This window comes from Paenibacillus senegalensis JC66 (assembly GCF_000285515.1).
In the GTDB taxonomy this organism is placed as follows: domain Bacteria; phylum Bacillota; class Bacilli; order Paenibacillales; family NBRC-103111; genus Paenibacillus_L; species Paenibacillus_L senegalensis.
Genome location: NZ_HE610961.1, coordinates 326,099 through 383,769, shown reverse-complemented (window position 1 = coordinate 383,769; position 57,671 = coordinate 326,099). Strand labels below are relative to the sequence as shown.

At 44.9% G+C, this 57,671-nt stretch carries 47 protein-coding genes, 5 pseudogenes and 1 riboswitch (1 of these 53 cut by a window edge); of the genes and pseudogenes, 38 read left to right on the top strand and 14 right to left on the bottom strand.

The window, feature by feature from the left end:
- Positions 1-446, top strand: partial view of an NAD(P)H:quinone oxidoreductase gene (wrbA, locus tag PSHG_RS20310; protein WP_010276976.1) — the 3' portion only. Its footprint begins 163 nt before the window's first position; only the last 446 of its 609 coding nucleotides appear in the window; its start codon lies beyond the left edge, outside the window; its stop codon occupies positions 444-446.
- Positions 447-702: 256 nt separating this feature from the next.
- On the opposite strand, the gene PSHG_RS20300 is transcribed toward wrbA, so the two are convergent.
- The 5 genes and pseudogenes from PSHG_RS20300 to ku all read right to left on the bottom strand — a co-directional run bounded on the left by PSHG_RS20300 (position 703) and on the right by ku (position 4,694).
- The gene (locus PSHG_RS20300; protein ID WP_010276974.1) at positions 703-1,194 is read right to left on the bottom strand and encodes a CYTH domain-containing protein; all 492 of its coding nucleotides are present in this window, start codon (positions 1,192-1,194) and stop codon (positions 703-705) included.
- A pseudogene (locus PSHG_RS20295) lies at positions 1,191-1,475 on the bottom strand (LysR substrate-binding domain-containing protein); the annotation flags it as partial. The pseudogene PSHG_RS20295 and the gene PSHG_RS20300, both read right to left, overlap by 4 nt.
- 99 nt (positions 1,476-1,574) lie before the next feature.
- Complete coding sequence (gene ligD / locus PSHG_RS20290) at positions 1,575-2,471, bottom strand: non-homologous end-joining DNA ligase (protein ID WP_010276971.1); 897 nt, start codon at positions 2,469-2,471, stop codon at positions 1,575-1,577.
- A gap of 253 nt (positions 2,472-2,724) precedes the next feature.
- Positions 2,725-3,669: an ATP-dependent DNA ligase gene (locus PSHG_RS20285; RefSeq protein WP_010276970.1), complete on the bottom strand. Its 945-nt coding sequence runs from the start codon at positions 3,667-3,669 to the stop codon at positions 2,725-2,727.
- 185 nt (positions 3,670-3,854) lie between these two features.
- Positions 3,855-4,694, bottom strand: coding sequence for a non-homologous end joining protein Ku (gene ku / locus PSHG_RS20280; RefSeq protein ID WP_010276968.1), 840 nt, complete (start codon positions 4,692-4,694; stop codon positions 3,855-3,857).
- 567 nt (positions 4,695-5,261) lie between these two features.
- Here ku and PSHG_RS20270 point away from each other — a divergent pair.
- From PSHG_RS20270 to PSHG_RS20240, 7 genes are all read left to right on the top strand, one after another.
- Positions 5,262-5,477, top strand: a complete 216-nt coding sequence (locus PSHG_RS20270; RefSeq protein WP_010276966.1) for a hypothetical protein — start codon at positions 5,262-5,264, stop codon at positions 5,475-5,477.
- A 289-nt stretch (positions 5,478-5,766) separates the two neighbouring features.
- Positions 5,767-6,819, top strand: a complete 1,053-nt coding sequence (thiL, locus tag PSHG_RS20265; RefSeq protein WP_010276963.1) for a thiamine-phosphate kinase — start codon at positions 5,767-5,769, stop codon at positions 6,817-6,819.
- The gene (gene tsaE / locus PSHG_RS20260) at positions 6,812-7,291 is read left to right on the top strand and encodes a tRNA (adenosine(37)-N6)-threonylcarbamoyltransferase complex ATPase subunit type 1 TsaE (protein WP_010276962.1); all 480 of its coding nucleotides are present in this window, start codon (positions 6,812-6,814) and stop codon (positions 7,289-7,291) included. Before thiL ends, tsaE begins: the two co-directional genes overlap by 8 nt.
- The gene (gene tsaB, locus PSHG_RS20255) at positions 7,288-8,214 is read left to right on the top strand and encodes a tRNA (adenosine(37)-N6)-threonylcarbamoyltransferase complex dimerization subunit type 1 TsaB (RefSeq protein ID WP_010276961.1); all 927 of its coding nucleotides are present in this window, start codon (positions 7,288-7,290) and stop codon (positions 8,212-8,214) included. The genes tsaE and tsaB overlap by 4 nt, the downstream gene beginning before the upstream one ends.
- Positions 8,192-8,764: a ribosomal protein S18-alanine N-acetyltransferase gene (gene rimI / locus PSHG_RS20250; RefSeq protein WP_010276959.1), complete on the top strand. Its 573-nt coding sequence runs from the start codon at positions 8,192-8,194 to the stop codon at positions 8,762-8,764. The genes tsaB and rimI overlap by 23 nt, the downstream gene beginning before the upstream one ends.
- Complete coding sequence (gene tsaD / locus PSHG_RS20245; protein WP_010276957.1) at positions 8,761-9,822, top strand: tRNA (adenosine(37)-N6)-threonylcarbamoyltransferase complex transferase subunit TsaD; 1,062 nt, start codon at positions 8,761-8,763, stop codon at positions 9,820-9,822. Before rimI ends, tsaD begins: the two co-directional genes overlap by 4 nt.
- A 489-nt stretch (positions 9,823-10,311) precedes the next feature.
- Entirely contained in the window at positions 10,312-10,530 is a 219-nt protein-coding gene (locus tag PSHG_RS20240; protein WP_010276954.1) for a hypothetical protein, read from the top strand.
- Positions 10,531-10,699: 169 nt separating this feature from the next.
- On the opposite strand, the pseudogene PSHG_RS28470 reads toward PSHG_RS20240, so the two are convergent.
- Positions 10,700-12,638, bottom strand: a pseudogene (locus tag PSHG_RS28470) (ABC transporter ATP-binding protein).
- A 350-nt stretch (positions 12,639-12,988) separates the two neighbouring features.
- Between PSHG_RS28470 and PSHG_RS28465 the strand changes: the two are divergent.
- From PSHG_RS28465 to groL, 7 genes are all read left to right on the top strand, one after another.
- Positions 12,989-13,582, top strand: a complete 594-nt coding sequence (locus tag PSHG_RS28465; protein WP_010276952.1) for a 5-formyltetrahydrofolate cyclo-ligase — start codon at positions 12,989-12,991, stop codon at positions 13,580-13,582.
- A gap of 94 nt (positions 13,583-13,676) precedes the next feature.
- The gene (locus tag PSHG_RS20225) at positions 13,677-14,162 is read left to right on the top strand and encodes a MogA/MoaB family molybdenum cofactor biosynthesis protein (protein WP_010276949.1); all 486 of its coding nucleotides are present in this window, start codon (positions 13,677-13,679) and stop codon (positions 14,160-14,162) included.
- Positions 14,163-14,392: 230 nt separating this feature from the next.
- Positions 14,393-14,647, top strand: coding sequence for a twin-arginine translocase TatA/TatE family subunit (tatA, locus tag PSHG_RS20220; protein WP_010276946.1), 255 nt, complete (start codon positions 14,393-14,395; stop codon positions 14,645-14,647).
- A gap of 70 nt (positions 14,648-14,717) precedes the next feature.
- The gene (gene tatC, locus PSHG_RS20215) at positions 14,718-15,458 is read left to right on the top strand and encodes a twin-arginine translocase subunit TatC (RefSeq protein ID WP_316244852.1); all 741 of its coding nucleotides are present in this window, start codon (positions 14,718-14,720) and stop codon (positions 15,456-15,458) included.
- A 1,980-nt stretch (positions 15,459-17,438) separates the two neighbouring features.
- Entirely contained in the window at positions 17,439-17,810 is a 372-nt protein-coding gene (locus PSHG_RS20210; protein WP_010276939.1) for a hypothetical protein, read from the top strand.
- Between the two features lie 260 nt (positions 17,811-18,070).
- Positions 18,071-18,352 carry a co-chaperone GroES gene (gene groES / locus PSHG_RS20205; RefSeq protein ID WP_010276937.1) on the top strand — a complete coding sequence of 94 codons (282 nt, stop codon included), beginning with the start codon at positions 18,071-18,073 and terminating at the stop codon, positions 18,350-18,352.
- Between the two features lie 119 nt (positions 18,353-18,471).
- Positions 18,472-20,100, top strand: coding sequence for a chaperonin GroEL (groL, locus tag PSHG_RS20200; RefSeq protein WP_010276934.1), 1,629 nt, complete (start codon positions 18,472-18,474; stop codon positions 20,098-20,100).
- A gap of 1,344 nt (positions 20,101-21,444) precedes the next feature.
- Here groL and PSHG_RS20195 read toward each other — a convergent pair.
- Positions 21,445-21,849, bottom strand: coding sequence for a type II toxin-antitoxin system VapC family toxin (locus PSHG_RS20195; protein WP_010276932.1), 405 nt, complete (start codon positions 21,847-21,849; stop codon positions 21,445-21,447).
- A complete protein-coding gene (locus tag PSHG_RS20190; RefSeq protein ID WP_010276930.1) occupies positions 21,846-22,079 on the bottom strand; it encodes a hypothetical protein in 234 nt (77 codons plus the stop codon). The genes PSHG_RS20195 and PSHG_RS20190 overlap by 4 nt, the downstream gene beginning before the upstream one ends.
- A 686-nt stretch (positions 22,080-22,765) precedes the next feature.
- Here PSHG_RS20190 and PSHG_RS20185 point away from each other — a divergent pair.
- Positions 22,766-23,347: a DUF4256 domain-containing protein gene (locus tag PSHG_RS20185; protein WP_026021503.1), complete on the top strand. Its 582-nt coding sequence runs from the start codon at positions 22,766-22,768 to the stop codon at positions 23,345-23,347.
- A gap of 292 nt (positions 23,348-23,639) precedes the next feature.
- On the opposite strand, the gene PSHG_RS30745 is transcribed toward PSHG_RS20185, so the two are convergent.
- Positions 23,640-23,729 carry a putative holin-like toxin gene (locus PSHG_RS30745; RefSeq protein ID WP_157213478.1) on the bottom strand — a complete coding sequence of 30 codons (90 nt, stop codon included), beginning with the start codon at positions 23,727-23,729 and terminating at the stop codon, positions 23,640-23,642.
- A 421-nt stretch (positions 23,730-24,150) separates the two neighbouring features.
- On the opposite strand from PSHG_RS30745, the gene PSHG_RS20175 reads away from it, so the two are divergent.
- Positions 24,151-25,269 (top strand): MFS transporter, encoded by a 1,119-nt coding sequence (locus tag PSHG_RS20175; protein WP_010276927.1) that lies wholly within the window; start codon positions 24,151-24,153, stop codon positions 25,267-25,269.
- 152 nt (positions 25,270-25,421) lie between these two features.
- Here the strand turns inward: PSHG_RS20175 and PSHG_RS32020 are convergent.
- Positions 25,422-25,478 (bottom strand): annotated as a pseudogene (locus PSHG_RS32020) (hypothetical protein); the annotation flags it as partial.
- 106 nt (positions 25,479-25,584) lie between these two features.
- On the opposite strand from PSHG_RS32020, the gene PSHG_RS20170 reads away from it, so the two are divergent.
- On the top strand, positions 25,585-26,703 hold the full coding sequence (locus tag PSHG_RS20170; protein ID WP_010276925.1) for a response regulator: 1,119 nt from the start codon (positions 25,585-25,587) through the stop codon (positions 26,701-26,703).
- Between the two features lie 120 nt (positions 26,704-26,823).
- Here the strand turns inward: PSHG_RS20170 and PSHG_RS20165 are convergent, their stop codons facing one another.
- Together PSHG_RS20165 and PSHG_RS20160 are read right to left on the bottom strand one after the other, a co-directional pair.
- A complete protein-coding gene (locus PSHG_RS20165) occupies positions 26,824-27,660 on the bottom strand; it encodes a transglutaminase-like domain-containing protein (protein WP_010276923.1) in 837 nt (278 codons plus the stop codon).
- A 13-nt stretch (positions 27,661-27,673) separates the two neighbouring features.
- Positions 27,674-27,764, bottom strand: a riboswitch (cyclic di-GMP riboswitch).
- Between the two features lie 758 nt (positions 27,765-28,522).
- Entirely contained in the window at positions 28,523-29,872 is a 1,350-nt protein-coding gene (locus PSHG_RS20160; protein ID WP_010276921.1) for a choice-of-anchor A family protein, read from the bottom strand.
- Between the two features lie 229 nt (positions 29,873-30,101).
- On the opposite strand from PSHG_RS20160, the gene PSHG_RS20155 reads away from it, so the two are divergent.
- The 6 genes from PSHG_RS20155 (at position 30,102) to PSHG_RS29585 (ending at position 37,147) form a co-directional block, all read left to right on the top strand.
- Entirely contained in the window at positions 30,102-31,082 is a 981-nt protein-coding gene (locus tag PSHG_RS20155) for an Ldh family oxidoreductase (RefSeq protein ID WP_010276919.1), read from the top strand.
- A 532-nt stretch (positions 31,083-31,614) separates the two neighbouring features.
- Positions 31,615-32,385: a tyrosine-protein phosphatase gene (locus tag PSHG_RS20150; RefSeq protein WP_010276916.1), complete on the top strand. Its 771-nt coding sequence runs from the start codon at positions 31,615-31,617 to the stop codon at positions 32,383-32,385.
- Between the two features lie 22 nt (positions 32,386-32,407).
- Positions 32,408-34,846 (top strand): S-layer homology domain-containing protein, encoded by a 2,439-nt coding sequence (locus tag PSHG_RS29590; protein WP_010276914.1) that lies wholly within the window; start codon positions 32,408-32,410, stop codon positions 34,844-34,846.
- An 81-nt stretch (positions 34,847-34,927) separates the two neighbouring features.
- Positions 34,928-35,695: a YveK family protein gene (locus tag PSHG_RS20140; protein ID WP_010276911.1), complete on the top strand. Its 768-nt coding sequence runs from the start codon at positions 34,928-34,930 to the stop codon at positions 35,693-35,695.
- Entirely contained in the window at positions 35,676-36,362 is a 687-nt protein-coding gene (locus PSHG_RS20135; RefSeq protein ID WP_026021502.1) for a CpsD/CapB family tyrosine-protein kinase, read from the top strand. Before PSHG_RS20140 ends, PSHG_RS20135 begins: the two co-directional genes overlap by 20 nt.
- A gap of 116 nt (positions 36,363-36,478) precedes the next feature.
- The gene (locus PSHG_RS29585; RefSeq protein WP_010276905.1) at positions 36,479-37,147 is read left to right on the top strand and encodes a hypothetical protein; all 669 of its coding nucleotides are present in this window, start codon (positions 36,479-36,481) and stop codon (positions 37,145-37,147) included.
- A gap of 116 nt (positions 37,148-37,263) precedes the next feature.
- Here the strand turns inward: PSHG_RS29585 and PSHG_RS20125 are convergent, their stop codons facing one another.
- Positions 37,264-38,871, bottom strand: a complete 1,608-nt coding sequence (locus tag PSHG_RS20125; protein WP_052310083.1) for an S-layer homology domain-containing protein — start codon at positions 38,869-38,871, stop codon at positions 37,264-37,266.
- Between the two features lie 135 nt (positions 38,872-39,006).
- Positions 39,007-40,737 (bottom strand): O-antigen ligase family protein, encoded by a 1,731-nt coding sequence (locus PSHG_RS20120; protein ID WP_328285600.1) that lies wholly within the window; start codon positions 40,735-40,737, stop codon positions 39,007-39,009.
- Between the two features lie 1,027 nt (positions 40,738-41,764).
- On the opposite strand from PSHG_RS20120, the gene PSHG_RS20115 reads away from it, so the two are divergent.
- From PSHG_RS20115 to istB, 14 genes and pseudogenes are all read left to right on the top strand, one after another.
- Positions 41,765-42,541, top strand: a complete 777-nt coding sequence (locus PSHG_RS20115) for an ABC transporter permease (RefSeq protein ID WP_010276897.1) — start codon at positions 41,765-41,767, stop codon at positions 42,539-42,541.
- A gap of 31 nt (positions 42,542-42,572) precedes the next feature.
- Positions 42,573-44,087, top strand: coding sequence for an ABC transporter ATP-binding protein (locus PSHG_RS20110; RefSeq protein ID WP_010276894.1), 1,515 nt, complete (start codon positions 42,573-42,575; stop codon positions 44,085-44,087).
- A 46-nt stretch (positions 44,088-44,133) separates the two neighbouring features.
- Positions 44,134-46,668 carry a glycosyltransferase gene (locus tag PSHG_RS20105; RefSeq protein ID WP_010276893.1) on the top strand — a complete coding sequence of 845 codons (2,535 nt, stop codon included), beginning with the start codon at positions 44,134-44,136 and terminating at the stop codon, positions 46,666-46,668.
- 13 nt (positions 46,669-46,681) lie between these two features.
- A complete protein-coding gene (locus PSHG_RS20100; RefSeq protein ID WP_010276891.1) occupies positions 46,682-47,110 on the top strand; it encodes a hypothetical protein in 429 nt (142 codons plus the stop codon).
- Positions 47,103-49,241 carry a glycosyltransferase family 2 protein gene (locus tag PSHG_RS28450; protein ID WP_010276889.1) on the top strand — a complete coding sequence of 713 codons (2,139 nt, stop codon included), beginning with the start codon at positions 47,103-47,105 and terminating at the stop codon, positions 49,239-49,241. Before PSHG_RS20100 ends, PSHG_RS28450 begins: the two co-directional genes overlap by 8 nt.
- 103 nt (positions 49,242-49,344) lie before the next feature.
- The gene (locus PSHG_RS28445) at positions 49,345-50,571 is read left to right on the top strand and encodes a nucleotide sugar dehydrogenase (protein WP_010276886.1); all 1,227 of its coding nucleotides are present in this window, start codon (positions 49,345-49,347) and stop codon (positions 50,569-50,571) included.
- A 4-nt stretch (positions 50,572-50,575) separates the two neighbouring features.
- On the top strand, positions 50,576-51,559 hold the full coding sequence (locus PSHG_RS28440; protein ID WP_010276883.1) for a glycosyltransferase family 2 protein: 984 nt from the start codon (positions 50,576-50,578) through the stop codon (positions 51,557-51,559).
- A 201-nt stretch (positions 51,560-51,760) separates the two neighbouring features.
- Positions 51,761-52,591 carry a glycosyltransferase gene (locus PSHG_RS20080; RefSeq protein ID WP_010276881.1) on the top strand — a complete coding sequence of 277 codons (831 nt, stop codon included), beginning with the start codon at positions 51,761-51,763 and terminating at the stop codon, positions 52,589-52,591.
- A gap of 78 nt (positions 52,592-52,669) precedes the next feature.
- Positions 52,670-53,885 (top strand): annotated as a pseudogene (locus tag PSHG_RS28435) (IS256 family transposase).
- Between the two features lie 132 nt (positions 53,886-54,017).
- Positions 54,018-54,728 (top strand): annotated as a pseudogene (locus PSHG_RS28430) (MBOAT family O-acyltransferase); the annotation flags it as partial.
- 379 nt (positions 54,729-55,107) lie between these two features.
- Complete coding sequence (locus PSHG_RS31605; RefSeq protein ID WP_235782091.1) at positions 55,108-55,677, top strand: hypothetical protein; 570 nt, start codon at positions 55,108-55,110, stop codon at positions 55,675-55,677.
- Positions 55,643-56,044, top strand: coding sequence for a hypothetical protein (locus tag PSHG_RS31600; RefSeq protein ID WP_235782090.1), 402 nt, complete (start codon positions 55,643-55,645; stop codon positions 56,042-56,044). The genes PSHG_RS31605 and PSHG_RS31600 overlap by 35 nt, the downstream gene beginning before the upstream one ends.
- Positions 56,045-56,076: 32 nt before the next feature.
- Positions 56,077-56,673 carry a Mu transposase domain-containing protein gene (locus PSHG_RS31595; RefSeq protein WP_235782089.1) on the top strand — a complete coding sequence of 199 codons (597 nt, stop codon included), beginning with the start codon at positions 56,077-56,079 and terminating at the stop codon, positions 56,671-56,673.
- 2 nt (positions 56,674-56,675) lie between these two features.
- The gene (gene istB / locus PSHG_RS20055) at positions 56,676-57,428 is read left to right on the top strand and encodes an IS21-like element helper ATPase IstB (protein ID WP_010276871.1); all 753 of its coding nucleotides are present in this window, start codon (positions 56,676-56,678) and stop codon (positions 57,426-57,428) included.
- Positions 57,429-57,671: the final 243 nt, after the last annotated feature.

Genomic DNA, 57,671 nt, shown 5'->3' with positions numbered 1-57,671 from the left:
GGAAAGCCCATGTTGAAGCGACCCAGGATGTGCCTACAGCTACTTCGGATGATCTGGAGTGGGCAGATGCGATCATTTTCAGTGTCCCTACCCGCTTCGGTAACGTGCCTTCCCAAATGAAGCAATTTCTGGATACGCAAGGCGGATTGTGGGCTCAGGGCAAGCTGGCCAACAAAGTTGTTAGCGCCATGTCCTCGGCTTCCAATGCGCATGGCGGTCAAGAAGCGACAATCTTGTCCCTGTACACGACTATGTATCATTGGGGGGCCATCGTAGCCGCTCCGGGCTATACAGACCCGGTAATCTTCGGAGCGGGCGGTAATCCTTATGGAACCAGTGTTACCCAAGGCCAAGATGGAAAAATGGTAGAAGATGTACGTGCTGCTGTTGAGCATCAAGCTAAGCGTACAGTTCAAGTGGCAAGCTGGGTAAAAGCAGGACAATAATACCCGAGCTATTAATCCAACAAAATGCCTGGCATTTAAAACATTCAGTACTAAAGGCCCGTGGAACATCACGGGTCTTTTTCCATGGCCCCGCGGTTCGTTATACTGGGGAAAATACTTCCGTGGTCCCGCGGTTTGTTATACTGGGAAAATACTTCCATGGCCGCAGTTTGTTGTGCTGAGAAAAATGCTTCCGTGGACCCGTGGTTTGTTATGCCGGGAAGATGTTTCATGAGCCAAACAGGAAATTTTGCGTTTACTCCTGTGTTTTTTTCCATAAGACCTTATTGCTATATTCAAAAGTCTGATCCAGCTCCTCGCCAAACCAGTAGGGGGGATGGAAGGCTAAGGCTTCATCCTCACTTTCGAATTCCACCTCTACAACGGACAAGGCAAACTGATCATAGGTATCGATCTCCAGTCTGTATCCATCCCAAGAGGCAACGAAACGGTGCTTGATCAAAAGACGCAGCTTATCCCGCTCTAGGAGTTGAGCGTACAGATCTGCCGAAATCGGATATTCGATTTCTTGTTTTTTCAACCCGCTTCCGCTTTTATATGTATGGGTATAGGTAACTTCACCTTTTGGGAGCTGCGTAATCCTTCTTACACGAATTTCTTCATTTAAACCCAATGCAAGATAAGTTTGCTCGATCTTCATAACGCTGGTGATGGCAACCTGCCATTCCTGAAGGTGTGTTTTCCAGTCATCCGGCATGCGAAACTTTCTTTCGATTTCAGTTGTCATTGTGGTGATTGATCCTCCTTTTGGGACATAGCGCGAACTTCCTGGATAAAAGCCTTTACTACCGGAGTGAGCACCTTGTTTTTGCGGTAGACAAGATAAATATAGCGCTTGGCAGGAAAATTGGGAAGCGTTTTGCCTGCCAGCAGCCCGCTCTGTACTTCCCGCTGGCAGCTTCTATGCGACATGATGGCTTGACCGATTCCGTTCCGCACCGCTTCCTTCATCGTTTCGGTGGCCGAAACCTCCATCACCTGATCGAAATGAACACCATTTTCGAGCGTCCACTCATCAAATTAACTTTATTCATCTAGGGTTGTTCATCAAGGGTTGTTCATCTAGAGTTATTCATCAAATGTTATTCATCAAGGGTATTGATTTGTTCAGGGGATGAAATGGAGAACATGATCCAGATTTTGTGGCGGAACACGCGTAATTAAGTCCCCGTATTTGGCCAGCCTTTCTTCAATAGTAAGTAAATTATAAGCTTTAATGTCACAGTTTCGAGCAACCTCTTCCCACAGCAGAGGGGTAGATACAGTCGCGTGTTCGCGGGCTCGCGGCGTGTAAGGGGCGGATAGTGTTTTTCCGGGCCAGTGCTGAAGATAGTCGATGTAAATAAGAGTGCCGCGGTTTTTTTTCAGGCGTTCTATAGTAAATAGCCGGGGGTGCTTCTGCACCAAATAACGGGCGATGAATTCACCTATTTTACGTAATTGGGAAAAGCTGTAACGAGGCTGTATAGGGATAAAAATTTGCACGCCGGAAGCCCCGGACGTTTTGGGGACGGAGGCGATGTTAAGTGAATCCAGCACCTCTCCAATCAGCTTGACCGCCTCCATTAACCGGGGCTCTTCATCTACCGACGGATCGATATCAAGTATCCACTCGGCAGGACTCTCGTCCCCTATATAATGAAATGAAGGGTGAAATTCCAGGCAGGCCAGATTGCCAAGCCATAGCAAGGTGGGCACGGAATCGAGCACTACGTAATTAATTCCATTCAACTCAGCGGTCTTAACGAAATCGGGGGTGGGCTGAGGAGCGTTTTTTTGATAAAAGGATTTGTCAGAGATTCCATGAGGAAACCGAATTGTCGTTAAATAGCGGTTTCGGCAATAGGTGAGCAGATAAGGGGATAGGGCGAGCAGCTTTTGCAAATAAATCAGCTTAGTCACACCCGCAGCGGGCCATAACGGCTTCTCGGGATTCGTCACCTGAATTTCGTAACCGCCGACATGTACTGTTCCTTTGACTTGACTTTTTGTGCTTGTCTTCAACTCTGTCCCTCCCTTGATTGGTCCCCGCTAAGGCTGGCTGTCCCCGGTGCTCCCTGCACAATGTCATTCACAGCTATTCGACAGCCTAACTGTGGGCGAAACAAATTATGAACGATTACTGCAGTGAAAATAAGATCCGTGGGCGATGCTGCTCTACTGGGGATGGTGGTTTATGTGTTCGCAGGCTCCGTTCCGCGTGCCCCATGGGCTTTGCAAGCCTCACAGGCACCTAAAAAAAGCGGCAGGCGGAGCTTTACAGCTGACTGAAAGAGCATGCCTCCGGGTCAACTTGAACAAAGCCTTGGATACTAGGCTGGCGGAGCACCCCGTCTTTTGTCCATTCCATATAGCGGATGCTTACGGTAAGAACAGGCTTCAGCCAAACGGTATTGTTCAGACGCTCAGGTGTATTGGCGAAAGGTTTTTGTTCGAGGATGAAAGGCTCAAGCCGATCGGTCATAAGCCGCCAGTCTGCCGCTTTCAGCTTTCCGGTTCCGGCATGGCCTATATACAATAACTGCCCCTGATGATAAAGACCGAGCAGCAAAGCGTTAACAATTCCGCCCCGCTTGGTGACGCCTCCTACAATGGCGAAGAGGTCATGGTAATGCTTATGCTTTTGCCAGCGGGCATCCTTGCCGTCAATGCTGTAAGAGCTGTCGAGATCCTTGTATACGACCCCCTCCAGTCCATGCTGTCCGGTAATGGCAAATAATTGCTCGTATTCCGTTACGGATGGAACAAGCTGTACGGATGCATTTGGCCGGATAATTTGTTCAAGATGCTGCTGCCTCTGCCAAAGAGGAAGCTGGGTTATCCATTCCCCATTCAGATAGAGAATGTCAAAAATCATGTACACGACAGGGATTCGTTTCATAGCTTCGGGAATTCCCTGTGTCCGTCTCATGCGGTCCCGACTCATGACCCTGTGAAAGGAAGGCTTGCCATCATCAAGCGCAATCACTTCCCCATCGAGAATGACCGAAGAAGCCTCACAGTAGCTTCGAACGTCCAGCAGCTCCGGATACTGCGCAGTTTTATCATTAAGCCTCCGGTTTACCAGCCGGACCTCGCTATCTTCGTCCAAATAGGCCAGCATGCGGACTCCGTCCCATTTGATCTGGGCAATCCAGCGATCCCCTTCAGGGGCATGATCAGTCTTTACAGGTTCGAACGGAATGACCGGCTGCAGCTTCACGGCAAAAAGCCTCCTTTAACCCGCACTTTATCCGCTGTTTTTTTAATTTAAAACTAATCCTTATCCTTTGCGACCTCTTGCGTTAGCTGCTGCCAGCCGGCTTCCTGCTATCCATAGACGGGTTTGCCAGTAACATGTACTGTCAACAACTTGCGCACTCCACAGTTAGCTGCTACTTGCACAGGTTAAGAAACAGTTTCTTTCTTGGTGCCCTTTTTTGCTGACTTTTTCTTAGCTTTCGGCTTAGTACCAGGATCGGTCTGAACTGCATCCAGACTCGCTTGCAGTGCTGACATTAAGTCAATGACATTCGTTTCTTGACGTTCAGGCGCAGCTTTAACTTCTTTGCCGGCAATTTTCTGCTGAATTGCATCCAACAGGCCTTCGCGATACGGATCGGTGTATTTTTCTGGCTCGAAAGGTCCGGAAAGCTGCTCAATTAACAGCTTGGCCATGTCCAGCTCCTTGTCATTGACCGTGGCATTTTCCGGCAAATTAGGAACCTGCTGCACAGGACGAATTTCATCGGGATAAAAAATCGTTTCCAGCGCCAAACATTGATCCACGATGCGGATAGCGGCCAAACTGCTTTTTGATCGTATAGAAATTGTAGCTATCCCTATTTTCCCGGTTTGCTTCAATGATTCCAGAAGTAAGTTATAGGCGTTTGATCCGGTGTCCCCGGGAGAAAGATAATAAGTTTTTTGAAAATAAATCGGGTCGATATCGGTCAAGTTGACGAAATCCATAATTTTGATCTCTTTATTGGCACCCGTGGACAGGTTCTCCAGCTCTTCCTTTTCAAACAATACAAAATGGCCAGGCTCATACTCGTAACCTTTGGAGATTTCTTCCCACTCCACCTCGCGGTCACACGTTTTACACTTGCGGACATAGGACAAGGGAGTAGCACATTCCTTATGAATGTATCGCATACTGATATCTTTATCCTCTGTGGCCGCAAACATTTTCACCGGTACATGAACAAGACCAAAGCTGATGGCCCCTTTCCAAAGTGTATGCATAGTCTGCCGACTCCTTTGCTTGGAATAGTAATAGTGTTTCCATTTTCAGGTAGCTCCAACCCTTGGGCGATTAATTTAAAAAAGTGCTTAGGCGGTTTGTAAGTTAGTATGTGTTGCATGAAGAAGATTATGTTTAGGGGACTGTAAAAAAGGCTGAGGCTGATACAAGCCTCGACGCGGGACGCTGACCAATGCACGACGCGGATGCCTACAGGCAGGAGATACACATGCGGATTCTACAGGACAGAAGAGATACATGCGGATTCTACAGGACAGAAGAGACATACACGCGGATCCAACAAGGCAGAAGAGATACGCGGGCTCACAGGGCACGCCAGATGCCGCGGATACATTGATTGCGGAGGGCTGCCTAGGAACAGAGGAAATAAGCGGTTGTATGGGAGCAATGGGATAGAGAATACTAATAAAGAATAAAGGTATTACATGATAATTATCATCAAGGTAGTTCCAGGTAAAGACCTAACAACGAATGATGCCGGAAAAGGCTAAAAAGACTCTTGCCAGCTTTTTGGCCAGAAAATTGGAGAAGAAGGGAGACCTGCCAGGATGGAAAATCGCGAAAAAGGCAAAGAAACCGAGTACTGCCCGGATTGTGACCACGAGGGGCGCTCCGACTATTTTATGGATATCGATCGTATGGTGAACGAAGGGTTGGGTGGAGGCCAGGTTACTAACCACAATGGACTCATTGAAGAAACGACCACAGACACCATGAACAATCAGGAAACCTTGGCAGCTAATGAGCGTACCGGACAAGCTTGAAATCGTCCATTCAATACGGCAAACCCTGCTTGAGGGACTTGTATAATATTTTTTTGAAAAAAGGATGGATAAGGGAATGGGCGGCCAGACTTGTAGTAACAAGGTCTGGCCGTTTTTATTGTCCAGGGAAGGCCGGGGAGGCCCTTCGTGAGGAATTCTAACGAGATGGATCGCCTGGATTAGCGGGCGAGGCTCTTGGGACCTGTTCGCCTTCGACCCTTGCGGGAGCAGGAGGGGAGGGCTATAATATGGTCATTACTTTACCTTATACAAGGTGGGATGTGTACGGATGATAGAAGAATTTGCTTTGATCCGGCGGCTTACTGCCAAAGGAGGCAGAGAAACCAAGCCGAATAGCCCGCCGTTAACGGTTGGGATAGGGGACGATGCCGCTGTGGCGCCCTTGACGCCCGGCTTTCAAATGGTTTTGGCTTGTGACACGATGACGGAAGAGATCCATTTCAAACCGATTACGATGAAGCCGGAGGATGTCGGCTACAAAGCCCTTGCCTCTAACATAAGCGATATGGCGGCCATGGGAGCAGTTCCCCGCTATGCTCTTGTGGCGCTGACTGTTTCGGATAAGGTTCAGCAGCAATGGCTGGATCGGCTGTATGACGGTCTATACGAGTGTGCGGAGCAGTATGGAGTGAGCGTTGCCGGGGGAGATGTCTCCTCGACTCTGGGGGGAGTTGTTATATCGGTAACAATTGTTGGCGAAGTGGAAGCGGATTCTGTTTTGCTGCGTTCTGCAGCAAAGGCTGGCGATATAGTAGCGGTAACGGGTCCGTTGGGACGATCGGCGGCCGGGCTTCATTACTTGCTCGAGCGGCGGATTGATGCAGACAAGCTTCTCCTGGAGCTGGAGGAAGCGTATCGCGAGCTGGTGGCGGCCCATCAGCGCCCGCAGCCTCGGGTGCAGGCAGGTCGCCTGCTGTTGAGATCAGCCAGCCGGGCGGCGTGCAATGATGTTAGCGACGGATTGGCCAGTGAGTCGTGGGAGATCGCTGAAGCTTCGGGGTGCGGTATAATAATCGAGGAAACACGCCTGCCGTTAACGGCCAATTTGCAGGCTTATGCAGAGAGGACCGGAATGGATCCGCTGCAATGGGTGTTGTACGGTGGCGAGGATTACGAGCTGCTTACCTGCATACCTGCTGATGAGTTCAGCAGAGTGGAGCAAAGCTTCCGTGAGCAGGGCCTGCCCTTATACCGTATTGGTGCAGTTACGGATGAATGGGCAGGAGTGAAGCTGCTGGACAAGGATCAGCAGCTGAATCCGATTGCGAAGGGCGGATATAATCATTTTCAGGAGAAGGCTGGGGAGACTGAGCATGCATGAGACGGCTTTTCATTATGACTCGACGGGGGAGAGCGATACGGCTCGCCTGGCAGAAGCGCTGGCAGAAATCATGAAGCCTGGGGCGGTAATAGCGTTGGATGGTGACCTGGGGGCAGGAAAAACTACCTTCTCCCAGGCATTTGCCCGGGCGTTAGGAGTTAAAGATGTTGTAAACAGCCCTACTTTTACTATTATTAAAGAGTATGAGGGGCGTCTGCCTTTTTATCATATGGATGTTTATCGGATTTCGGAAGCCGAGGCTGATGAGCTTGGGCTGGATGATTATTTTTTCGGTGAGGGAATAACGGTTGTTGAATGGGCCAGCCGCATAATCGAGCTGCTTCCGGCGGAGCACTTATCTATTTATATAGAAACTTTGGGGCTGGATGAGCGGAAGCTGACCGTTATGCCGCATGGTAAAGACTATGAGCAGTGGTGTTCTACGCTTAAAGAAAACGGGGTTTTGTTATGATCAAGGAAGAAAAGACGTTCCGTCCCAATCATGCGGCGGTTGACGGACAGATATGGCTTGCAATGGATACAGCGACTTCGTCTATGACTGTAGCTCTCATGAGAGGGGAGGAACAGCTCGCTCTAAGCAGTTCCCGAGCAGAGAGAAATCACTCTATTTATTTGCTGCCGATGGTGAAACAACTGCTTGAGCAAAACGGGATGAAGCCGCGGGACTTGTCAGGGATCGCCGTTGGCGTCGGACCGGGTTCTTACACTGGTGTGAGAATAGCCGTTACTGCTGCTAAAACGATGGCGTGGGCTCTAGGTTGTTCAGTAATTGGCGTCTCCAGTCTGGAAGCGATGGCTTTGGGCGGATCGCTGCGGGTTCACCCCGAGAGCAAACGGGCGGAAGAAGGCCGTGACGGTCATAGGAAGACTGCTATCCATGGGAAAACTGCTGTTAACTGGTATGTCCCGCTTATGGACGGCAGAAGAGGCCAGGCCTACACAGCGCTGTTTGCTTCGGCCCGGGGAGAATGGAGCCGTCTGGAGGAGGATGCCATTCTGCTGATGGCAAGCTGGCTGGAAAAGCTGAAAGACCGTATTCTGAGCGGTGAAACAGGCGCTGCAGCTGATCGTGGCATCGATAATGAAGTGCCGCAGGAAATTTGGTTTGTTGGTGAAGTGGAATCTTTCCAAGCGCAGATCGAGGCGTTCGCAAGGGCCTGTGAAGGCCTTAACCAGATTCAGGTGCATACCTTGAGCCATGATTTGTCTTCCGGAGAAATAGGACGACTTGCCATACAGCGGCTTGCGTCAGGAGGAAAGCCCGATGAGGTTCATGGGCTGCTGCCCAATTATACCCAGCTGGCGGAAGCCGAAGCGAAGCTGCTGGCGAAGAACAAGGGGGGCCAGGATCATGGAACCAGGCCGGCAAACTGATATTGGCGACCGTTTGAATTTTCGCTTGATGAAGGTGGAGGATATTGGGCGGATCTGCGAAATTGAAGAGGAGGCTTTCCCCACCCCTTGGACTTCGGCGGCATTTTATAATGAGCTGGTGAACAACCATTTTGCCCATTACATGGTTATGGAGCTGGACGGCGAGATTATCGCGTACGGTGGAATGTGGCTCATTATGAATGAAGCCCATGTGACCAATATTGCGGTGGCCCTCCGCTATCGCGGAATGAAGCTCGGAGAGCGGCTAGTGCGCGAGCTGAAGCGGACAGCCGCCTTCATGGGGGCGGACAAAATGACTTTGGAAGTAAGAGAATCGAACGAGGTCGCCAAACGTTTATATCGTAAGCTGGGCTTTGCATCGAGCGGAGTTCGCAAGGCCTATTATACGGATAATAATGAGGATGCTATTATTATGTGGGCAGATCTGCCGCGTGCGGCATCGCCCGTCAAGCCTGCTCAAGAGAAAGGGAATGCTCAGCAGCCGGGCCGGCAAGTTCAGCATCAGGAAGGAGCAGGGAAGCAAGAATGAGCGCAAACCGAACGATAGAACAAACGAATACAGCTGCCAAACCCTGCTATTTGTTAGCGATCGAAACAAGCTGTGATGAAACGTCGGCTGCCGTTGTGGAGCAGGGTACCATTATTCGCTCGAATATCGTCTCCAGCCAAATGGAAACTCACCGCCGATTCGGAGGAGTGGTGCCTGAGGTGGCTTCCCGCAAGCATGTGGAGACGATGACCCGAATGATCGAAGAGGCGCTGGCGGAAGCGAACGTTCGTCCGGACGAGCTGTCAGCGATTGCCGTCACTCATGGCCCGGGGCTTGTCGGCTCGCTGCTTGTCGGCATGGTAGCAGCTAAAGCTTTGGCAGTGGCCTTGGATTTGCCCTTGATTGGCGTCCATCATATTGCCGGACATATTTACGCCAATCAGCTGGTCCAGCCGCTGCAGTATCCGCTCATCTCGCTTGTGGTGTCGGGCGGCCATACCGAGATTGTTCACGTTGAGCGGGAAGGCTGCTTCCGCATTCTCGGCCAGACCCGTGACGATGCGGTAGGTGAAGCCTTCGACAAAGTGGCCAGGGCGCTGCAGCTGCCTTATCCGGGAGGGCCGCATATCGACCGTCTGGCCGGAGAAGCCGAGCAGGCAATCACATTGCCACGGGCATGGCTGGAGCCGGGCTCTTACGACTTCAGCTTCAGCGGGTTGAAGTCGGCGGTGCTGGCTGCATTAAATCAAGCGAAGATGAAAGGAATTCCGCTGGAGGCTGCACATGTAGCCCGCGGCTTTCAGGAATCTGCGGTGGAGGTGCTGGTCGAAAAGGCCATTCGCGCTGCGAATGAAACCGGGGCCAAGCAGCTGCTGCTGGCTGGTGGCGTAGCGGCAAACCGCGGCTTGCGCCAGGCGCTAACAGCCCGCTGTGAGGAAGAGGGAATCCCGCTGCTGATACCGCCGCTGGACTTGTGCACCGATAATGCGGCTATGATAGGTGCTGCGGCCTACTTGAAATATACGAGGGGGCAATTTGACTCCCTGGAGCTGAAGGCCCAGGCTCTATTGTCGCTGGAGGAATGGTCTGTCGGGTAACCCATACAGGCAGGATTTTGAACAGGATTTATTTGAACAGAATTTAATTGTACGGGATTTAATAGAAGATCGCGTATCCGTCTAGTAGCAGGCGGATACGCCTTTTTTTTACCATATTTGAATTTATAAGTTTCGTGCTTGGCGGAAGACCAAATTCTTGTTGACGATAACCCCTTCCTCTAAATGCGGTCGCTCATCTTCGAAAGGGCTCGAATATATCTGCAAGGAGAATGTATAAAGATGTGGAAAACTGTTGGTGGAATAACTTGTGGACATAGTTATCCACATACCAAGTGTATAATGTGAATAAATATTGTAAACCATTGGCGCTCTAAGGCTAGTTGAATCCACAGAAAGGGGATAGTTTTTTCAACAGAGTCTGTGGATAATGTGGATAAAATTGTTGATTACTAATTTTTTTGCTGGGGTTCTCATAAAATCACACTTCGGACCTGTGGATAACCTTGTGGATGGATGAGGAAAGCCGAAATGAGAAACGAAAGCACGAAAGGCAGGGCGAAAGCCGAAACGAAAGCAGAGGGTGAATGCCGAAATGAGAAACGAGAGCAGCAGGCTGAAACCCGGAGCGAAAAAGACGAAAGCACGAAAGCACGGAAGCACGGAAGCGAGACACGAGAACAAAAGACGAAAGCAACGAAAGCACGGAAGCGAGACACGAGTACAAAAGACGACAGCAACACGAGGTGAAAACGAAAGCAGAAGCCCGGGAAAAATCGGGGATTCTAGCATCCATTAGCGCATACAGAGAAGCACCGCACGCTGGAAGCTGCGTACGGTGCAAAAAGGAGCGTGATAGGGGGTCGTTTGATTTTATGGGTTCTGTTTGGTCTGTATTCATTACGGCCGAAGCTTATATTTACTCCATGTAGGATTCCCATTCCTCAAACAAAGGCTCCAGACGAGAGCGAAGCTGCTCTAACTGATCGTTTTTTTCCTGAACGAGTACGTAATTGTTATACACTTCCGGAAGAGTCAGCTCTTCCTCCAGCGAGGCGATCTGCTGCTCGAGCGAGGCGATATCCTGTTCCAGCTGCTCCAGCTTGCGCTGGCGGCTGCGTTCTTCCCGCTTAGCGAGCTTATCCGCTTCGTAACGGTTGGGGCCAGGAGGCGCCGCAGCTTCCGCCTGACCGGATTTGGGCTGGGACTGCTCGAGCTTCTCTGCGGCCTTCTGCTCGGAAAGCTCTGCTTTTTTCTCTACATAATCATCGTAATTACCTAGATAAACCGTTGCCCCGTCAGGAGCAAGCTCAACAATGCGTTCAGCCATCTTGTTCAGAAAGTAGCGGTCATGGGAAATGAACAGCAGAGTACCCTCATAATCCATTAAGGAAGCCTCAAGCACCTCCTTGCTGAAGAGGTCCAGATGGTTAGTAGGCTCATCGAGGATCAGGACATTGGCATTGAGCAGCATCAGCTTGGCCAGAGCGACCCGCGCTCTTTCCCCGCCGCTGAGAGCGGAAACCTTCGTTAATACATCCTCGCCGCTGAACAAAAAGTTGCCCAGCACCGTTCTGATCCGCGCTTCCTCGAGGTGGGGATAAGCGCTCCAAACTTCCTCCAGCACAGTGTTAGCGGGATTTAACTGTGCCTGCTCCTGATCATAAAATCCGATGGAGACATTGGCCCCCCAGCGATAGCTTCCCCGAAACGCCTGCTGCTCTCCCGTCAGCACTTTCAACAAGGTGGATTTTCCTATACCGTTAGGGCCAATTAAAGCTACCGTTTCCCCGCGCGTCAGCTTTAGGTTTACATTTTCAAATAACGGGGTGTGGCCGTCAAAGGATACGGACAATTGCTCTGCATCCAATACTTCCTTGCCCGAAGGCTTGTCCACCTCAAAAGAAAAGGAGGCTTTCTTCAAATCACCGAGCGGCTTATCCAGACGCTCCATCTTCTCCAACGCTTTGCGGCGGCTCTGTGCCCGTTTGGTGGTGGACGCCCGTGCCAAATTGCGCTGAATAAAATCCTCCATTTTCGTAATTTGCTCCTGCTGCTTTTCGTAATGCTTTAAATTAATTTCGTATTCGGCTTGTTTAGTCTGCACATACTTGGAGTAATTGCCGGTATAACGGCGGCAGGCGTTACGCTCAATCTCGTAAATGCCTTGAACCAGTGCATCCAAAAAATATCGGTCATGGGAAACGACCAATACCGCCCCGGGATAGGACCGCAAATAACTCTCCAGCCAGGTCAAGGTTTCAATGTCAAGGTGGTTGGTTGGCTCATCAAGCATCAGCAGATCCGGCTCCTGAAGCAAAAGCTTGGCCAGAGCGAGACGGGTTTTTTTGGCCTCCGCTTAACGTATCGATTCTGGTATCCGGGGAGAAATCCGCAAATCCCATTCCGTGCAGGACTCCGCGAATTTTGGCTTCCATTTCATAGCCTCCGCGCTCCCGAAACCAGTCGGAACGGCTGGCATAGCGCGACATGGTTTCCTCATAACGCTTAGCATCTTCGATGAGCTTGGGATCCGCCATGCGCAGCTCCAGCTCGCGCAGCTCCTGCTCAACCGCAAGCAGCGGCTTGTAAACATCCCGCATTTCTTCCCAAATAGTTAAGGTGGAGTCCAGGCCCCCATTTTGCGGTAAGTAGCCTATCCGGGTTTCCTTGGCCTTGAAAATATCCCCGCTGTCGTAAGACAGCTCGCCTGCCATAATTTGCAGCAGAGTGGATTTGCCTGCCCCGTTAACACCGACGAGCCCTAGGCGCTCCCGTTCCTGGATTTGCAGCGATATATTGGTTAATACGGTTTTGATCCCGTGACTTTTAGTAAGATTGGATACCTGCAGCAGCATCTTTAGCTTCTACCTCATTTCCTGTTGATTCTTCTGCTTTAAGTCTACCTGATCCGGGTGAATTGCACTAGTCTGGTCAACTATAGAGTTAAGAACTGGTTAATCTTTTTACAAATGGGACTTTATTTTGGCGGCTCGGGTTAAAATGGAGAGGCTTGGATGGGCCGGCAGCTGCTGAACTGATCTGGGGAATTTATATTGGAGATGTATAGCGATTCCGAGATCTGTATGTGCTGGTATCGCGTTGAGGTGTTTAAGGATTTTCTGTGACGATTCTTTCAAGTGGTTGTCCTGTGTGCTACAATGATGAGACTAGAGTCAACCTAGTATAAGAGAGGCTGCGCGAGATAATGAGTGAAAAACGCCGTTTGCGTCTTATGGCAGAACAGCGCCGTTCAGCTTTGCCCGCTGATCAGCACCTCCTCAAGTCGGAGCTAATGTGTGAAAGGGCGATAGAGGTATTGAAGGATGTAGTAGAACAAGAGCCGAAGCAGGCGGTGCTCTCTTACATCCCTTTTCGCAGTGAACCGAAGCTTGACACGCTCATGAAATGGTGCTGGGACAGAGAGATTCCGTTGGCCGTACCGCGTACGGATGTCCGCCATCGGCGATTAACTTTTTATCTGATTAAGTCAATGGATCAGCTGGAAGCGTCAGGGGCATGGGGGCTGCGAGAACCGGGTCCGGTCTGTCAGCCGTTAGGTGAAGCGGATCAGATAGGCTGTATTCTTGTTCCCGGCCTGGCGTTTGATCATGAGGGCGGCAGATTAGGCTATGGAGGCGGCTACTATGATCGCTACCTGCAGACCTTGCAGGCAAGTCATGGCTGCTTGCCTTTGACTTTAGCGTTGGCTTTTGATTTGCAGATCGTTCCGCAAGTTCCTATGGAAGAGCATGACTACCGGGTAGACAAAATCATCACCGAAAGCACAACCATTCCATGATCCGTTATCTGTAGACGGGGAATGACCGGCAGCCGGCCCTTGCTTTGTATACCAGGACAGCCGGATTAGTATAGGATGGATTGGAGGAGCATTCATGCGCTGGAAGGTAGCAATCCTTACGGCTAGTGACAAAGGATCCCGGGGGGAAAGGGAAGATACTAGTGCTCAAGTCATCCGTGAATTGGTTGAGGAAGAAATGAACGGTGACATAGTGGAATACCGGATTGTCCCCGATGAGATCAATGAGATTATGGCGTCACTGATCGAAATGACTGATTATTATCAGGCAGATTTAATTCTGACCACCGGGGGTACCGGGCTGGGCTCGAGAGATGTCACTCCGGAAGCGACTATCCAAGTGATCGAACGGACGGTGCCTGGAATCGTAGAGGCAATGCGCTGGAAGGCGATGTCCAAAAACCCGGCTATGATGCTGGTTCGCTCGGTTTGCGGCATACGCGGTAAATCGCTGATCATTAATCTGCCGGGTACCCCCAAAGGTGTTCATGAGTGCCTGGCTTCCATTATCGAGCAATTGCCAGTTGCGCTGCGGATGATCGCAGCTGGCAGCGAGGAGTAGAACCGCGGAAAAAGGTTGTATTCCTCAAGCGCTAGGCGGTACAATATAAAAGAACCATACTGCAAATACGCCTGATGCTTGTGAAATCACATCGGCTTAACCGGGCGGAGTTTACGTTATAGAGAAAAGTTTTTTGACGCGAGGCAGCTTAAGCCCAGGCTAGCAGAGCGGGCTGAAGGCAAGACGATTAAGAATAATCGTATATCTCACATCTTAAGGAGGAAATGAACATGGCGGGAATTGGTACAACAGGGGTAATTTTGATTATACTTGTTGCGTTGTTATTGTTTGGTCCGAGCAAGCTTCCTGAATTAGGCCGGGCTTTTGGTAAAACGCTGCGAGAATTTAAGAACGGAGCGAAGGATATTATGGGGGACGAGGAGGAACAGCCCAAGCGCAAAGAAGTGCGTGATGACGTGGAACGCTTGTCCCAATCTGAAGGCAGCTACAATGCGCCGCGTGACGCCAAACGTTTGCCTGAGTAAAACCAACTTTATTAGCTTTTAAAGGATTAACAGAGTAGGATCGGTTGGTGAAGTTATGCAGGAAGATTCGATGACGCTGGTCGACCATTTGACGGAGCTGCGCAGACGGCTGATCTGGATAATCGCCGTCCTGGTCATCGCAATGATTGGCGGTTTGGTTGCATCTATATACCTGATAGAGTACTTTCGATCTGTGGAGCCTGCCAGCAATATGAGTTGGCATGCTTTCTCTTTGTGGGACGGAATTAGGTTGTATATGCAATTCGCTTTAATTTTGGCGCTAATCGTCACGTTGCCTTTTACTCTGTACCAGGTGTGGGCGTTCGTGAAGCCCGGGTTAAGAGAAGAGGAGCAGAAGGCTACACTTAAGTATATCCCTTTCAGCGTTCTTATGATTCTGCTGGGAGTTTGTTTTGCTTATTTTGTAGTGTTCCGGATGGCATTTCATTTTACCCAGAACGTGAACATGAAGCTGGACCTGGTGGAGACCTACGGGGCTATTCAATACTTCAGCTTTATGTTTAACATTGTATTTCCGATTTCGCTGTTGTTTGAAATGCCGATCGTTGTTATGTTCTTAACTAAGCTGCGAATTCTAAACCCGAAAAGATTGCGGAAAATGCGCAGAATAGCTTACCTGGTTCTGGTCATTATAGGGACCGTCATTACACCGCCCGATCTCATTTCGGACTTGCTTGTAGCCGCTCCGCTTATTTTGTTATATGAATTAAGCGTGCTCCTCTCTGGTGTCATCCATCGCAAACAATTGCAGAAGGATGCGGAGTGGGAGGCGGAATATGGCGCAAAATAGCTTAAGATCGTCCGGTGTCGATCGCCCGGTGTTGATCGTCCAGTTCCCTGCGCAGTTCCGATCGCCCGGTTCCCCGCATGTCTTAGCCTCTGGAATCGGCTGAGGCACCCGGATCTCGGAGACAGGAGAGGCATCCGAGTCTCAGGACCAGGAGAGGACGGCTGGATCTCTGAAACCGTTGAGCGTACCCGGACCGGCTTATGTGTCACCCACGCTGGATTAACCTCACAATTATCTGCTTACCGCTGGGGTATGAATGCGAATTAGGCGAAATGCCTAAATAACCAAGGGGCCGTCTTAATAAGTCCTCTTCCCAATCAAGAGGTCAAAATAAAACACCCAAGAATGTTTTACGGCATTCTTGGGTGTTTCCTTTTTACGGCAGGTGTCGCACTAAAAAGCTGCTTTTCGGCCAGGCTCCTGTGGCTTTGATATGCAATCATTCGCATAGAAGGAGCGGGTGCTGGGGGAAACCGCAAAATGTATGCGGAAAACCGGATAGAATGAGCGGGTACCGGGGTGAATCACGAAATGTATGCGGAAAATTGGATACATTTCGTCTTCCCCGGTGCTCCTGGTGGAAATCTATGCGAAAAATCGCATACATTTCGCCATGGCGTCGGACAAGACTGTCCTAGTACGTCCGCACGGTGAGGGGAATCTGAGCAAGGTGGTTCTGTTATCCATTGCGCTGTATCGCTAGTGAGAAGACCGTACATTATATTGTGCATTGCCATCTTCGCTCAGCAGGAATCTAGTGGAACGTTGCGAGACACATGCGAGGACCCGGCAGGATGTGCTGCGAGACGCCAGCGAAAAATTCAATGGGGTGGATGCAAGAGCCTCGGGCAAGTGTTCCTGCGAGAATTCCCAGGCGATGTTCTACGCTAACGCTCGCCATTGTTCTTATTTAGCCTCAAAAGCAGATTTTATTTTTAACGCTCGTCCTCGCTCTTATGTGTGACAAAAAGCCCGGAAAACAGCGATTTGAGCAAATAGGGACGAACGCGAGCGTTAGAATTTACAGACCCCTGATTTTGTTCAAATAAGGACCACTACGAGCGTTACAATTCAAAGCAGGCTGCAAACGACCTCACTGCTCGCTGTACAACTGTAAAGGCGGAACTTAAGTGATCGAAATCAAATCCGCATATCATCTGTCACTTATAAACGGCGCGAACAGACACTCTAGACCAATAGATAGAGGAAACGAACGTCCCTTTAATTCACGAAGCATCAATTTTTAGGCATAGCAGTAGATTTATTAGTAGGTAATATTCTTGACCGTTGTTTTTCCGCTTGCAACTGACTACGCCTGCAGAGAAGACGCGAAAACTTTATGTCTCTCAGCTGCGGACCACTTTTTCCAGTTTGTGTTTCCGAAGAAGGTTTCCTTACGGAAGTACGAAGCCATGTTACTGAGGAAAGTTTCCCTATGAAAATTCAAAACTAGGTGCCCGTATTAAGTTACTCGCGAAAGCTGCGACCAGATTTCTTAAAAAGTTAAAAAGCCGAAATTTGAAATTTTTTCGATGGATCAATGAAAACCTTTTCATGTCAGCTTATCCGACATCTTTCTAGAAATGTACACTATTTTAGGTCTACTCCCCTCTTGACGTAAGGGTAGAAGTCTTCCATACTTTACTTAAGTACTTCATGAAAGTAATAAAATATATAGGTCGGATGAGCCACAGGGGGTAAGTAAAAGGCTTAAGCTCGCTTAATACCAGAAAGAGCTGTCGAGCACCAAAGCTGGGAGTCAAGGCTGGGTGACAAGGTCGAGCATCAAAGCTGGGAGTCAAGGCTGAGCGACAAGGCCGGACACCGATGCCGGGAGCGAATCCTGAGGTCAAGGCCAGGCATCAATGCCCGGGGCCACGGACGGACGCTAGTGCCTGGGGTCAATGCCGGGCGATTAAGCCGAATTTTAGGAGATGATGAAGGTATAAGGATTGGAAATAAGTTAATTGGGGGTCTTTTATGGAGCTTTTCTACACGGTTCTAGTTGCTTTGATCATTATTTTTATTGTACTGTTCGGGATCTACATGATTGAGTCGAAGAGAAGCCGAATCCACAAAAACCTCTTGAAAAAGGGGGCTAAGGCGCAGGCTACGGTGGAGGCAATTGAACAAATTGGCGGCAATGACACCCACGCTTTTGTCCAGATGAAGATGAAGGTTAACCAGGGTATGGAGCCGGTCAAGGCTTTGATGCTGGAAATTGGCATTCCCAGGGAGGATTTGGCCCGATTTGAGAGCGGGAAACAGTTAGAATTGCACTATAATAAAGGCTACAAGATTGTAGTTGGTGGACATCTTGGGGAAATTCTCTCCCGCGAAGCAGACAATTAACAGATAAGAGAATGCCTGCAGACGGGTTTCAAATGACCTGCAAACAGAACCATGCCAGACGTACATTACATCATGCGCGCCTGGCATGGTTCTGTTCATATTAGCTTCCATAAAAAATTGTGAAAAATAGCCCAAACCACTTGCAAATCAAAAAAAAATGATTATGATAAATAGTGTTATTAGCACTTGAGTTCAACGAGTGCTAATAAAGGGCTTAACCAAAGCCAACGAAGCAAAATTTAAAAGGAGGCTATTTTTCCATGATCAAACCGTTAGGCGATCGCGTAATTATTGAAGCCATTGCTAAGGAAGAAACTACTGCAAGTGGAATCGTGTTACCGGATACGGCTAAGGAAAAGCCGCAGGAAGGTAAAGTTGTTGCAGTAGGCAGCGGAGCAGTTAAAGACGGAGAGCGCATTCCTCTGGAAGTGAAAGAGGGAGATCGTGTTATCTTCTCCAAGTACGCCGGCACAGAAGTTAAATACGATGGCCGCGAGCTGCTGATCATGCGTGAAAGCGATGTTCTCGCTATTTTAGCTTAATAAGCTTGACCGAATAAATACTTAAGCAAGCCGGTGGGTCACTGCGGCGATATTTTGGCATGTGTGTAGCCGGTTGAACGATCACCATACATCTCAATAGAATATAGGAGGGTTTATTAATGGCCAAGGACATTAAGTTCAGCGAAGAAGCACGCCGTGCAATGCTTCGTGGGGTAGATGCTTTAGCGAACGCGGTTAAAGTTACTTTGGGACCAAAAGGACGCAACGTGGTACTCGATAAGAAATTCGGCAGCCCGTTGATCACTAACGATGGTGTAACCATTGCTAAAGAAATTGAACTCGAAGATGCATTCGAAAACATGGGAGCGCAATTGGTTAAAGAAGTTGCTACCAAAACCAACGATGTAGCTGGGGACGGAACGACTACTGCTACTGTGTTGGCTCAAGCGATGATTCGCGAAGGTCTGAAAAACGTAACAGCCGGCGCTAACCCTATGGTTATCCGCAGAGGTATTGAAAAAGCGGTAAAAGCGGCTACAGAAGAGCTGCAAAAAATCTCTAAGCCAATTGAAGGCAAAACTTCTATCGCTCAGGTTGCTGCTATTTCCGCTGGTGCAGAAGAAGTAGGTGAACTGATCGCAGAAGCTATGGAAAAAGTCGGCAACGACGGCGTTATCACTGTAGAAGAATCCAAAGGCTTCACTACAGAGCTGGAAGTTGTTGAAGGTATGCAGTTCGACCGCGGCTATGTTTCCGCTTATATGGTTACGGACACCGATAAAATGGAAGCTGTGCTGGACGATCCTTACATCCTGATCACAGACAAGAAAATCTCCAACATTCAAGAAATTCTTCCTGTGCTGGAGAAAGTGGTTCAATCCGGCAAGCAGCTGCTGATTATTGCTGAGGACATTGAAGGCGAAGCAATGGCTACTCTCGTAGTGAACAAACTTCGTGGAACCTTCACTTGCGTAGCAGTTAAAGCTCCTGGCTTTGGCGATCGCCGCAAAGCAATGCTGCAAGATATCGCTGCTTTGACTGGTGGCCAAGTCATCACCGAAGAACTCGGTCTTGACCTGAAATCCACTACCGTTGAACAGCTTGGACGCGCACGTCAAGTACGTGTAACTAAGGAAAACACAATCATCGTGGACGGTTCCGGTGATAAGCAAGACATCGGTGCCCGCATTTCGCAAATCCGCGCTCAACTGGAAGAAACAACTTCCGAATTCGATAAAGAAAAACTGCAAGAGCGTTTGGCTAAGCTGGCTGGCGGCGTAGCGGTTATTAAAGTAGGTGCTGCTACCGAAACCGAGCTGAAAGAACGCAAACTGCGCATTGAAGATGCTCTGAACTCCACTCGCGCTGCAGTAGAGGAAGGTATCGTATCTGGTGGAGGTACTGCTCTCGTTAACGTATACAACGCAGTAGCTGCTGTTGATGTGAGCGGCGACGAGAAAACCGGTGTGAACATCGTTCTGCGTGCTCTGGAAGAGCCTGTACGCACGATTGCTTCCAACGCTGGTCTGGAAGGCTCTGTTATCGTAGAGCGCCTGAAAACCGAAGAAGTAGGCATTGGCTTCAACGCAGCTGTAGGAGAATGGGTGAACATGATCGAAGCCGGTATCACCGACCCGGTTAAAGTTACTCGTTCGGCACTGCAAAATGCTGCTTCCGTAGCGGCTATGTTCCTGACTACAGAAGCTGTTATTGCTGACAAACCTGAGCCAGAAAAACCAGCTATGCCGGATATGGGCGGCATGGGTGGAATGGGCGGCATGATGTAAACAAGGGCATGAGCCCTTGTGGGGCAAGGGTTCCTCCTCGGAGAAACCCGGATTGCCCACATTTTGCCCACATTGTGTAAAATGAAGACACCTTAGAGTGATGCACATTGCTCTAAGGTGTTTTTTATTAGATCGCGCAGACGTGAGAATCATATTGATTTTTCTGTGAATCAGTATTCTACTTCTGTTTTTAATGAAAAGTTCAGGGATGCTGTAACGGATACCGAAGTTCCTATAGATAGATATGGTGATGAGCACTATAAAGTCTGGTGTGTTGATAGCGAAGCGATTGAAATCAGTACCTGGAGTAAACTTGTGTGTGCCACACTTGATGAGCCATTTAGAGACTTATTTATAGAAGTGTTTTCTGGTTGATAAATCATTACTGAGTCATTACCTGCAAAAACCCCCCTTACTGTTAGAACTCAAGCGCGAATGCTGCTTGAGTTCTTTATTTTTCGCTTGTCTTTTAATGTAGTTGTGGTAGGTTCATGTTACTGCTACTAACGAAGGATACGTGTCTTATTCTGGCGAATATTTACATGTGGAAAATGATGTAATCACTGAGCTAGCCTTGTTGTTAGCATGAGCACTTGTCTGGAAGCTGGAGCCCTCCCTCAGATTAAGCATGTCAAGAACGCGCAGCGTTCATTTTAGCTTTGATCTGAGCCGCTCTCAATTCCCGTGAAGGAGCGCAGGGGGATTGTTCCCTACGTTCCTTTTTGGAGACGGAAGCGGAAGGTTCATTCCGCCGGAGAACTTGCTCTCAATCATCGGAACGATTAAAGGGAGGGAACTTTAGGTGAAAATCAAAAAAGTTAAAATTCAATTATATATTAATTGAAATCTATTTAAGCGGTAGTAATGTAGCAATTTTTGAAGTCAACGATAATAGCGAACGTATCCAGGAAAGCGGTATATCATTAAAAATTGCATTTGATGAGAGGTTTCAAGAGGAATACGAGCAATTTGTAAGAAAGGGCGACGTCAAGACTCTACCAATTGAATATTATGATCTTGTATGGTCTAGTTTTGCTAGGGAAACTATAACGCCTAGAAGCATCCCACTTAAGTCAGCCATGATTAATTCTTCAAGTAATCGATATCAGAATGGGTCTGATTGCATTCCCTCACATAGTTTATTCAGACAGAATGCCGAAGAGTTGTTTGTGAAATTGATGAAGATACGTTGAATGTATCACATAGACACAACCATGATGTATTGATTCTGAATCAGCATCATCAAACTCGGATATTCGGGATAAAGTTAATGCGTTTTCCGTACTTACTCTGGAAAACGCATTAACTTCAGTTTATCCTTGGTCGGTTTTCAGCACAGTAGCCCTATATTTTCAACAAAGTCATTCCATACTCATTCATAACAAAGTTCATGTCTGAATCCCGGGAAACCAGCACCAAATTAGCTGTAAAGGCAGTTGCAATAATGAGCGCATCAGGAGTTTTTATTTTCCGTCCCTTGCTTCTTTGCTCGCTTTGCATGGAAGCTGCTTTTCTTGAGACAGCGGAATCGACATGTATCATATGCCTAGGGGAGAAAAGCTTTTCTGCGATTATGAACTGATTGTGTTTGACACCGCTCAGTACTTCACATTCCGTAATCGTCGAAAAGAATATTCGCCGTTTTTCTTCTTGGGCTTGTCGTACTAAGTTAACGGCGGCATGATCGTTGTCCAGAATGGCGATGACGATGTTCGAGTCGAATAAATATCCGGAGTGGTTGCGGCTCACTTTCCCCAACCCTCCCGTGACTCCTGAATGTGGTCTAATAATTCTTGTGCTTCCCCGGGCTTCAGAATTCCAGCCACACTTAAAATGTCGTCGACGGAGTAATCATCAAATTCCTCAATGGTTTCTGATTCGAGGTCGATGACCAGCTTCTTTGTGGAAATATTGTTTTCAGATAAAAACTTCCTTAAGTCTTTTGCTATATGAGGATGGAGTTTGCGTACCATTGACATGGAGAACCACTCCTTTATCAAAATATTTGTTAAATCGGTTCGCTTCCCGCGATCTTCTTCGATCTTTACTTATAAACAATTATACCCGATTATGGAATGAATGGATACGGCCACGGCACACTGAACGAGTCATTATCTTGTGCCTTTCATGTACAATTGGGGTTAATGTTAGTGCCACAACGTGCCCACATTTTGCCCGCATACTCTACTCACAGATCATACTCACATGGATTTATCGAACTGTTATTTCAAAAAAAACGAACAAAATCGCAGTAAAAAGACTCATATATAAAATCGAAATTGTCTCATGGGCGGCATGATGTAATCATCCACCTAAGAAACTTTATATATCAAGGATTTGAGACCCCGAAAGGGGTCTTTTTTCCTGCCTTTTTTCTAAATCGATCGGCGCAACTCATTTACCGCATGATGATTTCCGTGTATTCTTATCCTTAGGCTAGTCCTTTGCTCTGGTTTTGGATAGGATTCGCCTCTATACCAATAGTGATCGATTCTTTAGGTGCGAACGAACAAAGTCTGAAATTCATGGAAATGGTTATAATTGGGGCTAAACTAATGAAATACTAATTAGATGTAAAATCAATTTATCTTAAAAAATGAGCGCTCTTATCAAGCTGCAAGCCCTTAGGAGGGCGGCCATTTTGGGAAGCAAGGGAGGAACGAACATGACAAAAAGTAGTGAAATCAGCAATAAAGCGGAGTTGTCGCCAGAACAACGGGAAGCATTGCTCAAAACATTGAAAGCCCGTTTCGAAAAAAACATGAACCGTCATGAAGATATGGAGTGGGCTGATGTACAGGCAAAGCTTGAAGCTAGCCCTGAAAAACTGTGGTCACTTAATGAAATGGAGGTCAGCGGCGGCGAACCTGATGTTGTCGGTCATGATAAGCAAACGGGTGAATACATTTTCTATGATTGTTCGGCTGAGAGCCCTAAAGGCCGCAGAAGTATTTGTTACGACCGTGAAGCGTTGGAATCAAGGAAAGAACATAAACCGAAAAACAATGCTGTTGATATGGCAGCGGATATGGGGATTGAGCTTTTAACGGAAGAGCAGTACCGGGATCTGCAAAAGCTTGGAAGCTTCGATACGAAAACATCAAGCTGGGTCCAAACACCCGATAGGATTAGAAAACTCGGCGGGGCTATCTTTTGTGACCGCCGGTATGATACTGTTTTTGTGTACCACAACGGAGCAGAATCGTATTATGCAGCAAGAGGTTTCCGAGGCTCGCTAAGAGTTTAAAAAAACACGAGCCCTTCTAACACGATCATGCCCCCTTTCAACACGATTGGAGAAAGGGATGTCCAGCACGATTGGAGAAAAGGGTGTCCTGCGGTAATTCAAGTCCTGCAGCATCGCGGGTGTTATTGCGCGTGTAGAACGATCCGATAACCTTGCAGGAATAAATGGCTCATGGTAAAGTAAGAATAGAAATAAGGACGGCGCGCCTGCCGTCCTGGCACAGCTCTTGGGTGGGGAACCTCCGAGAGACAACCCGGAAAATAATCCGCACCGTGGCGCTAACCTGGGCGGGTTATTTTCTTTTCTTCTCGATATAGGTCAAAAGCGCAAGGATGAAGGATCCGAACGCAAGCATAACCACAATCGTCTGAAAAGTATCCATAGGCAACACCTCCTCTCTGGAGGCTGCCTACTCCCACCCAAGTTGGGCTGTACGGGAATATTATACCAAACCGCTGAGCGCATGTCCTTTGGATATGTGCTTTTTCGCCGTGGCGGTTGCCGTGGCAGTTATCAATGGAAGATTATGCAGCTATCTCTTTTGCACCTCACGAAGCTCCCAGTAAACAAAACACGTAGCTCCAGTAAAGAGTGGTCGGAGTCACATGACGGTGATTAACCACATCAATTGCAACCGCTTTATTTCCGTAAATAGAACATGATTGTAACACATAAATCGCGAAATGCCTTTTCAATCCCCAGAAGACATGGTAATACACTTGCATAGGGTCAGCAGCTATCATCAGAAAGTATAGCTCCCGGAATGCCGATGTACGATTTCTATCAAGTTAGGGGATGAATCCATGAAGCGAATCGTGTTTCCCGGGATCGCGCTAATTGCTGTTTCCTATGCGTTTGCCCGTTCCAGCTTCGGTTTATTTTTGCCTAATATTGCTGAAAGCCTCGGCTTGAGCGAAGCAGCTTCTGGGGCAGTGGGTTCTCTCGCTTATATGGCCTATTGCCTAGCCCTATTATCTTCAGCACTCCTGATCTATAGAATAGGGTCCAACCAGACGGCGGAAGTGGCGGGACTCAGCGCAGTATTGGGGATGATAGGCATAGCTGTGGCGCCGAATCTGTTTGTTCTGTCCGCAGCGGTTTTGGTCGCGGGCCTGAGCAGCGGATGGACATCGCCCGCGTTAAGCCAGACTGTGTCTGATGGGTTACCGCCAGCTGAAAGGGATCGGGGGAATACATGGATCAACACAGGGACCGGCTTCGGGCTAGTATTATCCGGCCCTATGGCTCTTTTGTTTGCAGGACATTGGCGTTTCGCCTACGCATTATTCGCCTTGATCGGAATCGGGGTGATGCTATGGAACAAAAAGGCGGTTCCTGCTAGCAAAGAATTAGGAGAAAGAGCTCCGATTTCTTTATGGAATATGATGAAACAGTGGAGAAAGAGCGTCTATCTGTTATCCGCGTCTTTTGTTGTAGGGGTAAGCTCTGCTATTTATTGGACATTTGCGAGAAGCTTCTTAACGGAAGAATACGGAATGGGAAGTCGGGGGAGCGTTGCATTTTGGGTATTGATGGGAGCTGCGGGGGTGTTGGGAGGAATCGCTGGTGGTACGATTAACCGGTGCGGAATAGCACTATCTTACCGGATCAGTATCGTCATCCTGGCTTTCTCGGTGGCTTTGATTACGGTGCCCTTCTTTTCAACGATTTATCTGTCTGCGATTTTATTCAATATAGCGTATATTTTCTCGACCGGTGTTTTTATCGTGTGGGGCACACGAATTTTTGCTGAGGCTCCTGCTGTTGGAGTGAGCTTTTCTTTTTTACTGCTTGGTATCGGTCAATTTCTGGGCTCCTTGATAGCCGGGGTAGTACTAGAAGTCCTTTCTTATCCTATGGCTTTTCTATTGTTTGCCGGGATTGGACTAGCGGGGTTAGCTGTGCCTATAAAAAAAGAATGATCATTTCAGCGCAACCTCTTACAAAGAATGTCGTATCTATAATTAGAAATTACTTCTTAATGGAGTGAAAATTTGCCGGATGTTTCGGAACCCATTCCAATACGTTCAACAAAATTTAGTTCCAAGAATATTGTCACGTTATAGATTGTATATCATAATAAGACTAGGTAGGTCCATAGACAACGAGAACAAAGAGGCGAACGAGCCGTTCATTCTTTTTCCTTTTTTCTTGTAAGATAAGAAAGAATGCCCGGTTATTTCGCCGTATCACCTAGGAACAACATTCAGGCCCTCCGTAAAAGAGGTGTGAGATTATTGAGAGCCATCATAGTTGATGACGAGATCCTAGCTTTGCGCTACCTGGAAAGAAAGCTTCTGCAAGCCGGTCAAACAGAGATTATAGGAAGCTTCACAAATGTATATGAGGCGATAGAAGCCGCAACCGCGGATAAACCGGATGTTATTTTTTTGGATATTAGCCTGCCTGGTATGAGCGGGATAGAGGCGGCTGAGCTGTTAAGTGAAAAAATGCCAGGGATGGATATTGTATTTGTTACCGCCTATGAAGAGTATGCGATTAAAGCTTTTGAGCTGAATGCTTTTGATTATATTTTAAAGCCGGTAGAGAGTGCAAGATTAGAGCGAACGGTTACCCGACTCGTTCACCGCAGGTCCATGGTGCCTGCAGCTGAAGTGCCCAAGCCATCAATGCTGAGGTGCTTGAGCGCTTTGGAGGTTGGCTTGGACCAACCACAAAGCATAACTTGGCGAACGACTAAAGCTCAAGAATTGTTCGCTTATCTGCTGCATTACCGGGGGCAGAACATCCGGAAGGATGAACTGCTGGAATTATTATGGCCTGATGTGGATCGCAAGAAAGGTACCACTCAGCTATATACGGCCATCTACCAAATTAGAAAAACGATGACACAATACCAGACACCCATTAAGATTCAAAGCAGCGGTACCACTTATCGGCTTGAACTTAACGGAATGCGTCTGGATGCTGAGGAATGGGAGCAGGGTGTTCTGCATGCGCCTCCTCTTGATCGTCATACCTTAAAGCAGCATCAGGACTTGTTAGCTTTATATCGTGGAGATTATTTAGGCGATCAAGATTACTTATGGGCTGAAGGGGAAAGAGAGCGGCTGCGGTTGCTCTGGTATGAGCATGCCTTGACTGTAGCCGATTGGCTGCGTGATTCAGGCCCTATTTCTCACGCAGTGACTCTGTATCAACAAATTTTGCAAAAGTTCCCTTATTCCGAAGATGTGTATTGGTCGCTTATGAAACTTCACGGTAAAGCAAACGATTGGACTTCTGTTGAAAGGGTATATGCTGAGCTGTGCCGTGTTATGGAAGAGGATCTGGGAACTTCTATTCAGCCATCGATCCTCGACTGGTACGGTAGAGCTAGAGCGGCAAGAGGTTAAGGCCTTGCCAATCCAAATTCCGCGCAGCTTATTGAACGGCAGAACATCGTCTAGCTAATCTATGACAGTGCTGCCCAGCAAGAAAGCTAATTATGATTCTGTTTATGAATATGCTCTGATCTAGTATTCTAATTTGGTAGTATAATCTGTATGACTTTTAATCATTTCAAAAGCAGTATTCGCTTTTAACCATGCGGCGTCTACTGTAGTGTCAATGATTAACCATTCGTTGGTTTCCTGCAAATATACTTCATTCCAAGCATGGTATTGCTTCACAAACGCCGAATCGCCCATAACCAGCTTAGTAGGGATGCCGATACTTCTCAGCATTCCTGCAAACAACGATGCGTAGTCATAGCAAATTCCTGTACCTTGCTCGTAGATTTCAGTAAGCTTGGGCAAGTAGTTGGCAGGAGGGTTAGCGGCTTTAACCTCGTCATATTCAATATTTTCTATTATAAATTGGTACAAAATGCTGATTTTCTCCATATCGGTCGTTGCATGCTTGGTCAATTCCCGGGCAGCAACAACAAAGGGCATTGAATCGTCCCAGTTCACGTTTTGTATTGAGCCCAAATAAACTTGGGTAGGGTCGTCCAGATTTAAAGTATACGAATCTCGTAATACAAAACGGTATTGGTTATCGGTTACATTCTCCAAAACGCTAATCTGGTAATCTCCGTTGCCAAGCTGCAGGGGAAAAACTTCACTAGCCTGGTCGAACTGGAGATCGTAAAACCTTTTTTCATCGCCTTTTTGAATTAAAAGCTTAGTTTTAAGACCGGGCTTTACATCGTATTGTACGTTTACGAAACCAGGATCACGATATTGAAATACGGGATTGGACGCGGGAGCTACTGCTTGCTGTTCAGGTGCAACAGCTTTGGCGTAAAGAGTGGGGGTAACAAGAAAAAGCAGACAAGTGGTCAGCATAAGAATAAAGCTTTTTTTCAGCATAAAAAACCCCTCTTTCGGTAACTGGCTGCCATCTGCTTGAAAGCAAGCAGGAAGGCCCTATAGCTTTGCGTCCCTGTCTTTAGACAGGTTTGCCATTATCGTGAAAAGTTTTGTTGAAAAAGTTCTAAAAAAAATAATATTCAATTACTAGATTATAAAATTGTAAACTGTATCAAAGAAATGGTTGGATTTACCTCTCGTTTATTTCTATTATAATCCAGTTTTAAGAGATAAACAACAGCATTCGTCATAGTTTAGGACATTTTTCAACAAAAATTTTTTTAGAAGTTATATTTGTCGAACCTTCTGCAGGAATGTAATGAGAAAAATATGTGAAATGCGAATGTTCCGTGTGGCGTGGATGCGAGGAGACAGCCGCCTTTAGATTGGGATAGCAGCGGCGAGGCTGCTTACAGCTTGTTGCGGATTTTGACGGTCGCAATGAGGCTGTCAGTTAGCAGGAATTCCAGTGTGCAGCGGACGGTGAGGTCTATTGCGATGTTTGCGGCGGGCAGCGGGGTCGTTTGCAGCTCGCTCTGGATTTTAACGCTCACCACTGTCCTTATTTGAGAAAATCAGGGGGATAGAAATGTAACGCTTGCCATCGTCCTTATTTTGCTCAGATCGCGGTTTTCTGGGCTTTTTGTCACAAATAAGATCGAGGATGAGCGTTAGAAATAAAATCCCTGCTTTTTAGGCTAAATAAGAGCAAGGGCGAGCGTTAGCACAGAACTATCTTGCAGGTCGATACGCACGAGGCACTTGCAACGGCACAATAAATCGACATTCTCCCAGTCGTCTTTATGCGACCGATTCCACAGAAGGTAAGACAGTTCCAACAAAGCTATAAGATCACACTCGACTAGCTTTTTCGCTTTTTGGCGAATCCTAGAGCGATACCTATAGCAATCAGGATAAATCCGGACAAGTAAAATAAAGCTCGGCTGGTTTCTCCGGTTTGAGGCAGCTTGGATAATGGAACTTGAGATGAGCTTCCTTCTGTGGGAGTACCCGGCGGAGTTTTCTGATCGTCAGTAATGACATTGATTTCTTCTTCCTGCTCGGGAGCCTCTCTTTCTATGAGTGAGGGAGGTTCCTCGAAATCATTTTTATCGTTCGGGTTACCCGCAGGCACTTCAATATCAGTTATACCTTCATTTGGATTGCCTACTGGAATCTCATTATCTTCTATAATGATAATTTCTTCGTCTTCAAACGGACCAGGAAAAGGCCCTTGGCTTGGCCCCGGATTAGGTTCCAGCGAAGATACCGGATTAGAATCCAGGGACGGCTCCGGACTAGGCTCGAGCGAAGGTGCCGGATCAGACTCCAGCGAAGGTACCGGATTCTCCAGACTAGGCTCCGATGGCGGGAGTTCCGGCTCAAACGGAAAGTGGCGGGTTTCAATATGTCCCGTTATCGTATCGGCCACCAGGGTACCATCGATATGGCTGTAGGTCGTTTTGACCGCAGCATAAGGAGCTAGCAGCGAGCCTTTGACATCTACGTTCAGAATTTCCAGGTCAGTTGTTTCCGGAAAATTAAACAATACCTTTTTAGCATTAAAATTCAAATAATCCCCACTGTCCATTGTTCTATTAGTGCCATATATGTTAATAATCACTGTCGAATCAGCGGGCACGTCAAGACGGATTTCGCCTAAGTCTTTGTCGACTTGAAAAACGTTTAGTACAGGATCCGTACCTTTTAAAACTATATCTGAATGCCCAGGATTGGTTTCTACGTCTCCATTAGTCGGCAAGGATGCGTAATGGCCGGTCAATTGATAAAGCTCCGAGCGGGCTTGGTCAAAGTCGATAACTGAGCCTTGGCGCAGGGTTCCATCCGGAATTCCGATCCCGGAACCGCTGAAAGTATCGCCGTATACGGCATCTCCGCCGTTGATTTGACCGTTAGTAAACGTAAGATTACCTCCAACGGCTAAAGCTTCTTTGCCCCGGTGTACGGAGTGGGAGTTTATCCTGTAGTTTTCAAACGATGCATTTCCACCAACGGCTGCACGACCTTCCGTATCGGAGTTAGTCATGGTCAAGTCTCCATGAACAAACAAATTAAATTCACTGGCGATCCCTAACGGACCACTACTGGTAGAAGATGAGCCCGTATCTGCTAATACGGCCCCGCCACCCCTTCCAAGTGCCAGCCAAAATACCAGCAGAAGAGCAATGGCTTTGTGTTGCTGAGTTCTCAACTCGCTACCTCCTAGTTTTATAAAATACATGAAATCCTAACTTCCAGACTACCACCGTGGGCTGAACAATTTCTGAAACCGCAAACAGGAATTGAGAACACGGAGAACGAAATGATTGAGAGTGAAAAATGCAGGGTAATTACGCGTAATAAGCAAGAAAGAGAAAGGCAAAACGAGTGGAAGGGCCCGGCCCAGACAACTAGAAAATCAAATAACGGAGGTGCTTTTTATGAACCAAGATGCTAAACAATTCATTCGCGTAGAGGCCGATACCATGAGTCAGTTTATTGTGGAGCTTCTAACCTCAGTAAGTATGCCGGAATCCAAGGCGCGCTTTCTAGCGGATTGGCTGGTTACGAATGATCTGCGCGGTGTTTATAGCCATGGAACTGACAGAGTGATTTTATATTTGCGTGATCTTCGCGATGGTCTGCTAAATCCGGATCCCGGCACTTCAGTAAAAAGGGATGATGGCTCCACTATCGTTGTTGATGGAGATGGGGGGCTTGGCTACTTTCCTGCCTACGAGGCCACCCGGCTGCTGGTCGATAAAGCAAGGACGCACGGGATAGCTGCTGCGGTTACGGTGAACCACGGACATATAGGAGCGGCGGGTATTTACTCTCGACTTTTGGCCGAGCATCAGCTCATCGGTTATGTGACGTCCGGGCATCAGCTCGAATTAAAACCGGAGGATAGCATTATGGAGGCGGCAGGAGGATCGCCTATGTCCTTTGCCGTGCCGGCTGGCGAGGAATTGCCCATGGTGCTCGACTTCGGAGCTGTTCATGATGTGTATACCCATTCCCCCCATTTCAGTCAGCTGTTTGAAAAAGCGCCCGGAGTGGTGTTCCGCAGTATGGGGTTAGGTTTTATGTGTCAAGCTTTAGGCGGCTTTCTGGCAGGAGTGCCGGTGGACAAAAAAAGAAGAACAAATCTGTACGAAGGAGCCAACCAAGGCTCGTTGATGATCGCCATCGACAGCAGCCGTTTCCTGTCGCAAGAACAGTTCCAGTATGAAATGGGCGAATATGTTCGTACTACAAGTCAAATGCAGCCGCTGCCCGGGTATGACCGTGCTACATTGCCGGGAATATTGGAAGCAGAGAGGGAGAAGGAAAGAAGGAAAACAGGCATTCAGGTCAGTGAGCAGCACAGAGAAAGCTTACTGGAGGCGGCAGCGGAATTCGGTGTGAAGGCTCCATTTTAAAGGATTGGATCCAAAAGGACGCTGACCTATCAGCAGCGTTTCCTTCTATAGTGTAGACTAATGCACCCCGCGAGCTATGGAAGAAAACGCTGCGAGTTAAAAGTTCAGCTCGAATGCAGCTGCAAACTGCTTCGAGCCTTGACGTGATAACCAATGAGTGAGGTAAAAAATAGATTATATCTCTATTAGCCCGGTGTTCAGTAAGCAATACAGTACAGTACAGGGCGAGTCATTCGTTGTGTCGGTCTCAGTATCGGTTTTAAGCAGCGCGAGGGAGGACGAATATTCTAATTTATCATTTCGGTAAAAGAGGGATTAACTGAAATGACTTTAGAATAAACTTTTATAGTATCTTGATATATACATAAATGGTATATTAAGGAAATTGAAACAATTGTTTAAATGAACATGATTAACAAAAATATGTAGAATGTGGAAAGAAATTTGTCGAAAACCGCTTAAAGCTATTGAAACTTGTTAATTTCCCCCATAAAATAGGAATAGATCACAACTTGGGACAGGAGTATCGAATATGATAGATATTCATTGTCATCTTCTTCCGGGTCTGGACGATGGCGCTTCTTCCATAGAGGAAGCAGTAGACATGGCCAGAACGGCGGTCGCAGAAGGCATTCATACTGCTATTGTTACCCCTCATCATGCGAATGGAAGATACGATAATGAAGCTGACGCCGTCTTATCCGGTCTTTCCGCTCTTGCCAGTATCCTCAATGAAAAGCACATCCCCCTAACCCTTTTGGCAGGGCAGGAGATTCGACTCTATTCCGAGCTTATCTCAGATTTGGAACAAGGTCGTCTGTTGACGCTGCATCGTTCCCGTTATTTGTTGATCGAATGCTCCGCACATCAAATTCCAGATGAATTCTATGACCTTGTTCATGAATTGAAGGTACTAGGGCTAACTCCAGTGCTTGCCCATCCCGAACGGAACCGCGAATTGGCTAAAGATCCGGACAAGCTGTATGACCTGGTATCGATTGGTGTACTGAGCCAAATTACTTCTCATTCGCTGACGGGTCTATTTGGACCGGGGGTGCAAAAACTGGCCCTAAATTTCTGTAAGAGGAATTTAGCACATTTTATTGCGTCCGATGCCCATAATGCTGGAGTCAGGCCATTTGCCCTTAACGATGCTTACCGGATCATCAAGCAAAAAGTAGGATCTTCCTATGAGGAGGGTTATATACGAAACGCCGAAGCCCTTGTCGCGGATGAGCCAATCCCGTTTAAAGAAGGCCCAGTCAAGCTGAGGAGATGGTGGACATTCACAAAAAATCGTTGAAATTAGAACAGGAGATGATCTAATGAAGAAGAAAGTCGTGGCATCAACACTTGCTGCCAGTCTGGTACTTGGCTCCTTATCTGGCCTGCCACTTAGCCAGCAAGGACTATTACAGAAGTTCAATCTATCCGACTCCGCATATGCAGCGGCGTTACCATCGGATGAAGTAATCAACCAGATTAAAAAGATTTATGCTCAATTGAATGAATCCGAGTTGACGGCCCTAAACGCAGCTTTGAGCAAGATTAGACAACTTGAACCCGCCGAGAACACGAATTTAATCACTCCTCTATGGAGCAAGATCGAGGCGGCTATGGATAATCCGGCCAACTATCCGGATTTGACGGAGCGTAATATCGTATGGCTTATTCAGCAGTTGGCTATTACATATGATGAGAATTTAAGCGAGCTCGAACGGGTACGTACTGATCCTCAAGTACGGAAGATTTTGGTCCAGCTAGCTCAGCTGGCAGGTGTCAGCGGGATCGAGCTAACCGATTTGGATGCCTTCCAGAAGCAATTAGATGCTTCATTGAAGGCAAGTTTCAAGGAAAACCTACCGGAAATTCTTGCCGGATTGGTGTCGGGGAAATTTGAAGAGAGTTGGAGTGTGGCTTTCAAGGGTGCGGCTGAAGGGCTACTTGCTGAAAACTTGAAGATCAGCGAAGTGGCCAAAAAATTGGATATAACAGCTGCTGATCTGGAAGCGGTTCGCAAGCTATGGACTAGTGAGATTGATGCTGATTATGCGGTTCAGAAGATTTTGGGCGGGGCTTTCCTACGCAATGAAGCCCAGTTTACTTCTGCTATCCAAAATAATGGGAGGACTCTTGTTCCCAATTTGAAGTTGTTTGGAATAGACCTAGGACAAATTCCGGGTTCATCTCAAATTATAAGTTGGGAAGTTGTTTCTTCACCTAACAACAACATTACAGCCGCCAACAATCGATTTGTACTGCGAAGCGCTGCGACAAGAGGAGAAGCAACGATCCGCGGAACGATTAAGCTACCTAATTTGGAACTGGATGTATATCGCGGCACGATTAGGATGGAATTTACGGGCTCTGGTTCAGGTGGAGGCGGCGGTGCACCTATTGGTGGAGTTCCTAGTTTGCCACCAGCCCAAGGGGATAGTGTGATTGTTGCCCCTGTTGTGGAGAATGCGCTAGAGCGCATTAATTCTATTATTGACGGATTACAAAACCGATTAGCCGGATTGACCGACAATCAGGCTGTTCACGAAGCTTCCGAGATAGTAGCAGAAGCGGTTAGAGCGGCATCTGTAGTGAATTTGTCTCAAACGATCACAGTTGAAGATGGAGTAGCAAAAGCAAGCTTTGATATAGACGACTTAGCGGAAAGCTTCAAGAATATTAAAGCTATTGTCGATGCGGCCAACAAGCAGCTCCTCGAAGAAGTGCCAGGGGCCACGCAAGCGAAGGCAATAGCTGTACTGGACTTTGGCAAGGTAGATGCAGATCGTATCGAGCTTCCGATCAGCAAGGAATTGCTGGATTTAGCAGCAGCTAACGGAATCGAGGCACTGGCGTTCACAGTCAATGGTGTTTCGGTCACTACCGAGATCAAGTCGTTCAACCGTGATACGCTGCTTGTCTTCGAGCCTGTTGAACCGGCATCGCTGTCCAGTGAGTTGCGGTTAGCCTCTGACTTATATAACCTGGAGTTTATTTCTCAGGGAGAGACCATCTCTACTTTCTCCTTGCCTGTAGAATTGCGTTTCCCGATTACTTCTACGATATCCGGTCCTGCAAGAGAGCGTTTAGTGCTTGCGAATCTGGACGAAGTCGATCCGGTAATTAAAGGCGGGCGTTTCGACCGTGATGGCAAGAATATAGTTGCCTTTACCAAGGATTTCTCTACTTATGGCGTTATCGATAACTTAAAGTCGTTTAATGACATTTCATCAGTAGCCCAGTGGGCCGGTCAAGCGATTGAAACGGCAGCAGCTCACGGTATTATAGATGGCAGGGCACCAGGTGAATTCGTACCACAAGCCCCGGTAACCCGTGCCGAGTTTGCTAAGATGATCGTCCTCGTATTCGGACTAGAGGAGCTCGCATCTTCGTCAGCAAGCTTCGTCGATGTGAACGATTCCGATTGGTTCCAGCCTTATGTAGCAGCAGCTTCCGCTGCAGGAATTGTCAACGGCCGTGCCGAAGGCCGCTTTGAGCCTAATGCTCACGTTACACGTGCCGAAATGGCTGTTATGGCTTCCCGGGCACTTGAGCAAACGCGTGGATATGTCGTATCCGGAGAAGTGGAACAAGCGCTGAGCCGATTTATGGACGCAGCCGATATCCATCCTTCGTTACAGTCAGGGGTTGGCTTGTCAGCTCAAGAAGGGATCATTGAAGGGGAAGAGAACAACCGCTTCAATCCTAACGCATCCTCGACAAGAGCCCAGGCGGCGGTGGTAATTTACCGACTGCTGAAGAAATAAAAGATCCTGATAGCGATATTCCTCCTCCCTCCCTAATGGGGAGGAGGAATTTCTGCTTGTCCACCACGAACGGAGGAAATTATGGAACTCGATTTGCGAACCTATTTGAAGGTCATTCAAAAACGAATTTGGCTGCTGGTGGGTATCGTCTTCTTGTCTTGTGCGGCTACTGCGGTAGTCAGCTATTTCTTTATTCAGCCAGAGTATCAGGCATCCACAAAGCTAATCGTTAACCAGTCGAATGACCGCATAGGCTTGGATTCCTTAGATCTTAACCAGATAAATATGAATTTAAGGCTAATTGAAACTTATAAGGAAATAATTAAAACGCCAGCTATCATGGATATTGTTGTCAGGGAAAATCCGCATTTTGACTTATCTGCATCAGAGTTGATCCAGAAAGTCAAGATTAGCTCAGTTAATAACACGCAAGTCATGACTCTTCAGATCCAGGATGCCTCACAAGAGAAAGCGGCAGAAATGGTCAATGCCATTTCAAAAACCTTTCAGCAGGAAATCCCTAAGATTATGAGAGTGGATAACGTTTCTATTTTGAATGAGGCAAAGGTTCAGGACCATCCAACTCCAGTGAGCCCCAATCCTCCTTTAAATCTGGCGGTCAGCTTCGTTGTTTCTCTAATGATAGCTCTTGGTTTGATTTTTTTGCTTGAATATCTGGATGACACGATCAAAACTGAAAACGATGTTCAGCAGGTTTTGGGTCTTCCCGTTCTGAGTATAATTCCGAAAATCAAACAAGAGGATTTATCAAGCGTCAAAGAGAGTGAGAGTACCATCCAGTCTAAAAAACAAGCGGGGGAACACAGCAATGTCACGCTCAACGGATAGAAGGCCCATAATAACGCAAACGAACCCAAAGTCCCCTATATCTGAAGCTTATCGGACATTGCGGACAAATGTCGATTTTTCCTCCATTGATGAGGAACTCCAGGTTGTCATGGTGACATCTGCCGGCCCGGGGGAAGGTAAATCCACTACAGTGACAAATCTAGCTGTAACCTACGCCCAGTCTGAGCGGAAAGTATTGATCATTGATGCAGATTTGCGAAAGCCGACCATGCATCACACTTTTGTCTGTTCCAACCGGATCGGCCTAACGACGATTCTTATTGGAAAGGCCGCCTGGCAGAATGCTGTGCAAGAAACGGGAATTCCCGGTCTGGAGGTAATAACTTCCGGTCCGGTGCCGCCCAATCCCTCAGAAATATTAGCTTCACAGCGCATGAGAGAACTACTGCAGGAATTGAAACAGCACTATGATCTCGTCCTGCTGGACACTCCTCCGGCCCTTGTCGTAACAGATGCTCAAATTACAGCAACGCAAAGTGACGGCATTTTGCTCGTGTTAAATTCAGGAAAAGTTAAAAGAGAGCACGCACTCAAAGCAAAAGCTAACTTAGAGCATGTAAAGGGAAGGGTGCTTGGCATTGTTCTTAACAATGTAGAGCGTAAAGGAAGTGACTCGCATTATTATTACTATTATGGTAGCCAATAAGATTATGGTGGACAGGCGTTGGAAGGATCTATGTGTTCATAATTCCCGATGTGCAGCTGTAATTGATTCTATGGCTACCGATATTGATCATGTAAGTCTATAGGAGAGTGACGGCTATGCGCCGATATCAGAAAGTGTTAATCGGATTAGGAGTGTTTCTGCTCGTGCTGGGAATCGGAGGTTACTTCAGTCTAAACTACGTCATAGACCGGACGCTCAATGCTCTGGCAGGAAATCTAGATATTGAAGCGGTCATGGGAGAAGGTCAGGACAAGGGAAGGAGTCCAACTGCTCAACATGAATCTAACGCTTCCCCCGATTTGGAATCAGAGCTGACTGGAGGAAACGAAAGCGAACAAGAGGGATCAGAGGTGGTTCCCTCAGGCGGGACCAGTCACGATTCGGACGGCAACATAGAAGGAAATGATTCGGAACTAAGTCAAGACCCGACAGAGAATGAGGATACGAACGAAAGCGGACAAGTTAAGTACGAGCCGACTATCTCAATAGAGAAAGCCGAGCAAGCTCAAGAGGAGATTTCACTTAAGGATAAAGCGAAAGTAACCTCTGTGTTGCTCAAAAGGTTAAGTTCTTCTGATATCAAACAGTTAAAAAGCCTGGCATCAGGTGGGCTGTCGGTAGAAGACAAACGGCAGGCTAAGAAGATCATTCTGGACAGGCTTAGCGAGGAAGAATACAACGAGCTGATAGCAATAGCAGCCAAGCTTGGCTTAAGTCAAGGGAAGACTTACAACAGCAGCCAAGAAGAATTGAGCTCGAAGTAAGGATACGGGTATATGGGGTAAGCGTAAACAGGAAGTCAGTCCGGAAAAAAAGAAAAAGAACTAACAGAAAAAGCCTTGATTCCTAATTAGGAATCAAGGCTTTTTTCAAGTACTGATTAGTTAATGAATTTTGCGTTATCCAAGAAACGTTTCAGCATAGCAGCAGATTGAGCGCGAGTAGCGTCGGCTCTAGGAACAACTGTAGTGTCAGTCATACCATCAATGATGCCGGCTTTAATCGCAGCTGCCACTTCTTTATGGCCCCAAACGATTTCTGTGGAATCTGCATATCTGGCCAACAGGTTAGTTTGCTCGCTAGCGGATACGGAAATTTCGTTTCCAGCGTAAGCGGAAGCTCTAACGACCATAGCAGCCAGTTCTTCACGGTTGATTTGGGCATTCGGACGGAAAGTACCATCTTCATAACCGTCTACCAGACCAGCTTGTGCAGCAGCGTTAACTACGCCAGCATACCAGCTGCCGGAAGTTACATCCGTGAAGTAAGTAGAAGAAGTTACGGAAGTATCCAGACCCAGGGAACGAGTGATCAGAGCAGCGAATTCAGCACGCGTAACATTGCGTTCTGGACCAAAGCTGCCGTCCTCATAACCATCAACGATCAATTTGTTAGCCAAAAGATCGATGTACTGTCTTCCCCAATGAGTGTTTACATCGTTGAAAGAAATGTCGCTTTCAATAACAGTATAAATGCTGTTCGTGTTGCGTTTCAGAGTAGCAACAGTGTTGTCACCGCTAGCAGCAAAAGTGCTAGGAACGAAGCTCAGTTTGTTGTTGCTGAATACAACACCAGTAGCTTTGCTGTTATTTACAGAACCTTCAACGTTAATAGTGCGGGAAGCATAAGTGTTGCCAAAGTTGTTGATAGCTACTTGGTCGTCAGCAGCATAGTTCTCAGCACCTACGTAGAAATCAACACCAGTTGCAAGTACTTTTGAACCAAGCTTAGCAGCAGCAGCTTCGATAGCGGATTGAGTTTGCTCGTTTACTTCTTTGATTTGAACACGAATCCACAGATCGTTCAATTCCAGATCCAGCTGATTAGCAAGAGAAGTGTAGTTGATCTGTTTCAACGGAAGAGTGTAAGAACCTACTTCGTTGACCAGCTTCAATGTGTTACCTTCTTGCAGAGCGGAAGCAGGAAGCAGAACGTAATCTCCGGAGAATTCCAAAGTAGCATTGGCGTTGTCACGAAGAAGTGCAGCCAAGCGATCAGCGTTAGCGCGGCTATCGGAACCTACGATGTCATTTCCAATTCCACCAATTGGGCCCCAGCCACCGCCACCGCCACCACCAGCAGCAGGTCTGTTTCTAGTCGAAGTTTTAAAGAACTCACCACCGTCATAAACACCGAGGTATACGGAGCTTGGTACATCAGTGTTTGCAAAGGAAAAGTCAATGACATAGCCATATCCGTTTTCCGTATTTCTATTTGGGTCGTAAGTTGCTTTAGTCGTGGTGATCAAACCGTTAGGTCCAAAGATGTAAACCTCAACTTCTTCTTGATTATAAGTATCCAAAGTTACAGTTCCTCGAATGTCTCCACTTCTGCTGAAAGACCAGTCAAAAGAAGCAGCAAATGCCAAAATAGGAGTAAGCATCGAGATCACGAGAAGTGTCGCGAGGGCTCCAGATAATTTCTTCATTGCTTTAGTTTTAAACAAGTTTCTTTCTCTCCCTTGTACTATATTTGTCTTTTTACTCATTAGTATTAGTTTCACCTCCTTTCAAGCTGAGCAAAATAATTTAATGAAAAGCAATAAGCCTCTACTAAACTACTAACGAGAAGCATTATAGCATGTTTCCTTATGGAATGGTAGATTAAGCAAAATAAACCTGGATCAGTCAAATCGGGCGTTAGCCAGTTGTTCTATTTCAATTTCCTCATCTGGATAATTGCTGATAAAAGATTCAAATAGGGATGTATCATATTCTCCTAGTTTCATCTGGGCTGCTAGAAGCCATCGAGTAAGTATTTGGGTTAACTCTTCTTTTTCAGAAAGCGTAACCCCTGCTTCAAGCAGGTTAATGGCTTCTGTTAGATTTCCGCGAATAAATTCAATCTGCCCCAGATGCAAATACATGCGTTGGGTGACATAGAAAGGCCTTCCCTCCAACTGTTCCTCAGGAAGAGCATCTAACTGTTTTCTTTTATCAAGGACAACGTTATACACTTCGAAAGCTTCCTGCCAATATTGGTCGGTAAGCTCACTGTTATTTTCTTCCCTTGCATTATTACCCAGCTCGAACAAAATTGAAATCTGATTTTCATAAAAATTGATATCCCATGGATACAAATTCATTCCATCTGTATTGACGCTCAAAGCACCCAAAAAGTTTCTCTGATTTATAAAATTATTTACTTGTCCGTAGCTTTTTCCGCTTCGTGGATCGCGAACGTCATATAAAAATTTATGATTTGGCTCTTTTCGGGTAAAATCTTCAAATAAGCGATTAACTTCCTCGTACATTTGTGGATCTCCAGTCTGCGGAGCGATTTGAGACATGATTGAAAACTTTAGCTCGAAATAATCAGGATGGGAGGGTTGGATGCGCAGAGCCTTATCCGCATGCTCAACAATTTCCTGATAAGGCGCGTTTTGTGAAGCGCCGGCTAAAGCCTGTCTAAACCATTGATTGCCGCTCATCGACCGAATCGATACAACCAGGACAATTATTGAAAGAACAGTCATAATGGATGAGAAGGAGTACTTGACTATTTTTTCTTTCTCATGTACGCGGCTGGCCAGAGGTGCGTTCCAATTTTCTATTCCTGAAGCCAGGCTTCCTAAAGAAACAAAGAGCAGCAGCCCCAAATAAACGTAGCTTAAATTAAAATCAATCGCGCTATGAATCAGCAGAGCAATGATCAGAATACAAAATAAGAAACGCTCGTCTTTCTTCTCCTGACTGCTGGAGATAAAGTTCTTGATATAAGGGACAAAAACCGCCGCTAACAATGCAAGGAAGATAAGCAGCCCGAATAGTCCGACTTCCACTAAATACTGCAAAAAGAAGTTATGCGCCTGACGGCTCGTATAGGGGTTGCTTTGGTACTGTTCATACAAGGCAGCCCATCCACCGCCACCTGCTCCGAATATAGGATAGTCCTTCCATAGCTTAAAGGAATCTTTAAAGAACGTCCCTCGCTCCAGTACACTATGTTGGGCGAAGTTAATGTTTTCCACTCTATGTTTAATATTCTCAGGAAGCAGCTGAGTTACTCCCGAGTCCGTCAGCAGCAGGAAGGCACAGATTGCGCCTAGAACGACCGAGCCTGCGGGTATTGCAATCGTTGAAAAGCGCCAAGTGATTTTGTTATCGAGCTTGGCTTTAAGCCAAGGCGAGATGTAAGACTGTAAGGCCCATACAACAAGAGCATACACGATGGAAGCTAGCAGTATGCGGGACCATCCTTGCCAGGACAAGGCTGCGTTAAACCCTTTCTGCAATTCGATACCAGCATTGGTCACTGTATTAAGAATGATTAAACTGGCGATGCCTGCTAAACCTAAATAAAGGATATATATGATCTGCCTGTGTAAACTGAAGAAAAACAGCAGGATCAGCAATATAACAGGTAAAGCGACAAGAGCTCCTCTGGACAGAGTAAGGAAGAAGGAAACAAGGATCGGAACAACCATCAGACTGTGTAGTAAGATCGTATACCACTTGTTGGATTTGACTATGAGGAATAACCCGATGAATAACAAAATCATCAAATAAGCGGCGTAGCTATTGGCATATTGAAAAACAGCCGTCAAACGTGCACCATTGGAATCGAACATAACAGCGTGATTATATGCTGGATATCCGCCTAAATCTGTGAACAAGGTGGCAATTTTGTTGGCAATGTTTAAATTCCCCAGCCAATTCAAAAGGCCGAAAATGACAATCAGGTAGCCGGATAGGATAATCACTTGCTGAATAATTGCATTGCCCATCCGATTAGAGGCAATAATAACTCCCAAAATAAAGAAAATAGCATAAGTGATGTGAATATACACGGAATTTACAGCAAAATGCCCTGAGGCTGCTCCGATAACTGAAATCAGGTAGGAAAGTGGTACGAGCCACACGGCAATGGTCAAAAAATCTTTGTAAGTGCGATACTTAAAGTTAAAAAAGGAGTATACAGCTACAATGAAGAGTAAAATCGCTCCCCAAATGAACGATGTAATTATTGCTCTGTCAAAATCTGAACCTAACCCGTTAAATAGGGCACGTTGATATGGCGCCCAAAGCAGAAAAATTCCGGTGATGATGAGCATGCACCAGAAAAGAATGGAATGAGTTTCGGGCTCTCGTGTTGGAGCTAGGTTATCCGTCTTCTTAGGAAGATGTTTTTTATTCGCCTTCGATTTGTTTTTCATTTCGTAAACTCCCTTGTCCGTCATAATTCTACAACATTCTATCATAGATGCAGGGGGAGTGAAACTGAAAGGAGATGGTAGTCTTGCTAGGCTAACTATAGATTTTGATTACAGTTCAGGGAAATAATGTAGATGGCTCGACTCTAATGACATTTTGCCGTATACTTAATTTCGACATAATTCATTGTGGTCTATTACTTAATTTATTTTGGAAGGGCAGTATTGGATGATTAATTATATAAGAGAAGTGTTTACACGAAAAGACCTGCTAATTTATTTGACAAAATCTGGATTAAAAGCGGAACATAAAAACAGCTTTTTAGGTTATTTCTGGTGGCTCTTGGATCCGCTCCTCGGTGCTCTCATATACTACTTTCTTGTGGTCATTGTGTTGGGTAGAGGTGGCGAAAATTTCGCAGTGTACTTGGTAATCGGTCAGGTAGCATGGAAATGGGCGAGCACTGCAGTAGGGCAAGCTTCTCGGGCTATTCTGCAATACTCTTCTATCATCCAGCAAGTAAGTCTACCTAAAATTATATTTCCACTAACTAAGACAGTAGCACAACTATTTAACTTTCTCTTTGGTTTAATTGTAATTGCTATATTTCTGGTTATTTTCAAAGTAGTTCCAGAATGGTATGTTGTGTTTCTTCCTTTTGTTATCTTGGTACAGCTACTGTTTCTAATGGCGATAGGTTTAGCTGTGTCTTACGTATCAGTATTTATTCGAGATGTTAGCAACTTTCTAGGTCATTTCATGAGACTTTGGTTTTATGCATCACCTGTCATTTGGGAAGGAAGTAGGCTGCCCGAAGGTTATAAGTGGATTGAAACATTTAATCCAATGGCCTATATTTTAAACGGTTATCGAGACGTTCTTATGTACGGGCAAATGCCGAATATTGGTGTGTTAAGTAGTATAGGAGCCTTGTCGCTAGGTGCAGTGTTTTCCTTAGTGTTGTTCTATAATCGTAATGAACACAAAATCATTAAAGCTTTATAAAGTGGTGTCTTGATTAATGGGAGCGAGTATGATGGAAAAAACAGACATTTTAATAAAAGCTGAAAATTTGGGTGTTTCCTTTATTTCAGGATATCGTACCAATGATTATAAATCCCGAATTCAGGAATGGCTGTTTCCCCCAAAAGAACAATTAGTGCGAAAAAGAATCTGGCCAGTGAGAAATGTTAATTTCAATGCTTATCAGGGCGAGATAATAGGAATTATCGGGTCAAACGGCTCAGGAAAGACGACACTATGCAAAATGATAGCGGGAATCTTACAGCCGGATGAAGGAAGTCTACAAGTAGATGGTCGGGTTTCCGTCCTGTTCTCTTTGGGCCTAGGTTTTAATCAAGAGATGACGGGGAGAGAAAATGTTTATTTAAATGGAATGATTATGGGCGTTGATCGCTGCAAAATAGATAAATTTATGGACGAAATTCATGACTTCTCTGGCATCGGTGAATATTTCGAACAGCCTGTCAAATACTACTCAAGTGGTATGAGAGCCAGGTTGGGCTTTAGTGTTGCTTCATTTCTGGAACCGGAGATTTTAATTTTGGATGAAGCCTTAAACACCGGAGATATTGCTTTCGGGGAAAAAGCTGCAAACAAAATGAAGTCATTAATTCAGAAGGCTAAAATGGTCATTATTGTTACCCATAGTTTAAAGTATGCCTTAAAACACTGTGATCGGCTAATTTGGATGGAAAAGGGTGAGATTAAGGGGATAGGTGATCCTAAGACTATTATTAAGAGCTATGAACATTTTGTGGAAGAAAAAAAATTGAAAAAGAGACAAAAGGGATCTGAAAAAAAATTGGAATTATCAAAGGTTGAAATTCGGGATAACAAGATAGAGGGAAATATAGTATTGAATATGTCAAATGCCGGTGTTTCATATAAATTGAGCGGAGGTAAAACTTTCTGGGCTTTGAAAAATATCAATCTCCAAATACATGAAGGAGAAATTGTTGGTATAATTGGACATAACGGTGCTGGAAAAAGTACTTTATGCAAATTAATCACCGGAATTCTGAAACCAGATACAGGAGCGTGCATCTTAAAGGGACAGACAACTTCCTTACTTGGATATGGGACTGGATTTAATTCGGAACTAACCGGCAGAGATAATGTTTTTTTAAATGGAATGCTTCTAGGAATTTCAAAAGAAACTATTCAACAGCATTTTGAGGATATTGTCCGATTTGCTGAATTGGAAAAAGCTATTGACAAACCTATTAAACAATATTCCAGTGGAATGAGGTCACGTTTAGGCTTTAGTATTTCCGCTTATCTGCAACCAGATATTTTTATCATAGATGAAGCATTGTCCACTGGGGATTTGTCCTTCAACCAAAAGGCCAGTAATAAAATGCAAGAAATGATTGAAACAGCTAAAGCGGTTCTTATTGTTTCGCATAGTATGGGATTTGTACAAAAGGTCTGTACACGTGCAGTTTGGTTAGAAAAAGGAACAATTGTAGCTAGTGGGCTGCCGTCAGAAGTAGTGAAAGAATATAAAGACAAGCTAGGAAAAAAGTGATGTCGGCAGAATCGTTAGTGAAATATATCTTAATGAGGGTTATGCCATGAAAAGCTTGATGAAAAAAGTGAAGAGCAGTATGTTCCAAAATAGTATTCTAAGGTGGATAGCCGACTCTTCGATTACTGCTGCGAAAAAAATGTTATCAGAGGAACAAAAAGAATTTATAAAAAGACAATTGTCTGTTAGGCAAAAAGAATTACTTAAACGAATGGCTGCTGATGGAAGACACAGTATAAACGAAGAAATACATCAGATTAAATATAAATTGCTGAATCTAGGCTTTCTAGATGCTGCTTATTCTGAGCTTCAGAAATTATCTGAAGACAACAAAAATCAATATAGAAAACAGGTGGCTTCATGGGAGCTCGCTATCTGGCATGCTGATAAGAAAACGATTAATGATGCAAAGATTAGTATGAGTTATCTGCGAAATATTGTTGTCGACAAAAAAACAAAAGCAGATAAAGATTTGCTTAGACAAATTGAACTAATAAAAGCTGAGAACCTGTGGTTACTAGGTGAACATAAGCAGGCAGCGGTGATAATAGGCGACCTTCTTGGTAAAGATCAGCATCCCGATGTCTATATGGCTCGTTCAAATACAGAAAATGAACTCGATAAAAAGTTGTTTTGGATAAATAAAATCATGAATAGATTTAATTTGACCGAAATAAAGTTGGAAGCAAACCAAGGTTCTTTATTTGATTCGTTATTTGCTACAGAATCACCAAAACAAGACGGTCCAAAAGTGACTGTTATTATGCCTGCATATAATTCCGAGCGGGTTATAAATACTTCACTAACCTCTATACTCAACCAAACTTGGGTGAATCTAGAGGTTATTGTTGTTGATGACTGCAGTACTGATAATACTGTCGGTGTTATTCAAAGCTATATGCAAAAGGATACGAGAATTCGTCTCATCCAATGTGATAAAAATAGGGGGGCGTATTATGCACGGAATTTAGGGCTTCAGATTGCAACTGGGGATTATGTGACATGTCATGATGCTGATGATTGGTCTCACCCACAGAAAATTGAAAAGCAAGTTCAGCATCTTATTGGGAACCGATCGGTGATTGCAAATACTTCCGAGCAATCTAGAGTGACAGAGAACTTGAATTTCCATAGAAAACCCCAGCATCGGGTGTATCTATTCCCTAATATGTCCTCGTTAATGTTTAGAAGGGAAGATGTTTTGAATTCAGTGGGCTATTGGGATAGTGTTAGATTTGGGGCAGATGGAGAATTTGTAAGAAGGGTAAAGGCTGTTTTTGGTAGTAAATCTGTAGTAAATATATCGTCAGAAGGTCCTCTTTCATTTACAAGAGTTTCTGCAAACTCATTGACAGAAAGCAATAAATATGGGTATCCTGGATTTTTATTTGGAGCCAGAAAAGAATATTTTGAAAGCTTTAGCAACCACCATGCTTCTGGGAAAATATTGAAAATCGGGTTTCCGATGGCCAATAGACCGTTTCCAATCCCTCACCCTATGAATTCTGAAAATGTGGATGAGAGCAGGCATTTTGATGTTATAATAGCATCTGATTTTAGGCTGACAGGTGGAACAACTTCTTCAAATGTGGAAGAAATTAAAGCTCAGTTAAGTGCTGGATTGAAGACCGGTTTAATACAGATGTCCAGGTATCGAGGTCTTGGGAATAAGCCGATAAATCCCAAGATAAGAGAGTTGATTGATGGTAAGCAAGTTCAAATGATTGTTTATGGAGAAAAGGTATCTTGCGATGTGCTGATCATTAGGCATCCACCTGTTCTGCAAGACAAACAAATGTATATCCCGGAAGTAACAGCAAAAACAATTAATGTTATCGTTAATCAGACTCCTAGAATTGATTACGGAGTAACAGGAGCATTGGTGTACGATATGGAGGAATGCGAGAAAAATTTAACGGACTATTTTAAAAAGAAAAGTGTATGGTACCCTATAGCTCCACAGATAAGAAAGACGTTAGTTGATTACCATTCCGATGAACTTAGCAGCATTCAACTAGCTAGTGAAGATTGGGTAAACATAATAAATGTGGATGAATGGAAACGAACGAACTATGTGCCCAATGCTAATAGAATCGTCATTGGCAGGCACTCAAGAGATCAATACGTTAAATGGCCTTCTGAGCCGGACGAACTACTTGCCATCTACCCGGATTCATCAGAATTCGAAGTCCGTGTTCTAGGTGGAGCAAAGATTCCTGAGAATATTTTAGGAAAGCTGCCGCGAAATTGGAAGGTGTGGGAATTTGGATCAAAAACGCCTAAAGAGTTTCTTTCGGAACTGGATGTGTTTGTTTATTATGTTCATCCTGACTGTGTTGAAGCTTTTGGTCGAGTGATTATCGAGGCTATGGCTGTAGGGGTGCCTGTTGTTTTGCCTCACAGCTATTACGACTTGTTTGGGGAAGCGGCAATTTATGCAGAGTCTATTGATGTTAAGCAAAAAGTAATTGAACTTATTAGCAATAACAGCGCATACGATGATCAGGTAACAAAAGCAACTGAATTTATTAATAATAAATTCAGTTATGCCAGACATATTTCTAGAATTAGAGAATATTAACTGGAGGCATCAAATGGAAACAACGGGATTTTCTAAAAGCGATCATTTGTTTGATAGAGAAAAAGAAAAGAAAAATGTAATGTCGGATGATGAGAACGGCGATCATTTAAAGAGCAGTGATTTAATTATGCATCGGTTAAATCAGGTTTTGGAGGCACAACAGCTTTATTTTCAATTAACTCTTGCACAGTCACGTTTAAATTCATTAAAAGATGAGCTTAGACGGAAAAGGGAGAATAATAAACAATTAGATGATAAGATTAAAAAAAATAAAGTGGAATTAAAAACAATTATTAAAAAAAACAAGAATCTTTTGAGTTTGAAGCAAAATACCGATAGAATGTACCAGGAAATGTTGAATAGCAAATCGTGGAGATACACCGAATATTTGAGGAGGTTGAAAAGCAAAGTGTTTGCGAGGGAAGGAGCAGATAATGAGTAACGGTAATCATTACTCGCCAGAGATGTATGTATCTAAGTTGCAAGATGAAATAAACAAAATTTCAGAAGAATTAGCACAAGAAGAGAGAAAAGAGAAGTATTTACTAAATGATTTAAATCTTATTATATCAGAAAAAAATTTAGTCATGAGTCAGTTAAGGAAGCTTGAAAGGGAACAAGAGCTTTCGAGAAGAAGAGTGCATAGTTTGCGGGTGAGTAGATCATGGAGAATGATGGCCCCCTTAAGAATTTTGAGTAATTTAATCAAAGGAAATAAAGTGAAAAGTAGTAACAAGCTAGAAGCGGGCGCACTCAAAAAGAGAGAACAAGAGCTTGTTGAACTGAATCTTAAACTTCATAAGTTTGGCTTTACTAAAAAAGCATTAAATGATTTGCATACCTTTACTAATAACGTTTCGAACAAACGTATAAGAGCTCTTGCGGCCTATTATTTGTCTTATTGGTATACAACAAAATTTAGCGAGGAAAGTTCAAAAAAGGCTTTAGAGTGTATACAAATCATCAGAGACAGTCACAGTAGTATAGGGAAAGCAAGGGACAGAATTGTCTGGATGATGGAAGCTGAATGTTACAAAACGCTGAAACAATATAATAAAGCTAAAGTAATAATAATGAAGGCGATAGCTTTAGAGGATCATCCGGAGTTGTTTTTTACTGCGGCAAATATGGAAACCGAAGTAGATGCCAGGCTTTACTGGATAAATAAGACTTTCAGAATGTATAACTTACCAGTTATACATATAGGCCATGATATTTCTGAGGACTCATCACCCTTAGATAATATTATGGTAGGTGAAGTTCAATCGATTTATCCGAGTCTGTCCAGTCCCCCTAAAATATCTGTTATAATGCCCGTGTATAATTCTGAAAGAGTTATTGCTACTGCAATCAAATCAGTTATCCAACAAACATGGGAAAATATTGAGATTATAGTTGCCGATGATTGTAGTACAGATAATACAGTCGAAGTTGTAAAGCGTTTAATGCAATACGACCATAGAATTAAGTTAGTGCAGTCCAAAATAAACCAAGGTGCGTATACAGTAAGAAATAAGGCTTTACAGATTGCAACAGGATCTTTTGTGACCTGTCACGATGCCGATGACTGGTCACATCCTCTTAAATTAGAAATACAAGCAGTCCACTTGATGGAAAATACTTCGGTTATGGCGAATATTTCAGAGGCAATTAGGATTAGCGAAGATTTTTTGTTCTACCAGAAAGGAAAGATAGGGAAAAAATTACTATCTAACACATCTTCACTAATGTTTAGACGTTACGAGGTTACGAGAGACTTAGGATATTGGGACAGTGTTAGGTTCTCAGCAGACAGTGAATTTTTATACCGTTTGAGGAAGAGGTATGGAATAGATGCGGTAGTTCAATTGTCAACGGGACCGTTGTCTTTTGCTAGATTATCTAAAAATTCATTAACTGCTAATCCTAAGTTTGGAACTGCGGGATTTATAATGGGAGCAAGAAGAGTTTATGCTGATAGGTATAATACTTTTCATTATAAGGCTTCGGATGACGAACTTAGGTATGATTTTCCGCAACTAAATAGACCTTTTCGGGTGCCTAATCCGATGCTACCCAATAGATCTTTGAAGAAGAAAAATTATGATATAGTGTTTGCTTCAGATCTTCGATTGCATGAAAATTCAGAACTGCTTGGTAATCTTGTAAGATTGTGCCGAAGGAAAAATCTTCGTATAGGAACTATAGAATTATTTAGTTACAATGTCAGTGTAGATAAAAAGATAGATAGCGATATTTTAGAGATTATAGATTCAGGTGATGTCGATATTATTGTTTATGGAGAAGAGGTTGTTTGTCGTAGATTAATTATTAGTCACCTCCCTGTACTTGCTGAGCATCAAGATTTTGTTCCTACAATTGAGACAGAAAACGTATTTGTAGTAGCTGATGATGATTTATCTTTAGCTAAAGAGAGAAAATGGGATTTTGACCAGATGAATTCAAATATTTACTCCTATTTTGGGAGAAAAGCGCAGTGGTTTATCTCTAGAGAGAAGTTCCCGAAGTATTCCACTTCCTTTGGAATGCTTGAACTAGAAGATTTTGAAACGATAGATGAACTAATCCATTAAATTTATAAGGAGCATTTTAATTTATGAAACAAATACTGTTGGAGAGCATAAAAAATAAAACCTAAAAATTGGTGTTATAGGTTTGGGTTATGTGGGACTCCCATTGTCTATTGCATTTACCCGGGCCAATATTAAAGTGCTAGGTTTCGATATAGATCAATCAAAGGCTGAGAAGATAAATAATGGTCAGAGTTACTTCAGACATATTCCTTCAGATTTCATTGCAGATGCTGTTGATAAGAATTTTTTATCAGCAACTACCGATTTTTCAAATATTAGTACTGTAGATGTCATTATTATATGTTTGCCCACACCATTAAATAAGTATAGGGAACCTGACTTATCTTATGTTATAAACACAATGGGTGAAATAGCGCCCTATTTAAGGAAAGGCCAATTACTGAGTTTAGAGAGTACTACGTATCCTGGGACGACTGATGAAGAACTAAAAGGAAGAATTGAAGAACGAGGATTTACTATAGGTGAAGATTTCTTCCTAGTATATTCACCAGAACGAGAAGACCCAGGGAATCCCAATTTCTCTACTGGTACTATTCCTAAAGTAGTCGGTGGGACAACAAGCCATTGTTTAGAGGTTGGGGTGGTATTGTATGAACAGATAATTGAGCGCGTAGTGCCATTAAGTTCCACTAAGGCAGCTGAATTAACGAAACTCCTCGAAAATATTTATAGATCGATTAATATTGGTTTGGTAAACGAAATGAAAATGATAGCAGACAAAATGGACATCGACATATGGGAGGTTATAGACGCTGCAGCTACAAAACCGTTTGGGTTTACACCTTTCTACCCAGGGCCCGGTTTGGGAGGGCATTGTATTCCTATAGACCCCTTTTATTTAACTTGGAAAGCTAAGGAATATGGGCTTAACACTAGATTTATTGAATTGTCTGGTGAAATAAACACACAAATGCCACAATGGGTAATTCAAAAAGTGACTGATGCTTTAAATGAGCGGGAAAAATCCATGAAAGGATCAAAAGTCCTTGTGTTAGGGTTATCATATAAAAAGAACATTGATGATGTTCGTGAATCTCCATCGGTAGAGTTGATGGAATTGCTAGAGCAAAAAGGAGCGATTCTGCACTACTCGGATCCTTTTATACCTAAATTCCCAAAAATGCGGGAATATTACTTTGATCTAGATTCTACTGCTATAAGTAAAGAAGTCTTAGAAGAGATGGATTGTGTTATTATAAGCACCAATCATGATGATTTTGATTATGAATTTATCCGAAAAAATAGCCGACTGATTGTTGATACGAGAGGAGTATATAGAAATAATTATTCCAATGTTATAAAGGCGTGAGGATATGGGCGCATTAAAAGAGAATAAAAAGGAAGAACAAGCTAAAGATAAGAATCTTATAAGCATAATCATGCCTGTGTACAATCGTCAAAATACTATAATAGATGCCATAAAGAGTGTCCTCAGTCAAACGTATTCCAAATTTGAACTAATCATCATTAATGATGCGTCAAATGATCGTACATTAGAAATGATTAATTCTATAGATGATCCCCGCATAAAGTACATTAATCTTACACGAAACGTAGGTGCTGCTGTTGCAAGAAACATTGGGATTCAGCAATCCGAAGGTCGCTGGATAGCATTTCAAGATAGTGATGATATCTGGTTTGAAGATAAATTATTAAGACAAATGAGTGTCATCAAAAAAAATGGGTATGTGCCCTCAATTACTTATACTAGCTTTACACGAGATAAACAAGGAAAAACTGAATATATACCTGGAAATGAAAAAATAAAGAGGGAAGGGTATATCCAAAATGAACTATTAACTGGAAACTTCATTGCTCTCCCAACTGCAATTGTTGCCCGAGAGTGTTTTGAGACAGAGGGCAACTTTGCAGAAGATATGCCTCGTTTCCAAGACTGGGAATTGTGGATCAGATTATCCGCTCGCTACCCTTTTTATTGGATAGATGAGCCATTAGTACATGTGAATTATACAGAAAATAGTATTTCTTCTGATCCAAGCAAATTATTAAAGGCTTACAAACTAATATTGGAAAAGCACGAAGAGCAAATTATAGCAGCCCCTACGCATGGTTCGCGCTTTTTGTTTTCTTATGGACATAATTTACTTCTTTCGGGCGAAATGCGAGAAGGAAGAAAATACCTAATGCGTTCTATTGCATTAAGTCAAACATTAATTAGTTATATTAGTTTCTTACTTAGTTTTTTAGGCTGTAGAGTATATCGTTTTTTCTATTTTGTAAGAGGTTTATTAAAAAGTAGAAACAAACGATCTACTAAGAGGAAAATAAAAACCTAAGGAGAAAATTCAATTATAGTATTTATCGATTTACATTCAGAAATTCTCAAAAAATGAACTATAAGTTGTTATATTGATGAATACTAAAGAACTTTCCTTTCCACATAGTTTACTTTAATTCAATAATATATGGCAAAATAATTGGAGGTTAGACGTGAGTATAATAAAACAACTTTTCACAAAAAAAGCCGGGATGAAAAAATGATAAAAAAACACAAATTTATAATGATAAGATTCAGTGTTTTTAACCCGCGTCAGATAGGCTGGCAGATAGCTAAAGATGTTCAACTGGAGGAATACAAAGAAAAATTGTATTCTAATGAACGTCTTACTTTACGCCAGGAACTATTCCAAAAAATTACTCTGCCGTCTCTTCTTGCGCTAAAACCCGACCCAGAACAATTAACATTAATGGTTTGCACTTCCCAGGAATTGCCGAAAAAGTTTTTGGATGAATTAATGGATTTACTTCGACCAATACCTTGGGCCAAAATTATAATTCTAGATTCACAAAAAGATATTATCACTTCAATGGGTGAAAGTATTCATAAGGAGCTTATAAAATTTAACGAAACAGTATATTATAGCACAACTAGACTAGATGATGACGATGCATTAGCAGTATATTTTATGGATGAACTGGATAAATACCTATCGTTCCAGTATAGCGACTTCTGTCTCTCATTTGCAAGCGGATTCGGGGGTATTTACAATGGTAATTCATATGACACTTTCCATGCCGAAAACATACCGAGGTCTGCTCAGGGGTTAACATACATAAATACTTTTATACCCGGTAAAAAAGTAAATACAAAATATTTATCTGTTTTTGGCTTAGGAAGTCATACTAAGGTTGATCGAGTTAAGCCGACAATTCTTGATTCGCGACGTCCTATGTTTCTTAGAACACTTCATTCGAACAACGATTCAGTCACGGAAAAACATATTAATTCATTAAGAAAGAAGCCTCTAGCCGATATAGAAGAGGTTAGTTCTATCTTCCCGTTGGATATAATTAAAAAGAGCAGGTAGGGGCAAGTGGGTCTGTAAAATAAACTGTGTAAACTCTCCAATCAATCTATTATTCTAGTAGAAGGTTGGTTTGAAAGGATGAGCACAGTGGCCCCGAAGTTCAGCAAGGATCAAGTGAAAGCTTTCATAAAAGAAAACGCTTTAAAGACAATGGCGGACGTACAGTCGGCTCTTAAAGAACTGTTTGCCGACACGCTGCAAGAAATGCTGGAAGCAGAGCTTGATCATGAGCTGGGCTATGCCAAACATGACGTTGCAAATAAACAGACCACCAACAACCGTAATGGGAAGAGCAAGAAGACGATCACCAGCGAATACGGAGAACAAGAGATCCGTGTTTCCCGGGATCGCAATGGTGAATTCGAGCCCATGATCGTTAAGAAGCATCAGTCGAATGTGAGCGGCATTGAAGATCAAATCATCGCGATGTATGCCAAGGGAGTAAGCACGCGGGATATCCAAGACCACTTGTTGAATCTGTACGGCGTTGAAGTGTCTTCGACGATGATCTCGAACGTAACGAACAAGCTCATTCCCTTAATCAAAGAGTGGCAGAACCGGCCGCTGCAAGGCGTGTACGCCGTTGTCTTTATGGACGCGATCCACTTCAAGGTGAAGCAGGACGGTGCCATAGCAAACAAAGCAGCCTACATGGTCATTGGCATCGATCTCGATGGAAACAAAGATGTTCTCGGCATGTGGATCGGCGAGAAGGAGTCCTCCAAGTTTTGGCTTAGTGTACTCAACGACCTCAGAAACCGCGGTGTTAGTGACATTCTTATTACCTGTGTCGATAACCTAAACGGCTTCTCTCAAGCCATTTCCGCTTGCTTTCCGAATACGGAGATTCAAAAATGCGTCATTCATCAAATTCGCAATTCTACTCGATACGTCTCGTATAAGGACCTTAAGAAGGTCACTGCCGATCTCAAACCAATCTACAAGGCTACAACAGAAGACATGGCGCTGGTTGAGCTTGATCGCTTTGAAGAGACCTGGGGAAGTAAATACCCGCTCATCGTATGTTCTTGGCGTACCCACTGGGATGAGATCGCAACGTTCTTTAAATACCCTCCAGAAATCCGGAAGCTTATTTACACGACCAATATGATTGAGAGCTACCACCGCCAGCTTCGCAAGGTAACCAAGGGAAAGAGCATCTTCCCGACAGATGAATCCTTGCTCAAGATGTTCTATCTGGCCACCATGGACCGGTCGTGTTCAAAACTGGGGGCAAATACTACTGCAGCTCTCGGTCTTTTTCCCCGACCGGATCAGTCCGCATCTGCCTTAAGGTAGGGTTTCTCTAGGAGTGTTTACACAAAATTCTTGACAGACCCGGGCAAGTCGCTCTTGAGGTCCTTTTTAAACACAAGTTTAGAGTTTGCTAGAGAGGGATACTAATGTTATTTAGCACCACTGTTTTAAAAATGCAACTCTTCTAGCAGCAAGTCTTTTTTTCTATGCCTGGGGAGAGCCAAAATTCGTTTTTATCATGTTGCTTTCAATAGTATTGAATTACTTCTTTGCTTTAATCGTAGATGCTAAAAGAGAAGACCCAATAAAAGTTAAGTGGATCTTGGCTACAATGATTGTATTCAATCTTTCCATTCTTGGCATATTTAAATATGCCAATTTTTTTGTCGAAAATATTAATAACTTCTTAGGAATTAGCATTAGCATTTCCGAAATTCCTCTGCCATTAGGAATTTCTTTCTATACATTCCAAGCAATAAGTTACGTTATTGATGTGTATAGACGGGATGGACAAGTTCAACGAAATTTATTAGATCTTGGTTTGTATATATCTTTATTCCCTCAGCTTGTTGCCGGACCTATAGTTCGATATAACACTATTGCTCAACAGATTAACAAAAGAATAGTTTCTTTGGAGAAGTTTGCCCAGGGTAGTAAGCGGTTTATTATTGGATTAAGTAAAAAAATGTTTCTAGCAAATAATTGTGGGTATGTGGCTGATCAAATATTTAGTATGTCACCAGCTGATATGTCAGTAGGACTTGCATGGATTGGAATATTGGCTTATACATTGCAAATTTACTTTGACTTCTCAGGTTATTCTGATATGGCCATCGGTCTGGGAAAAATGTTTGGCTTCGATATTCCTGAAAACTTTAATGTTACTGCCGAAGCATAATGTCCGTCAGTTGACGGCAAAAGTTGTCCTGCTATATACGGCCATGTTGGCCACGACTAGATAAGAGGAAAGGGAGAATCAAGTTAGTTCTCCCTGGATAACGTGCTTTACCATGTGATCATCGATAATTCGGTGTTTATTCTGAGAGCCATACATGAGACAATGCGTGCAGACCTTGTTAATTAACCGAGCTGCGCCTCCGGAGAAGCGATAGATGTCGTCAATCGCTCCATCCGAGAAGATATTGTAACTGCTAAATTAGAATCAACGGATTCCGCTAGATAAGAGTGAACAAAATTTACCATACCCTTCCTATTAAGATATCATAGAATTGGTAATTCTAGCATCAGGGGGAAGCGGTATGAAGAAAAAGGAAAGGTGGCCTATGTACTTTTCAGTACAGGAGCAGAAAGAATTAGGACTCAGGAAATCACAGGTTGCAAGGAATTTGAATGTATCCAGGAATACCGTCATCAGGCTGTGGGACATGACGGTAGATGAGTACAAACGGTTTTTAGATGGTCTCGAATCACGATCAAAAAAGCTAGACGCATTTGAAAAGGAGATCACGAGTTGGTTGCGGGAATACCCAGACTTATCTGCAGCTCAGGTGATGGATTGGCTAAAGGAACGCCATGAAGGTATGAACATCGCTGAAAGCACGGTTCGGAGCTATGTCAGAGGCTTACGAATGGAATATGGAATTCCTAAAACGAAGCGAATCCGGCAATACGAAGCGGTAGAGGAACTCCCGATGGGCAGGCAGATGCAGGTAGACTTTGGGGAAACCAAGCTTAGGCATCCGGAAGGTCACTTGGTCAGACTATGGTTCATCACCTTTGTCCTCTCATTCGAGATACAAGTATGCACGATGGCAGGACAGGCCCTTTACAACATTGGATGTCGTAGATGCTCACGAACAGGCCTTTGAGTTCTATGGCGGTCTTCCTGAAGAAATCGTCTATGACCAAGACCACCTGCTGTTAACGAGCGAGAACCACGGGGATCTCATCCTGACCCACGAGTTTGCCAAGTACGTGGAGGAGCGCGCCTTCCGGATTCATATGTGTCGGAAAGCAGATCCCGAGAGCAAAGGCAAAATTGAGAATGTGGTGAAATACATCAAGCGTAACTTTGCAAGGCACCGCTCATTCACGAATATCGACAAGCTCAATGAACAGTGCTTGGCATGGTTAAACCGTACAGGCAACGCCAAGATGCACCATACGATCAAAAAAATACCGGCCGAAGTGTACGCCTTAGAAAAAGCGCACCTCCGCCCAGTCCACAAAAAATAAAAAAATCGATTGATTCAAGTATAACAAGAACGGTGCGAAAGGACAACACCATTTGGTATGAATCGAACCGGTATAGTGTTCCGACCCGCACGTATGACGGAACCGACAAAGATGTGGCTGTCCGCGTGACAGAGGACAATCGCCTCATCATCTATGAGGGAGATACCGGGCAAATCTTGGCAGAGCATCCCCTATGCCTCCATCGCAAGGGTGAGCTCATCCGTAACCGTCATCATGGTCGAGATCGGACGAAAGGGGTCTGTGCGTACATTGAACATGTATCCAATCTCTTTAACGACGCTAGTGTAGCTCGAGGTTATCTCGAGGAAATTTACAAACGGAAGCCACGGTATATGCGAGATCAATTGCAGGCCATTGAGAAGAGCGTGTCAGGGGCTGCTGAGAAGGCGGCAAGCCAAGCGCTGGCCTATTGTGTTAAGCATCATCTGTATCGTGCTACCGACTTTGCCGATGCGGTACACCACTACATGGAAAAGGCAAACCAACAAGCCGTTTTGCCGACTCAGAGTGACTTGAAGCTGCTCGTTCAAGTGGACGATGCGAAGTTGAAAGCCAAACCCCAAATTCGGGCTTTTCAAACCTACGAACGCATCCTGGGAGGTGGCTGAGTATGTCTATATCCACTGGGGAACTGAAGCAATGGATGAGCACTCTCAACATGACCGAGGCCGCACACATCCTTGAGGAAAGCCTCTTGGATGCCCAATCGAAGGACTGGAGCTGCGGGCAATTCTTGCATCATCTCCTTCGGTACGAGTTGCGACGGCGGGAAGATAAGCAACGAGCCAAGCGAATGAAGTGGGCTGCGTTCCCCTTCATCAAATCGTTAGATGAATTTCGACTGGAGGAACAGCAGTCCCTCAGCAAGCGTCATATGGAGCAATTGCGGGAGCTGATTTGGCTGGAGCATACGTACAATCTCATCCTTTTAGGCCCACCTGGGGTCGGTAAAACCCACCTGTCAGTGGGATTGGGCATAGAGGCATTGGAGCGAGGGCATCGCGTTAGCTTTGTCGCCATGGATAACCTCATCCATCTGCTCAAGACACAAGAGATCGCACGGACATCGCAGACTCGAATGAAGCGTATCTTGAACTCCGATCTGGTGATCATCGACGACCTCATGTTCATGGCCATGGAGAAGAGCGAGTCGAACTTATTCTTTCAATTTGTGAACAAGCTCTATGGCCAAGCGTCGATCATACTCACTTCCAACAAGGGCCCGGAGGATTGGGGCGAGCTGCTAGGCGATCCGGCCATCACGACTGCTATTCTCGACCGAATCTTGCATAAGAGCGAGGTGATTAAGCTGAGCGGAGATAGCTTCCGTCTCAAGCATCGGGAAACCATATTTGGAAATTAATAGGTGTTGAAACTTATTTAGCGGAATCTGCTCAAAAGTACTTGACGGTTACAGATATCTTGTGTAGTACCAGCATAGGCCAAATGCCGCTGAATATATTCGCTAGTCTGTGCACGATCGAAGTGCGGCAGCTTACACTGCAGATCAATCCGCTGCCTAATGGCTGCGTAGGATTGAAGAGCCAATCGATCCCAAAGTTCGCTCTGTCCAACTAGTATGAGTGCCATGGGGCTCTGCGCATCT

Excerpts from the sequence above, each read along its gene's own strand:
- PSHG_RS30745 (WP_157213478.1), bottom strand. The coding sequence starts at position 23,729 with ATGGATACTTTTCAGACGATTGTGGTTATGCTTGCGTTCGGATCCTTC.
- PSHG_RS20140 (WP_010276911.1), top strand. The coding sequence starts at position 34,928 with ATGGAACTCGATTTGCGAACCTATTTGAAGGTCATTCAAAAACGAATT.
- PSHG_RS28465 (WP_010276952.1), top strand. The coding sequence starts at position 12,989 with ATGAGTGAAAAACGCCGTTTGCGTCTTATGGCAGAACAGCGCCGTTCA.
- PSHG_RS20300 (WP_010276974.1), bottom strand. The coding sequence starts at position 1,194 with ATGACAACTGAAATCGAAAGAAAGTTTCGCATGCCGGATGACTGGAAA.
- PSHG_RS20125 (WP_052310083.1), bottom strand. The coding sequence starts at position 38,871 with ATGAGTAAAAAGACAAATATAGTACAAGGGAGAGAAAGAAACTTGTTT.
- PSHG_RS20155 (WP_010276919.1), top strand. The coding sequence starts at position 30,102 with ATGAACCAAGATGCTAAACAATTCATTCGCGTAGAGGCCGATACCATG.
- PSHG_RS28440 (WP_010276883.1), top strand. The coding sequence starts at position 50,576 with ATGGGCGCATTAAAAGAGAATAAAAAGGAAGAACAAGCTAAAGATAAG.
- tsaB (WP_010276961.1), top strand. The coding sequence starts at position 7,288 with ATGATCAAGGAAGAAAAGACGTTCCGTCCCAATCATGCGGCGGTTGAC.
- PSHG_RS20100 (WP_010276891.1), top strand. The coding sequence starts at position 46,682 with ATGGAAACAACGGGATTTTCTAAAAGCGATCATTTGTTTGATAGAGAA.
- ku (WP_010276968.1), bottom strand. The coding sequence starts at position 4,694 with ATGCATACACTTTGGAAAGGGGCCATCAGCTTTGGTCTTGTTCATGTA.
- groES (WP_010276937.1), top strand. The coding sequence starts at position 18,071 with ATGATCAAACCGTTAGGCGATCGCGTAATTATTGAAGCCATTGCTAAG.
- PSHG_RS28450 (WP_010276889.1), top strand. The coding sequence starts at position 47,103 with ATGAGTAACGGTAATCATTACTCGCCAGAGATGTATGTATCTAAGTTG.
- PSHG_RS20210 (WP_010276939.1), top strand. The coding sequence starts at position 17,439 with ATGGAGCTTTTCTACACGGTTCTAGTTGCTTTGATCATTATTTTTATT.
- PSHG_RS31605 (WP_235782091.1), top strand. The coding sequence starts at position 55,108 with ATGAAGAAAAAGGAAAGGTGGCCTATGTACTTTTCAGTACAGGAGCAG.
- PSHG_RS20115 (WP_010276897.1), top strand. The coding sequence starts at position 41,765 with ATGATTAATTATATAAGAGAAGTGTTTACACGAAAAGACCTGCTAATT.
- PSHG_RS20185 (WP_026021503.1), top strand. The coding sequence starts at position 22,766 with ATGACAAAAAGTAGTGAAATCAGCAATAAAGCGGAGTTGTCGCCAGAA.
- tatC (WP_316244852.1), top strand. The coding sequence starts at position 14,718 with ATGACGCTGGTCGACCATTTGACGGAGCTGCGCAGACGGCTGATCTGG.
- PSHG_RS29585 (WP_010276905.1), top strand. The coding sequence starts at position 36,479 with ATGCGCCGATATCAGAAAGTGTTAATCGGATTAGGAGTGTTTCTGCTC.
- groL (WP_010276934.1), top strand. The coding sequence starts at position 18,472 with ATGGCCAAGGACATTAAGTTCAGCGAAGAAGCACGCCGTGCAATGCTT.
- tsaE (WP_010276962.1), top strand. The coding sequence starts at position 6,812 with ATGCATGAGACGGCTTTTCATTATGACTCGACGGGGGAGAGCGATACG.
- PSHG_RS20080 (WP_010276881.1), top strand. The coding sequence starts at position 51,761 with ATGATAAAAAAACACAAATTTATAATGATAAGATTCAGTGTTTTTAAC.
- PSHG_RS20175 (WP_010276927.1), top strand. The coding sequence starts at position 24,151 with ATGAAGCGAATCGTGTTTCCCGGGATCGCGCTAATTGCTGTTTCCTAT.
- istB (WP_010276871.1), top strand. The coding sequence starts at position 56,676 with ATGTCTATATCCACTGGGGAACTGAAGCAATGGATGAGCACTCTCAAC.
- PSHG_RS20135 (WP_026021502.1), top strand. The coding sequence starts at position 35,676 with ATGTCACGCTCAACGGATAGAAGGCCCATAATAACGCAAACGAACCCA.
- PSHG_RS20225 (WP_010276949.1), top strand. The coding sequence starts at position 13,677 with ATGCGCTGGAAGGTAGCAATCCTTACGGCTAGTGACAAAGGATCCCGG.
- PSHG_RS20165 (WP_010276923.1), bottom strand. The coding sequence starts at position 27,660 with ATGCTGAAAAAAAGCTTTATTCTTATGCTGACCACTTGTCTGCTTTTT.
- PSHG_RS20240 (WP_010276954.1), top strand. The coding sequence starts at position 10,312 with ATGAGAAACGAAAGCACGAAAGGCAGGGCGAAAGCCGAAACGAAAGCA.
- PSHG_RS20105 (WP_010276893.1), top strand. The coding sequence starts at position 44,134 with ATGAAAAGCTTGATGAAAAAAGTGAAGAGCAGTATGTTCCAAAATAGT.
- PSHG_RS20150 (WP_010276916.1), top strand. The coding sequence starts at position 31,615 with ATGATAGATATTCATTGTCATCTTCTTCCGGGTCTGGACGATGGCGCT.
- tatA (WP_010276946.1), top strand. The coding sequence starts at position 14,393 with ATGGCGGGAATTGGTACAACAGGGGTAATTTTGATTATACTTGTTGCG.
- PSHG_RS29590 (WP_010276914.1), top strand. The coding sequence starts at position 32,408 with ATGAAGAAGAAAGTCGTGGCATCAACACTTGCTGCCAGTCTGGTACTT.
- thiL (WP_010276963.1), top strand. The coding sequence starts at position 5,767 with ATGATAGAAGAATTTGCTTTGATCCGGCGGCTTACTGCCAAAGGAGGC.
- tsaD (WP_010276957.1), top strand. The coding sequence starts at position 8,761 with ATGAGCGCAAACCGAACGATAGAACAAACGAATACAGCTGCCAAACCC.
- PSHG_RS20110 (WP_010276894.1), top strand. The coding sequence starts at position 42,573 with ATGGAAAAAACAGACATTTTAATAAAAGCTGAAAATTTGGGTGTTTCC.
- PSHG_RS20270 (WP_010276966.1), top strand. The coding sequence starts at position 5,262 with ATGGAAAATCGCGAAAAAGGCAAAGAAACCGAGTACTGCCCGGATTGT.
- PSHG_RS20190 (WP_010276930.1), bottom strand. The coding sequence starts at position 22,079 with ATGTCAATGGTACGCAAACTCCATCCTCATATAGCAAAAGACTTAAGG.
- rimI (WP_010276959.1), top strand. The coding sequence starts at position 8,192 with ATGGAACCAGGCCGGCAAACTGATATTGGCGACCGTTTGAATTTTCGC.